This window comes from Betaproteobacteria bacterium, from assembly GCA_016720065.1.
Taxonomy (GTDB): domain Bacteria; phylum Pseudomonadota; class Gammaproteobacteria; order Burkholderiales; family Rhodocyclaceae; genus SSSZ01.
In genome coordinates this window covers 401,274-456,699 of the sequence record JADJXY010000001.1, presented here as the reverse complement: position 1 = coordinate 456,699, position 55,426 = coordinate 401,274, and the positions used below count along the sequence as shown (strand labels likewise).

General features: G+C 63.9%; 57 protein-coding genes, 2 tRNA genes, 1 rRNA gene and 2 pseudogenes (1 of these 62 running past the window's edge). 25 read left to right on the top strand and 37 right to left on the bottom strand.

Translation table 11 applies throughout. The features are described from left to right. Positions 1 to 126: 126 nt before the first annotated feature. The 3 genes from IPM73_02180 to IPM73_02170 form a co-directional block, all read right to left on the bottom strand. Positions 127 to 202: transfer RNA gene (locus tag IPM73_02180), tRNA-Ala, on the bottom strand. 173 nt (positions 203 to 375) lie between these two features. Beyond that, positions 376 to 452, bottom strand: a tRNA-Ile gene (locus tag IPM73_02175). A 62-nt stretch (positions 453 to 514) separates the two neighbouring features. After that, a 16S ribosomal RNA gene (locus tag IPM73_02170) occupies positions 515 to 2,052 on the bottom strand. A 314-nt stretch (positions 2,053 to 2,366) separates the two neighbouring features. On the opposite strand from IPM73_02170, the pseudogene IPM73_02165 reads away from it, so the two are divergent. Further along, positions 2,367 to 2,762 (top strand): annotated as a pseudogene (locus IPM73_02165) (transposase). Between the two features lie 158 nt (positions 2,763 to 2,920). Here IPM73_02165 and IPM73_02160 read toward each other — a convergent pair. The 8 genes and pseudogenes from IPM73_02160 to IPM73_02125 form a co-directional block, all read right to left on the bottom strand. Then, a complete protein-coding gene (locus IPM73_02160) occupies positions 2,921 to 4,117 on the bottom strand; it encodes a tyrosine--tRNA ligase (GenBank protein ID MBK8916895.1) in 1,197 nt (398 codons plus the stop codon). A 211-nt stretch (positions 4,118 to 4,328) separates the two neighbouring features. Further along, entirely contained in the window at positions 4,329 to 4,679 is a 351-nt protein-coding gene (gene erpA / locus IPM73_02155) for an iron-sulfur cluster insertion protein ErpA (GenBank protein MBK8916894.1), read from the bottom strand. Between the two features lie 61 nt (positions 4,680 to 4,740). Continuing rightward, a complete protein-coding gene (locus tag IPM73_02150; GenBank protein MBK8916893.1) occupies positions 4,741 to 5,142 on the bottom strand; it encodes a polymer-forming cytoskeletal protein in 402 nt (133 codons plus the stop codon). Positions 5,143 to 5,151: 9 nt separating this feature from the next. Then, entirely contained in the window at positions 5,152 to 5,889 is a 738-nt protein-coding gene (locus tag IPM73_02145) for a hypothetical protein (GenBank protein ID MBK8916892.1), read from the bottom strand. Beyond that, positions 5,865 to 6,893 carry an N-acetyl-gamma-glutamyl-phosphate reductase gene (locus tag IPM73_02140; GenBank protein ID MBK8916891.1) on the bottom strand — a complete coding sequence of 343 codons (1,029 nt, stop codon included), beginning with the start codon at positions 6,891 to 6,893 and terminating at the stop codon, positions 5,865 to 5,867. Before IPM73_02140 ends, IPM73_02145 begins: the two co-directional genes overlap by 25 nt. An 88-nt stretch (positions 6,894 to 6,981) precedes the next feature. After that, on the bottom strand, positions 6,982 to 7,374 hold the full coding sequence (rpsI, locus tag IPM73_02135; GenBank protein MBK8916890.1) for a 30S ribosomal protein S9: 393 nt from the start codon (positions 7,372 to 7,374) through the stop codon (positions 6,982 to 6,984). A 10-nt stretch (positions 7,375 to 7,384) separates the two neighbouring features. Next, positions 7,385 to 7,813 carry a 50S ribosomal protein L13 gene (rplM, locus tag IPM73_02130; GenBank protein ID MBK8916889.1) on the bottom strand — a complete coding sequence of 143 codons (429 nt, stop codon included), beginning with the start codon at positions 7,811 to 7,813 and terminating at the stop codon, positions 7,385 to 7,387. Between the two features lie 264 nt (positions 7,814 to 8,077). Next, positions 8,078 to 8,362: pseudogene (locus IPM73_02125) on the bottom strand (ATP-binding protein). A 1,019-nt stretch (positions 8,363 to 9,381) separates the two neighbouring features. Between IPM73_02125 and IPM73_02120 the strand changes: the two are divergent. After that, positions 9,382 to 9,813 (top strand): OsmC family protein, encoded by a 432-nt coding sequence (locus tag IPM73_02120; protein MBK8916888.1) that lies wholly within the window; start codon positions 9,382 to 9,384, stop codon positions 9,811 to 9,813. A 207-nt stretch (positions 9,814 to 10,020) separates the two neighbouring features. On the opposite strand, the gene coq7 is transcribed toward IPM73_02120, so the two are convergent. The 4 genes from coq7 to IPM73_02100 form a co-directional block, all read right to left on the bottom strand. Continuing rightward, on the bottom strand, positions 10,021 to 10,644 hold the full coding sequence (gene coq7, locus IPM73_02115) for a 2-polyprenyl-3-methyl-6-methoxy-1,4-benzoquinone monooxygenase (protein ID MBK8916887.1): 624 nt from the start codon (positions 10,642 to 10,644) through the stop codon (positions 10,021 to 10,023). A 150-nt stretch (positions 10,645 to 10,794) separates the two neighbouring features. Continuing rightward, entirely contained in the window at positions 10,795 to 11,256 is a 462-nt protein-coding gene (locus tag IPM73_02110) for a CNP1-like family protein (protein MBK8916886.1), read from the bottom strand. Positions 11,257 to 11,311: 55 nt separating this feature from the next. Beyond that, positions 11,312 to 11,917, bottom strand: coding sequence for a CBS domain-containing protein (locus tag IPM73_02105; protein MBK8916885.1), 606 nt, complete (start codon positions 11,915 to 11,917; stop codon positions 11,312 to 11,314). Positions 11,918 to 11,932: 15 nt separating this feature from the next. Beyond that, positions 11,933 to 12,493 (bottom strand): RNA pyrophosphohydrolase, encoded by a 561-nt coding sequence (locus IPM73_02100; protein ID MBK8916884.1) that lies wholly within the window; start codon positions 12,491 to 12,493, stop codon positions 11,933 to 11,935. 111 nt (positions 12,494 to 12,604) lie between these two features. Here IPM73_02100 and IPM73_02095 point away from each other — a divergent pair, with 111 nt between their 5' ends. Beyond that, complete coding sequence (locus IPM73_02095; protein MBK8916883.1) at positions 12,605 to 14,335, top strand: proline--tRNA ligase; 1,731 nt, start codon at positions 12,605 to 12,607, stop codon at positions 14,333 to 14,335. Then, complete coding sequence (locus IPM73_02090; GenBank protein ID MBK8916882.1) at positions 14,323 to 14,922, top strand: lytic transglycosylase domain-containing protein; 600 nt, start codon at positions 14,323 to 14,325, stop codon at positions 14,920 to 14,922. The genes IPM73_02095 and IPM73_02090 overlap by 13 nt, the downstream gene beginning before the upstream one ends. A 107-nt stretch (positions 14,923 to 15,029) precedes the next feature. On the opposite strand, the gene ffh is transcribed toward IPM73_02090, so the two are convergent. After that, complete coding sequence (gene ffh, locus IPM73_02085; GenBank protein ID MBK8916881.1) at positions 15,030 to 16,385, bottom strand: signal recognition particle protein; 1,356 nt, start codon at positions 16,383 to 16,385, stop codon at positions 15,030 to 15,032. A 29-nt stretch (positions 16,386 to 16,414) separates the two neighbouring features. Between ffh and ccsA the strand changes: the two genes are divergently transcribed. The 14 genes from ccsA to slmA all read left to right on the top strand — a co-directional run bounded on the left by ccsA (position 16,415) and on the right by slmA (position 28,741). Beyond that, positions 16,415 to 17,251, top strand: coding sequence for a cytochrome c biogenesis protein CcsA (ccsA, locus tag IPM73_02080; protein MBK8916880.1), 837 nt, complete (start codon positions 16,415 to 16,417; stop codon positions 17,249 to 17,251). A 6-nt stretch (positions 17,252 to 17,257) separates the two neighbouring features. After that, positions 17,258 to 18,526, top strand: coding sequence for an HlyC/CorC family transporter (locus IPM73_02075; GenBank protein ID MBK8916879.1), 1,269 nt, complete (start codon positions 17,258 to 17,260; stop codon positions 18,524 to 18,526). 85 nt (positions 18,527 to 18,611) lie between these two features. After that, positions 18,612 to 20,324, top strand: coding sequence for a type IV-A pilus assembly ATPase PilB (gene pilB, locus IPM73_02070; GenBank protein MBK8916878.1), 1,713 nt, complete (start codon positions 18,612 to 18,614; stop codon positions 20,322 to 20,324). Positions 20,325 to 20,342: 18 nt separating this feature from the next. Further along, positions 20,343 to 21,575: a type II secretion system F family protein gene (locus tag IPM73_02065; protein ID MBK8916877.1), complete on the top strand. Its 1,233-nt coding sequence runs from the start codon at positions 20,343 to 20,345 to the stop codon at positions 21,573 to 21,575. Further along, positions 21,575 to 22,438, top strand: a complete 864-nt coding sequence (locus IPM73_02060; GenBank protein MBK8916876.1) for a prepilin peptidase — start codon at positions 21,575 to 21,577, stop codon at positions 22,436 to 22,438. The genes IPM73_02065 and IPM73_02060 overlap by 1 nt, the downstream gene beginning before the upstream one ends. Before the next feature lie 57 nt (positions 22,439 to 22,495). Beyond that, positions 22,496 to 22,771: a zinc ribbon domain-containing protein gene (locus IPM73_02055; protein MBK8916875.1), complete on the top strand. Its 276-nt coding sequence runs from the start codon at positions 22,496 to 22,498 to the stop codon at positions 22,769 to 22,771. Continuing rightward, entirely contained in the window at positions 22,756 to 23,409 is a 654-nt protein-coding gene (locus IPM73_02050; GenBank protein ID MBK8916874.1) for a DUF502 domain-containing protein, read from the top strand. The genes IPM73_02055 and IPM73_02050 overlap by 16 nt, the downstream gene beginning before the upstream one ends. Further along, positions 23,402 to 25,204 carry an aspartate--tRNA ligase gene (gene aspS, locus IPM73_02045; GenBank protein ID MBK8916873.1) on the top strand — a complete coding sequence of 601 codons (1,803 nt, stop codon included), beginning with the start codon at positions 23,402 to 23,404 and terminating at the stop codon, positions 25,202 to 25,204. The genes IPM73_02050 and aspS overlap by 8 nt, the downstream gene beginning before the upstream one ends. Before the next feature lie 10 nt (positions 25,205 to 25,214). After that, positions 25,215 to 25,568: a ribonuclease gene (locus tag IPM73_02040; protein MBK8916872.1), complete on the top strand. Its 354-nt coding sequence runs from the start codon at positions 25,215 to 25,217 to the stop codon at positions 25,566 to 25,568. Between the two features lie 7 nt (positions 25,569 to 25,575). Then, the gene (locus IPM73_02035; GenBank protein ID MBK8916871.1) at positions 25,576 to 26,001 is read left to right on the top strand and encodes a barstar family protein; all 426 of its coding nucleotides are present in this window, start codon (positions 25,576 to 25,578) and stop codon (positions 25,999 to 26,001) included. Further along, positions 25,998 to 26,474, top strand: coding sequence for a dihydroneopterin triphosphate diphosphatase (gene nudB / locus IPM73_02030; protein ID MBK8916870.1), 477 nt, complete (start codon positions 25,998 to 26,000; stop codon positions 26,472 to 26,474). The genes IPM73_02035 and nudB overlap by 4 nt, the downstream gene beginning before the upstream one ends. A 94-nt stretch (positions 26,475 to 26,568) precedes the next feature. Continuing rightward, complete coding sequence (gene argB, locus IPM73_02025) at positions 26,569 to 27,456, top strand: acetylglutamate kinase (protein MBK8916869.1); 888 nt, start codon at positions 26,569 to 26,571, stop codon at positions 27,454 to 27,456. Beyond that, on the top strand, positions 27,456 to 28,100 hold the full coding sequence (locus IPM73_02020; GenBank protein MBK8916868.1) for a pyrimidine 5'-nucleotidase: 645 nt from the start codon (positions 27,456 to 27,458) through the stop codon (positions 28,098 to 28,100). The genes argB and IPM73_02020 overlap by 1 nt, the downstream gene beginning before the upstream one ends. 32 nt (positions 28,101 to 28,132) lie before the next feature. Beyond that, entirely contained in the window at positions 28,133 to 28,741 is a 609-nt protein-coding gene (gene slmA, locus IPM73_02015; protein MBK8916867.1) for a nucleoid occlusion factor SlmA, read from the top strand. 2 nt (positions 28,742 to 28,743) lie between these two features. Here the strand turns inward: slmA and hemB are convergent, their stop codons facing one another. Both hemB and IPM73_02005 read right to left on the bottom strand, forming a co-directional pair. Further along, a complete protein-coding gene (gene hemB, locus IPM73_02010; GenBank protein ID MBK8916866.1) occupies positions 28,744 to 29,748 on the bottom strand; it encodes a porphobilinogen synthase in 1,005 nt (334 codons plus the stop codon). A gap of 130 nt (positions 29,749 to 29,878) precedes the next feature. After that, entirely contained in the window at positions 29,879 to 30,529 is a 651-nt protein-coding gene (locus IPM73_02005; GenBank protein ID MBK8916865.1) for a YihA family ribosome biogenesis GTP-binding protein, read from the bottom strand. Positions 30,530 to 30,634: 105 nt separating this feature from the next. On the opposite strand from IPM73_02005, the gene IPM73_02000 reads away from it, so the two are divergent. The 5 genes from IPM73_02000 to IPM73_01980 all read left to right on the top strand — a co-directional run bounded on the left by IPM73_02000 (position 30,635) and on the right by IPM73_01980 (position 34,533). Further along, positions 30,635 to 31,270, top strand: coding sequence for a cytochrome c4 (locus IPM73_02000; protein ID MBK8916864.1), 636 nt, complete (start codon positions 30,635 to 30,637; stop codon positions 31,268 to 31,270). A gap of 127 nt (positions 31,271 to 31,397) precedes the next feature. After that, entirely contained in the window at positions 31,398 to 31,829 is a 432-nt protein-coding gene (locus tag IPM73_01995; GenBank protein MBK8916863.1) for a CBS domain-containing protein, read from the top strand. Positions 31,830 to 31,917: 88 nt separating this feature from the next. After that, on the top strand, positions 31,918 to 32,751 hold the full coding sequence (locus IPM73_01990) for an HDOD domain-containing protein (GenBank protein MBK8916862.1): 834 nt from the start codon (positions 31,918 to 31,920) through the stop codon (positions 32,749 to 32,751). Positions 32,752 to 32,941: 190 nt separating this feature from the next. Then, a complete protein-coding gene (gene msrP, locus IPM73_01985) occupies positions 32,942 to 33,886 on the top strand; it encodes a protein-methionine-sulfoxide reductase catalytic subunit MsrP (GenBank protein MBK8916861.1) in 945 nt (314 codons plus the stop codon). Between the two features lie 2 nt (positions 33,887 to 33,888). Continuing rightward, complete coding sequence (locus tag IPM73_01980; GenBank protein MBK8916860.1) at positions 33,889 to 34,533, top strand: sulfoxide reductase heme-binding subunit YedZ; 645 nt, start codon at positions 33,889 to 33,891, stop codon at positions 34,531 to 34,533. Here IPM73_01980 and IPM73_01975 read toward each other — a convergent pair. Both IPM73_01975 and bioB read right to left on the bottom strand, forming a co-directional pair. Further along, a complete protein-coding gene (locus tag IPM73_01975; GenBank protein ID MBK8916859.1) occupies positions 34,511 to 35,380 on the bottom strand; it encodes a methyltransferase domain-containing protein in 870 nt (289 codons plus the stop codon). The two genes, IPM73_01980 and IPM73_01975, sit on opposite strands and share 23 nt — an antisense overlap. Positions 35,381 to 35,541: 161 nt before the next feature. Further along, the gene (gene bioB / locus IPM73_01970; GenBank protein MBK8916858.1) at positions 35,542 to 36,525 is read right to left on the bottom strand and encodes a biotin synthase BioB; all 984 of its coding nucleotides are present in this window, start codon (positions 36,523 to 36,525) and stop codon (positions 35,542 to 35,544) included. Between the two features lie 119 nt (positions 36,526 to 36,644). Here bioB and IPM73_01965 point away from each other — a divergent pair, with 119 nt between their 5' ends. Together IPM73_01965 and IPM73_01960 are read left to right on the top strand one after the other, a co-directional pair. Further along, positions 36,645 to 37,334 carry a ComF family protein gene (locus IPM73_01965; protein ID MBK8916857.1) on the top strand — a complete coding sequence of 230 codons (690 nt, stop codon included), beginning with the start codon at positions 36,645 to 36,647 and terminating at the stop codon, positions 37,332 to 37,334. Then, the gene (locus tag IPM73_01960) at positions 37,331 to 39,109 is read left to right on the top strand and encodes an O-antigen ligase C-terminal domain-containing protein (GenBank protein ID MBK8916856.1); all 1,779 of its coding nucleotides are present in this window, start codon (positions 37,331 to 37,333) and stop codon (positions 39,107 to 39,109) included. The genes IPM73_01965 and IPM73_01960 overlap by 4 nt, the downstream gene beginning before the upstream one ends. Here IPM73_01960 and IPM73_01955 read toward each other — a convergent pair. The 17 genes from IPM73_01955 to tadA all read right to left on the bottom strand — a co-directional run. Continuing rightward, positions 39,066 to 40,364, bottom strand: coding sequence for a tetratricopeptide repeat protein (locus IPM73_01955; protein ID MBK8916855.1), 1,299 nt, complete (start codon positions 40,362 to 40,364; stop codon positions 39,066 to 39,068). The two genes, IPM73_01960 and IPM73_01955, sit on opposite strands and share 44 nt — an antisense overlap. 142 nt (positions 40,365 to 40,506) lie before the next feature. After that, positions 40,507 to 41,334: an AAA family ATPase gene (locus IPM73_01950; protein MBK8916854.1), complete on the bottom strand. Its 828-nt coding sequence runs from the start codon at positions 41,332 to 41,334 to the stop codon at positions 40,507 to 40,509. 16 nt (positions 41,335 to 41,350) lie between these two features. Further along, on the bottom strand, positions 41,351 to 43,126 hold the full coding sequence (gene mshL / locus IPM73_01945) for a pilus (MSHA type) biogenesis protein MshL (GenBank protein ID MBK8916853.1): 1,776 nt from the start codon (positions 43,124 to 43,126) through the stop codon (positions 41,351 to 41,353). After that, entirely contained in the window at positions 43,123 to 43,500 is a 378-nt protein-coding gene (locus tag IPM73_01940) for an MSHA biogenesis protein MshK (protein ID MBK8916852.1), read from the bottom strand. Before IPM73_01940 ends, mshL begins: the two co-directional genes overlap by 4 nt. Next, positions 43,485 to 44,165: a type II secretion system protein M gene (locus IPM73_01935; GenBank protein MBK8916851.1), complete on the bottom strand. Its 681-nt coding sequence runs from the start codon at positions 44,163 to 44,165 to the stop codon at positions 43,485 to 43,487. The genes IPM73_01940 and IPM73_01935 overlap by 16 nt, the downstream gene beginning before the upstream one ends. Further along, positions 44,162 to 44,857 (bottom strand): PilN domain-containing protein, encoded by a 696-nt coding sequence (locus IPM73_01930; GenBank protein ID MBK8916850.1) that lies wholly within the window; start codon positions 44,855 to 44,857, stop codon positions 44,162 to 44,164. The genes IPM73_01935 and IPM73_01930 overlap by 4 nt, the downstream gene beginning before the upstream one ends. Further along, positions 44,854 to 45,762 (bottom strand): agglutinin biogenesis protein MshI, encoded by a 909-nt coding sequence (locus IPM73_01925; GenBank protein ID MBK8916849.1) that lies wholly within the window; start codon positions 45,760 to 45,762, stop codon positions 44,854 to 44,856. Before IPM73_01925 ends, IPM73_01930 begins: the two co-directional genes overlap by 4 nt. An 86-nt stretch (positions 45,763 to 45,848) precedes the next feature. After that, positions 45,849 to 48,830, bottom strand: coding sequence for a hypothetical protein (locus tag IPM73_01920; protein ID MBK8916848.1), 2,982 nt, complete (start codon positions 48,828 to 48,830; stop codon positions 45,849 to 45,851). Continuing rightward, the gene (locus tag IPM73_01915) at positions 48,820 to 49,302 is read right to left on the bottom strand and encodes an agglutinin biogenesis protein MshP (GenBank protein ID MBK8916847.1); all 483 of its coding nucleotides are present in this window, start codon (positions 49,300 to 49,302) and stop codon (positions 48,820 to 48,822) included. Before IPM73_01915 ends, IPM73_01920 begins: the two co-directional genes overlap by 11 nt. Next, positions 49,299 to 50,123 carry a prepilin-type N-terminal cleavage/methylation domain-containing protein gene (locus tag IPM73_01910; GenBank protein ID MBK8916846.1) on the bottom strand — a complete coding sequence of 275 codons (825 nt, stop codon included), beginning with the start codon at positions 50,121 to 50,123 and terminating at the stop codon, positions 49,299 to 49,301. The genes IPM73_01915 and IPM73_01910 overlap by 4 nt, the downstream gene beginning before the upstream one ends. After that, entirely contained in the window at positions 50,107 to 50,703 is a 597-nt protein-coding gene (locus IPM73_01905; protein ID MBK8916845.1) for a type II secretion system protein, read from the bottom strand. The genes IPM73_01910 and IPM73_01905 overlap by 17 nt, the downstream gene beginning before the upstream one ends. Continuing rightward, positions 50,693 to 51,142, bottom strand: a complete 450-nt coding sequence (locus tag IPM73_01900; GenBank protein ID MBK8916844.1) for a type II secretion system protein — start codon at positions 51,140 to 51,142, stop codon at positions 50,693 to 50,695. Before IPM73_01900 ends, IPM73_01905 begins: the two co-directional genes overlap by 11 nt. Positions 51,143 to 51,246: 104 nt before the next feature. Beyond that, entirely contained in the window at positions 51,247 to 51,684 is a 438-nt protein-coding gene (locus tag IPM73_01895) for a type II secretion system protein (GenBank protein MBK8916843.1), read from the bottom strand. Positions 51,685 to 51,715: 31 nt separating this feature from the next. Continuing rightward, entirely contained in the window at positions 51,716 to 52,231 is a 516-nt protein-coding gene (locus IPM73_01890) for a prepilin-type N-terminal cleavage/methylation domain-containing protein (GenBank protein ID MBK8916842.1), read from the bottom strand. A gap of 99 nt (positions 52,232 to 52,330) precedes the next feature. Then, positions 52,331 to 52,843 carry a prepilin-type N-terminal cleavage/methylation domain-containing protein gene (locus IPM73_01885; protein MBK8916841.1) on the bottom strand — a complete coding sequence of 171 codons (513 nt, stop codon included), beginning with the start codon at positions 52,841 to 52,843 and terminating at the stop codon, positions 52,331 to 52,333. Between the two features lie 8 nt (positions 52,844 to 52,851). Continuing rightward, the gene (locus IPM73_01880; GenBank protein ID MBK8916840.1) at positions 52,852 to 54,066 is read right to left on the bottom strand and encodes a type II secretion system F family protein; all 1,215 of its coding nucleotides are present in this window, start codon (positions 54,064 to 54,066) and stop codon (positions 52,852 to 52,854) included. A gap of 121 nt (positions 54,067 to 54,187) precedes the next feature. Further along, on the bottom strand, positions 54,188 to 55,426 hold the 3' portion of the coding sequence (tadA, locus tag IPM73_01875; protein MBK8916839.1) for a Flp pilus assembly complex ATPase component TadA. It continues 471 nt past the right edge of the window; only the last 1,239 of its 1,710 coding nucleotides appear in the window; its start codon lies beyond the right edge, outside the window — the gene reads right to left on this strand; it ends in the stop codon at positions 54,188 to 54,190.

Sequence of the window (55,426 nt, the reverse complement as noted above, 5' to 3'; positions counted from 1 at the left end):
CCACTCGCCTTCTTGTCGGCAACGAGTGATACAACCTTCTTCCGTTTTGTTAAAGAGCAAACAGCATTTAAGCTTTTTGGCCAGAAGCCAAAGCTAAGCACAACGCCTGTGCTTAGCTTTAGGTTCTGGTGGAGGATGACGGGATCGAACCGACGACCCCCTGCTTGCAAAGCAGGTGCTCTCCCAGCTGAGCTAATCCCCCTCCCGGTGCTTTGCCTAAGCCGCGCATTACTTGCTTATTCAAAGCCCCGCAACCTTGATAGACGTTTCACTGGGTTTCGATAACCAAGCGATTCAAGCCAGAGAGCGGCGCCGCGTACTCATGTACACAAGCCTCTCGACAACGCCGAAGCGCGCAGGTTAGCGAAAGCCAGTTGGTGGGTCTGGTTGGAATCGAACCAACGACCCCCGCCTTATCAAGACGGTGCTCTAACCGACTGAGCTACAGACCCTCGTCTGTGTGCTGTTCTTCGAACAACCGATAGGTTGTGGGTGCCAGGATGCTTATCTCTAGAAAGGAGGTGATCCAGCCGCACCTTCCGATACGGCTACCTTGTTACGACTTCACCCCAGTCACGAACCCCGCCGTGGTAAGCGCCCCCCTTGCGGTTAGGCTACCTACTTCTGGCGGAACCCGCTCCCATGGTGTGACGGGCGGTGTCTACAAGACCCGGGAACGTATTCACCGCGACATGCTGATCCGCGATTACTAGCGATTCCGACTTCACGGAGGCGAGTTGCAGCCTCCGATCCGGACTACGATCGGCTTTCTGGGATTGGCTCCACCTCGCGGCTTGGCAACCCTCTGTACCGACCATTGTATGACGTGTGAAGCCCTACCCATAAGGGCCATGAGGACTTGACGTCATCCCCACCTTCCTCCGGTTTGTCACCGGCAGTCTCGTTAAAGTGCCCAACTAAATGATGGCAATTAACGACAAGGGTTGCGCTCGTTGCGGGACTTAACCCAACATCTCACGACACGAGCTGACGACAGCCATGCAGCACCTGTGTTCCAGCTCCCTTTCGGGCACACCCAAATCTCTTCAGGCTCCTGGACATGTCAAGGGTAGGTAAGGTTTTTCGCGTTGCATCGAATTAATCCACATCATCCACCGCTTGTGCGGGTCCCCGTCAATTCCTTTGAGTTTTAACCTTGCGGCCGTACTCCCCAGGCGGTCAACTTCACGCGTTAGCTCCGGTACTAAATGGTTTTACCCACCCAACACCTAGTTGACATCGTTTAGGGCGTGGACTACCAGGGTATCTAATCCTGTTTGCTCCCCACGCTTTCGTGCATGAGCGTCAGTATCGGCCCAGGGGGCTGCCTTCGCCATCGGTGTTCCTCCACATCTCTACGCATTTCACTGCTACACGTGGAATTCCACCCCCCTCTGCCGTACTCTAGTGAGACAGTCACAAGCGCAGTTCCCAGGTTAAGCCCGGGGATTTCACGCCTGTCTTATCAAACCGCCTGCGCACGCTTTACGCCCAGTAATTCCGATTAACGCTCGCACCCTACGTATTACCGCGGCTGCTGGCACGTAGTTAGCCGGTGCTTCTTATTCCGGTACCGTCATCCACACAGGGTATTAGCCCGTGCGATTTCGTCCCGGCCGAAAGAGCTTTACAACCCGAAGGCCTTCTTCACTCACGCGGCATGGCTGGATCAGGGTTGCCCCCATTGTCCAAAATTCCCCACTGCTGCCTCCCGTAGGAGTCTGGACCGTGTCTCAGTTCCAGTGTGGCGGATCATCCTCTCAGACCCGCTACAGATCGTCGCCTTGGTAGGCCTTTACCCCACCAACTAGCTAATCTGATATCGGCCGCTCAATCAGCGCAAGGTCTTGCGATCCCCTGCTTTCCTGCTCACAGAATATGCGGTATTAGCGTAACTTTCGCTACGTTATCCCCCACTGAAAGGTACGTTCCGATACTTTACTCACCCGTTCGCCACTCGCCACCAGGATTGCTCCCGTGCTGCCGTTCGACTTGCATGTGTAAGGCATGCCGCCAGCGTTCAATCTGAGCCAGGATCAAACTCTTCAGTTCAATCCAACAAACTCGCAAATTCACTGACGGTAGATTTCTCTACCTATTACTCGGTGTATTTGCCTTAATACTTTCGCGACTCGCGTCGCTTCGCATCAAGACACCCACACCTATCGGTTGTCCAAATTTTTAAAGAACATCGCCAGAAAAACCACCAACCAGCGAAGAAGCGGAATTATGAAGCACCTAAAACTACCAGTCAACTCCAACAACCAACTTCTTACTTACGAGGATCTGCGGACCCTCGCAGCAGCGCCGCTCGGAAGCGAAGAAGGTGCGCATTATACGGAGCATTGACGGCAGGTCAACACCCCCACCGCGGCGCCTTCGAGTGGCTCTTTGGCGTCCCGGCCCGGGTCATCATCGACAACGCCAAGTGCGCCATCATCAAGGCCTGCCAGAACGATCCCGAAGTGCAGCGCTCCTACGCCGACTGCGCCGAAGGCTACGGTTTCAAGATCGATCCCTGCCCGCCCCATGACCCGCAGAAGAAGGGCATCGTCGATTCCGGGGTCAAGTACGTGAAGGGCTATTTCCTGCCCTTGAAGGCATTCCGTGACCTCGCCGACCTCAACGCCCAAGTGAAGCGCTGGGTCATGGAGGAAGCCGGGCTGCGTCGCCACGGCACCACAGGCGAAGCGCCGCTCAGTCGCTTCGAAGTCGAGCGGGCGGTGCTCTCGCCTCTGCCGGGGGTCGCCCCGGATCTCGGCGTCTCCGGTCTGGTCACGGCGGAGCCACCACGAGTGGCGATCCTTGTTGGCGAAATTTGACGACAGCGGCCTGGGCGTTGCCGCCTTCTGCCGACGGGAAGCGATCAGTGCGGCGAGCCTGTACCGCTGGCGCCGCCTGCTCGGCGAAGGTGCCCTAGTTAGCTCAGAGTCACTCGCGCGAATTTCCGCTTCCCCACCTGTAATACGACAACATCGCCCCGCATGAGACTCAGAGTTTTGTCGGAAACCTTCTCGCCGTTCGCGCGCACGCCTCCCTGATCGATCATTCGCAGGGACTCAGATGTGCTCGTCGTAAGGCCAGCCAGTTTGAGAACTTGCGCGATAGGAAGCTCGTCCCCGCAGTTCAGCATAATGGCGGGCATGTCTTCTGGAAGGACCCCTCTCCGGAATCGGGCTTCGAACTCTTCCTGCGCAGAGAACGCCGCCGTAGACCCATGGAAGCGGGTAACAATCTCCTGAGCGAGCAGTATCTTAATATCCCGAGGATTTCGACCGGCAGCAACTTCTGCCCTGAGTCCCGCGATATCCGCCTCCGATCGAAACGACAGCAACTCGTAATAGCGCCACATCAATTCGTCTGAGACAGACATCAGCTTGCCAAACATCTCACGCGCCGGCTCATTTATGCCGATATAATTTCCAAGGGACTTGGACATTTTATTAACGCCGTCCAGTCCCTCAAGGAGGGGCATTGTCAGCAGGCACTGTGGCAGTTGACCGTAGTGCTTCTGCAATTCTCTACCCACCAGAAGATTGAATTTTTGATCCGTCCCGCCCAACTCGACATCAGACCGCAGCGCCACAGAGTCGTAGCCCTGACACAGGGGATAGAGGAACTCGTGGATAGCAATAGGCTGCCCGCCAACATACCGCTTGGAGAAATCATCGCGCTCAAGCATCCTTGCCACCGTATGCTGGGCAGCCAGTTTGATCAACCCACTGGCCCCAAGCGAGTCAAACCAACTGGAATTAAAGCAAACCTCAGTTGCCTCGGGATCTAGTATCCTGAATATTTGTTCTTGGTAGGTGAGCGCGTTCTGGACTACCTGATCCTTGCTAAGAGCCGGGCGCGTGGCGTTCTTTCCAGTTGGATCTCCGATCATCGCAGTGAAATCCCCAATCAGGAAAAGCACCTTGTGCCCCAGTTGCTGAAAATGCCTCAGCTTGTTGATCAGCACGGTGTGCCCAAGATGCAAATCCGGCGCAGTCGGATCGAATCCCGCCTTTACCCTCAAGGGGCGCCCGAGCTTTAGTCTTTCGATCAACTGCGCTTCTACGAGCAACTCGTCGCACCCTCTTTTGAGTACGTGCAGAGAATCTTCGACATCGCATATCATGAGCTTGCACTACCTTTCTCGCTAATTTCATCGCCTCCGGCGCACACCGGACAGTCTCGTAACCCTCTGAATATTAAATCTTGAGGCACGACAACCGCCTGCGCACCACACATTCCACACGGTCGAATCGACCTGCAACGAGGCGCGTTGCTAATGGCCAGAAACAACGAAGGGCGGCCTTGGCCGCCCTTCGTCTGAAAAACTACGATCACGCCGAAAATGAGGACCCACAACCACATGTAGAGGTAGCATTTGGATTGCGGATCACGAACTGCGACCCCTCCAAGCCCTCGGTGAAATCGATCTCCGCGCCCACAAGGTACTGATAACTCATTGGATCGATGAGCAGCGTCACACCGTTTTTCTCCATGGTCGTATCGTCTTCATTGACTTCCTCGTCAAACGTGAATCCGTACTGAAAGCCCGAACAGCCTCCACCAGTCACAAAAACGCGAAGCTTCAATCCAGGGTTGCCCTCCTCTTCGATCAGTTCCTTCACCTTGCTCGCCGCACTATCGGTGAAAACAAGCGGCACTGAAGTTTCTGCAATTGAATTCATGGGTAACTCCTTGAAAAATTGAGGCGGGATTATCAGAGTCAGCGCGTACGCCGTCAACGGGTTAGTTGGAAGCCGCCAACTTAAGTTCAACCGACTTCCCGGGCTGATGGACCAGCCTGCCCTCGATAACCGCCCCTTGATGCATCTCGATAAGCGAGTATTCCACATCGCCAACGATTCTGGCTCTAGGTTGCATTTCTAGTGACTCTGCAACGGTAACCGGGCCAACTACGGTGCCATTAATGACGAGATGCGCAACATCGACCGCGCCCTCGATTCGCGCCTGCTCGCTCAAAACCAGGGTCGACGCGCTCGCGCCCTCGCCGGCTACTACGCTACCTTTGACCTCACCGTCGATCCGGAGCCCTCCGGAAAACTTGATATCCCCCTCCACTCGCGTGCCAGCGCCGATCAAGCTATCGATCCGGTTTTGGGGTTTTGCATCAGGACGCTTACCGAACATGACAATCTCCTACAGGGTAGCGAAGCGCTTGGCTCGCAGTGTACCACCGTGAAGAATTCGCGCCTCGACGCTCTTGAGCCGCGCGGCGTTCGGCAGTCGAAAGCCCCCTTCTTTCCTAAGGAAGTGCTTTAACTCCACCAGCATCACACTGGCATTCTTTCCGTCTTCCGGCAGAGTGAGCAAAGCATCCTTCCCCTCCAGAACGTAAGTTACAGAAATTTGGAGCGTCCCCTTGAATTCTCGAACTTGCTTACTCGCCTCAAACGCCAACAGTAACCGATACCGGTACCCTCCGGCCTCAGGGTCGCGCGTGACATGGAATCGTTCGATCCGCACCGAGGCCTCTCCACCGGCAAGCGGAACGAGTCGCTCAAAATACGCTATCTCTTCTTTCAGAGCCGCATTCTCGGATTCAAGAGCCTTTACGCGCACCTGGAGCTGCTGCCGAACGGTACGCTCCAGCTGGACACCGCTGACTTCGGTACCGAGCGATCCGCGCAGTCCTGCCAACTTGGCTTCCGAACTTGCAAGGCTCTCTCTGAGATCACTTATTTCCGCGACAAGGACAGCCTTTTCCCCTCGCTGGGCGACTACCCAAACCGTAATCGCCACACCCAGAATCAGTACCAGCAGCGCGACCCCATACCATGGCCACGGAATGTGAGTACGCACAACGACCTTCGGAGCCGCAATGCCAAAGTGACGTCGGAAGCGCCGAATTTTCAGGGTAGAACCGGGGGTCGGCATAGCCCTAAGGTTTCGTCGAGTCCGAACATGAGGTTCATGTTCTGAACCGCCTGTCCCGCGGCCCCCTTCACAAGGTTGTCGATGACCGAAAGCACTACCAAGATACGCTGCCCCTGAGGTCTGTGGATGGCCAGACGACAAACATTGGCCGATCGGACCGAACGCGTCTCCGGATGCGATCCGGGGGGCATGACATCTACGAACGGCTCATCTGCATAAGCGGTGTCGAAAAGCGCTTGGAAATCCACTTCTTCTCGAATGCGGGCGTATAACGTCGCATGAATACCCCGGATCATCGGCGTGAGGTGCGGCACGAACGTTAGTCCGACTTCTCCACCCGAAAACTGCGAAAGGCCCTGGCGAATTTCCGGAAGATGCCGATGACCCGAAACACCGTAAGCCTTGAAATTGTCCGCTGCTTCGGAAAACAGGATGTGCGTTTCAGCTTTTCTGCCCGCCCCGGAAACGCCGGATTTGGCATCGGCGATTAGTGTATCCGTATCGACCAGCCCTGAACGCAGTAATGGAAGAAAGCCCAACTGAACGGCCGTTGGATAACACCCGGGGTTTGCGACAAGCCTCGCTTTCTTGATCCGGTCGCGATTCAATTCCGGCAACCCATACACTGCTTGCCCTACCCACCCAGGAGCAGCATGGGACATGCCATACCACTTCTCCCACTCGCGCACATCACGTAGCCGGAAATCGGCCGCAAGATCAATTACCTTGACTCCGGCCTCAAGCAGGACCGGGGCCTGCTGCATGGCGATGCCATTCGGGGTCGCGAAGAAAACGAGATCGCATGCGCCAAGGCGAGCCGTGGCTGGATCCTCAAAGGCAAGGTCGATGAAACCTCGTAGACTGGGGAACATTTGGGTGACCGGCGTTCCTGCATCTCCACGAGAGGTGATGGTCACCAATTCCACCTTTGGATGGGGTGTGAGCAACCTAAGCAGCTCGACCCCGGTGTACCCCGTTCCGCCAACAATACCGACTTTTATCATTACACATCTCCCTCAGCGGCTTTGATCATATCCCCAGGCCAGAAAAGGAAAAAGCCGCCATGAGGCGGCTTCTTGAAGAAACGTCAATTTAGCGCTTCGAGAATTGCTTGCGACGACGAGCTTTGTGGAAGCCGACCTTCTTACGTTCAACCTCACGCGCATCACGGGTAACAAAGCCCGCCTTGGACAAAGCGGGCTTCATCGCGGCATCGTACTCGATGAGCGCACGGGTGATCCCATGCCGAACGGCCCCCGCCTGACCAGACTCGCCCCCTCCGGTGACGTTGACCTTGATATCAAAGCCCTTGAGTTGGTCCACCAACTCCAACGGCTGCCGCACGATCATGCGCCCTGTCTCGCGGGAGAAAAACTCGTCCACCGGCTTGCCATTGACAACAATCAGCCCACCGCCTCGCTTCATGAACACGCGAGCCACCGCGCTCTTGCGGCGCCCAGTACCGTAAAAATAAGCTTCAGCCATTTCCTACCTCTTAGAGTTCCAGAGCCCGGGGTTGTTGCGCTGCATGCGGATGCCCCCCCCCGGAATAGCACTTCAGTTTCTTGAGCATCGCATAGCCTAGCGGCCCCTTGGGCAACATGCCTTTAACAGCCTTTTCCAGCGCACGGCCAGGGAAACGCTGCTGCATTTTCTTGAAGGTAGTCTCGGTCACACCGCCCGGGTACCCCGAGTGACGGTAATACTTCTTGTCTTCGGCCTTGTTACCCGTAACCGCGAGCTTTTCGACATTCGTCACGACGATAAAATCGCCGGTGTCGACATGGGGGGTGTAAATGGCCTTGTGTTTGCCTCGCAAACGGCGAGCGATTTCGGATGCGAGGCGGCCGAGCACTTTGTCCGTGGCATCCACCACAAACCACTCGTGCTTCACCTCTTGCGGCTTGGCGGAGAAAGTTTTCATCTGGCCGTCCTTGGGGTCGGGTTGATTACAGAAAGCCGCGCAGTATAAGGCACCCAATTCCTATGTGTCAAACGCACTTCCTGAGTGTGCCGTTCCACGCTTTCGGCAACGCGCAACCCGAAATGCCGACTGGCCACCCATCGATATCTTACGGCCCCCGCACATATTTCAGGGGTCACCGCATCTTGCCAGTCACAAACTGCGTCTGACACATGTCAAGCGACACCAGGAATTGACCCCCTGGCGACATTGAGAACTGACCCCCTACGCGGGTTGATGAATGGTTGATGGGGCTGCGACGGGGGGCTGCTGGAGCAGTGCCCCGGCGCGACGCTTGTCTTTGAGACGGTAGCTGTCACCGCGGATGGTGATGACGTGGCTGTGGTGCAGCATGCGGTCGAGGATGGCAGTGGCGGCGATGGCATCGCCGAAGACCACGCCCCATTCGGACACGGTGCGGTTGCTGGTGATGAGGAAGCTGCCGCGCTCGTAGCGCCTTGAGACCAGTTGGAAGAACAGGTGGGCGGCCTTGGGCTCGAACGGCAGGTACGCCCTGCAGCCGTTGCAGTTCCTGCCGCACCACGTCGCAGTTGCCCCGGTGCTGCGCAAACTGCGCCTGCAGCCACGTCCCCAGTCCCGCCAACTTCCCTTGCCGGGCCGGCGCCCGATACGGCACGTAGCGACCCGCCGCCACATACCGCTTCACCGTATTGCGCGCCACGCCCAGCTCCCGCGCAATCCGCTTCGTCCCCTACCCCAGCCGCTCCAACGCCAACATCTGCCCGACTGCTTCCGGCTTCCGGTTCCAGCATCCGTTCTCTCCTGCTTCCTCGCAGGCCCGGATGCTGCTCTCTTGCTTCCTTCATGACACCTCCTGGTTCGCGCCCAGGGGGTCAATTCTTCCTGTCGTCAGGGGGTCAATTTAACGTGTCGTCTGCACTTGCATGCAGACAGCGTACCCGTGGGGACGCGCAGCGGCGTGAGTTTCGGACCCAGGCGTGCCCCCCCCCGCACGTGCGAAAAAAAACGCGGCTCGGAGAGCCGCGTAAATCCACACCAAAGGAGGAGGGTGGAGGAGACAAGCCTGAACCAAGCGACCAAGACCTCAGATCGATCACGGTTCCAACGCTGTGCATTGTGCCTGTACTCGCCAAAGCAGACAAGCTATTGTTGTGCATTCCAGCATTGTTTTTTAGTTTGTCGATGTTGTTTTACAATTGCATTTAACCACATGGTTTATATCGGGGGTTTTTGGGGGGGGCCCGGGGGTCGGGGGGGCCGGGGGGGGCCGGGGCCCGGCGGGGGGGGGGGGGGGCGGGACGCGGGGGCCCGCCCCCGGCTGGCCCGGCCCTGCCGGCCCCGCCGGCCCCGGCCCCGGGGGGGCCGCCCCCCCCCGGCCCGGCCCTCGTTCCGGCTTATTGTATGTTTATAACAATTTATTCAATATAAAGCACCGCCACTTACGCCACGTTCGCACCATAAAACAGGCAATACTGCTGCAGTGCCGCAATGCTGATGCTCCAGTGCCCCGATCAAATGCACTACAATCCGCGCATTTGAGGTCCGCCATGGAATGCACGGTTCGTTGGCTGGGTAGCAGCTCCGGAATGTCCTTCCTCGGGGAAACTGGCAGTGGTCACGCCGTCGTAATGGACGGCGCCCCGGAAGCTGGTGGCCGTAATCTTGCACCGCGGCCAATGGAGTTGCTGCTTGCCGGAACGGGGGGCTGCACGGCCTTCGACGTTGTTATGATCCTGAAGAAGGGCCGCCACAAAGTGACTGCCTGCGACGTCCAACTCAGTGCCCAGCGCGCAGACTCGGACCCGAAAGTCTTCACGCACATCCATTTCAGTTTCAGGATCGCGGGCTCTGACCTCAAACCCGAGACCGTGAAGCGGGCCATAGAGCTGTCCAAGGCAAAGTACTGTTCAGCCTCGATCATGCTCAGCAAGACCGCCGAGATCACCTATGACTTTACCTTGACGGAAGTCACTCCCTGAGAACTAGAGGTCGGACAGGTTTGCGTCGATGCTGAAGCGCGCGTCAGCACCTCCATCGCGCGAAGCGAACCGCATCCTCGCCAAAGCTTTGGCGAGGATGCGCGAGCAGCGGAGATGCGTTGAGTGCCGAACCTATCTGACTACTAAGATGCCGCGTCAACACCCTTTGCACTTGAGCTTGCCTAGCAGGTCTGCGAGGGATTGAGACTAAACGTAATAAGCGGTGCGGGTCATGAATCGCGCGGCAAGTTTCATCGCCACGACAATCGGCACCGGCAAACGGCCCCCCCCAAGTTCCAATGCCATCTCAGCATGTCTAATTTCGTCGAGCCGCATCTGGTCCACGATCGCGCGGGATCGAAGGTCTCTAGGGGGCAATTCGCGCAAATGGCTGTCTAGATGTGCCTCCACTTGGCGCTCGGTCTCGGCAAGGAATCCCAGATTCCACCTATCGCCCGCTGTTCCAGCCAAAACCCCCAGCGCGAATGCCCCACTGTACCAAAAGAGATTCAGGCAGCTTTTTCGCCCCATCAGTTCCTGAATGCGTTGCTCGGTCCAGGCCAAGTGCTCCGTTTCCTCATTAGCTGCTTCGACCAGCGCGTCCTTGGTGACTGAATTGCCGGATGAGAGGGCCTGCCCTTGGTAGAGCGCTTGCGCACAGATTTCTCCAACATGATCCACACGCATCAGGCCAATGACGTGACACCTTTCCACCTCGGACAGGTTTGCTTCCGGGAATTCCTTCCCCGGCCGAGGACGCACGGTTATCGCTGGTGCAAAAAGTGTCCGAACGATTTTGTCCACTTCTATGATGACCCTATCGGAAACCAAGCTACTCTCCAGCAAAGTTATCTTACTGCACCAACTGGCCTACCCATTCGGACTGACTGGAGAGGCCTCTGACAAGTGGAAGAGGAATCGCCCCGGCAAGAAAGCCGGACCCAGCGCCCTTCCTTCCAAGAATTAGGCCAACCTGACCGCTTACCAAATCTGATTTCTGGACCGGCGCCCACCTCTGCGAAGGTTCGCAAGCGCCTCGTCACCCTGGGCAACAATGACCCCATCCGGGCAGAAATGCTCCAGAAAAAGGGTCGCGTGGTGGCGGTTGGCCCCAGCCTCGGAAATCCTGCGCCAACGCTCGCCTCTGGATTTTGACCAAGACCCGTCACTCTGGCCCAAAGCGTACAGGCGTACCTCACGGGTCTCACAGCGCATCCCTTCGAAGCTCACGTTCCGGACTCCGGAGGGCGCTGAAATCATCAGTGTGTATCGCACAACGCCGTCTCGGCCGACCGAAAGAGACTTCGCGTCTACACAAAAACGATTGACGGTTGCGGCACTGACATAGAACGGCAGACAGTCCACCTCACTCGGCGCCACAGGAAATCCAACGTCGGCTTCCTCCCAGCGCTGTAGACGAAAATCGTCTTCGACCTCGGCCACAGCGCTACCGGCCGCCCATACCAGCAGTGCGGCGGTAACGCCTAAAACAGAACCACTACACCGTGGCATCTTGCGAAATGGCAGCCTCAATCTCGGCGAAAGTGCGGGCAACTTCAGTGTTGTGCATAGGAATCCCAAGTTGCCTTGCAACCTGGGAAGCGGAGAATATTCCCCTCACCATCTGCCGATTGGCGACCACATCATGGTCTACCACCAAGGCATGCTGCCGCCCTGTCCGCTTTAGCGTCTCGACGATCGCACCGACCCGCGCCCGCAAGACATCTCCCATTTCGAGCACTTCGATTTCAGACCCCGGGGTCATGACATCCACCACCCGAATCTCATCATGCCGCATGCCTCGCTTGCTCACCATCTGCATGGGACGCTCGCCGAGAATGTCGCGCGCCGTGACGACTCCGATGACGTTAGCCCCCCGATCGACAACCAGCAGCGAGCGAACCCCCCGCGCGATCATGGCCTGATTCGCCACGTCGATATGGGTTTCAGGATCTATCGTCGCAGCAGGAACCAGCCTGAGATCAGTCATGACCTCTAGTGCGGGCGACTCGACGGTGACCGGCTGCGGGGAAAACGACGCCGGCTGATGATATCCGGCTCCAGATTCGAGCCGGGAAGAGGTGAGCTTTTTCTCCGTTACCATGATTCCTCCTTCTCCTTACGCGGGTTGATCGACCTTCGTCAGCTTGTGGGAGTCAGATTCATTTGCCTGCTTTCGGTTCCGGCGGCGCAATCCGTGCCTGCGATCCGCATCAAGATATCGGACCAACTCGTTGAGAGCCAACTGGTACACGTTGCGCTTGAACTCGATAACGACATCCAGAGGCACCCAATAGTCGTTCCAACGCCATGCATCGAATTCAGGTTTTTCCGTCGCCCTGAGGCTCACGTCAGTGTCACGGCCCACCAATCGCAGCAGATACCAGATTTGCTTTTGCCCACGATAAGAACCGCGCCACTCCCGCTTGATCCATTGTGTCGGCACTTCATAGCGCAACCAGCCCTTGGTCCGTCCGAGGATTTGCACATGCTCGGGCTTGAGGCCCACCTCCTCGTAGAGTTCGCGATACATGGCATCCTCGGGCGATTCACCGCGCTTGATACCACCCTGCGGGAACTGCCACGAATGCTCGCGTATGCGCTTACCCCAGAAAACCTCGTTCTTGGCGTTACATAGAATGATGCCGACGTTCGGGCGATAGCCTTCACGATCGAGCATAGATTTTCCTGCTATAACTTTGGTTGGGTTCATTCTTTCACAAAGGCGGCCCGCTTGCAAAAGATAGGCCCCGTGTAGAATTTCGGCTTTTGCCCTGTCTGAGAGCCTGCCATGCGTACCACCCAGTTCTTCTTCACGACCCTCAAGGAAGCCCCCGCCGACGCCGAGGTCGTCAGCCAGAAGTTGATGTTGCGGGCCGGTCTCATCAAGAGGGCCGCAGCGGGGATTTACACATGGATGCCGCTTGGGCTCCGCGTATTGCGTAAAGTTGAAAGTATCGTCCGCGAGGAGATGAACCGGGGAGGTGCGCAGGAATTGCTCATGCCCGCAGTTCAACCAGCCGAACTCTGGCAGGAATCCCGCCGCTGGGACCATTACGGACCCGAATTGTTGCGATTCAAGGATCGGCATCAGCGCGACTTCGTCATTGGTCCGACACACGAAGAGGTCATCACCGACGTCGTACGACGGGACGTCAAGAGCTACCGGCAGTTACCCATCCACCTTTACCAGATTCAGACCAAGTTCCGGGACGAAATCCGGCCGCGTTTCGGCGTCATGCGCGGCCGAGAGTTTCTGATGAAGGACGGCTATTCATTTCATTCCTCTTTCGCTGATCTGGAACGTGAATACCGCAACATGTACGACACATATGGCCGCATCTTCAGCAGGCTCGGTCTGCGCTTTCGGGCTGTAGCGGCTGATACGGGATCAATTGGGGGAACGGGATCCCACGAATTCCATGTCCTCGCCGACTCCGGCGAGGACGCCATCGCCTTTTGTCCGACCTCCGATTACGCCGCCAATGTCGAACTCGCGGAAGCTGTCGCCCCGTCGCAGGGCCGACCAGCCCCCCTGGAGGCCCTTCAGAAGGTCACGACTCCCGGGCAGACCGCCTGCGCGGACGTCGCGGCCTATCTGCGGACTACGCCGGACCGCATCGTCAAATCGATCGCGGTGTTCTGCGACCGAGACCAAGGCGAGAAATCGTTTGCTTTGCTGCTTCTGCGGGGTGACCACGAACTCAACGAGATCAAGGTCGGAAAACTTGCGGGCCTGTCACCATTCCGATTTGCTTCGGAAGTCGAAATTCTCGATCATCTGGGATGCAGGCCGGGCTTCATCGGGCCGGTTGGCGTGGATACGAAACGTGTAAGAGTGATCGCCGACCGCAGTGTCACCGCACTCTCGGATTTCGTGTGTGGCGCCAACGAACCCGATGTACACCTGACCGGGGTCAATTTTTCCCGAGACCTGCCCGAACCCGAAGTCGCCGATATCAGAAATGTAGTCCCCGGCGATCCATCGCCCGATGGTTACGGCCGACTGGAATTGTGCCGCGGCATTGAGGTCGGGCACATCTTCCAACTGCGCCGCAAATATTCCGAGTCGCTCCAATGCAGCTACCTGGACGAAACCGGCAAGAGCCAGTTCATGGAGATGGGTTGCTATGGCATCGGTGTGACCCGCATCGTCGGCGCAGCCATCGAACAGGGGAACGACGAAAAGGGAATTGTATTTCCGGCCGCAATCGCCCCTTGGGAAATAGCGATCATCCCAATGGGCTACAAGAAGAGCGAACCCGTGCGCGTGGCTGCGGACGCGCTGTATCGGGAGCTCGCCGATGCAGGAATGGATGTCGTTCTGGATGATCGCGACGAGCGTCCCGGTGTGATGTTCGCCGATATGGAACTGATCGGAATTCCCCACCGCCTGGTTGTGGGCGAGCGGGGTCTTAAGGAAGGGCATGTGGAATACAAGGGGCGACGCGACACAGAATCCGAGATGCTTTCCCGTGAATCCATAGTCTCGGCACTCCGGGCAAAACTGTGCTCAGGCTGATCACAGCGCTGTGCCTAGCCGCCCTTCCTGGCGCAGCCCTGGCCGGCGCCCAGAAGTACGAACCTCTATCGGCAAGCGTTCAGGCAGCTTTGCACAAGGCGGTTTCTGATGCCCGCCCGCCGGCAAGTTCGTTTCGCAATCCGATAGAAGCGGCCAACTGGCTCGCGGAGATGTCGCGACGACTCGAGAATCGCATCGCGAACCGGGATTACCGAATTGAACTGTTACGCACCGTCCATTACGAAGCAACACGGGCCGGACTCGACCCCCAACTGGTTCTAGGATTGATGCAGGTCGAATCAGGATTCCGCAAATATGCAGTCTCCTCTGCGGGAGCACGCGGTTACATGCAGGTTATGCCATTCTGGATCAAGATCATTGGCCGCCCGGACGACAACCTCTTCCACCTGCGAACAAATCTGCGCTATGGATGCACCATCCTACGGCACTACCTGGATATCGAAAGAGGTGATCTGTATCGGGCTCTGGGCCGCTACAACGGCAGTCTAGGAAAACCGGAGTACCCCAACATGGTACGGGCCTCCTGGGAACGCAACTGGGGTTGGCAACCACTCCCACGCACTTGACGCCCTGTTCTGTCCGCGACGACCCGAGCGGCAGGATGGGCAGGATTCCCCTGAGGCGCCCCGCAGACAAGGAGTCGCTCAAGGGATTCCGCGCGACTCAGCGCGACTCAGCGCATCCCTGGCAGCATCCCCCGCATTCCCCGCATGAGCTTACCGACCCCACCTTTGGTCAGTTGCTTCATCATCTTCTGTGACTGTTCGAACTGATTCAGCAGACGGTTGACCTCCTGCACCTGGACTCCCGCACCAACCGCAATTCGCCGCTTGCGGCTTGCCTTGATGATATCCGGCCTAGCCCGCTCCGCCGGCGTCATCGAATTGATGATCCCTTCGATTCGCCCCACCATTTTTGCCTCTGCACCGACCGGCATCTGACCTGCCATTTGCGCCACCTGCGCCGGCATTTTGTCGAGCAATGCGCTGAGTCCGCCCATTTTGCGCATTTGTCCCATCTGCTCTTTGAAGTCGTTGAGATCGAACCCCTTACCAGACTTGAGTTTCTTCGCAAACGCGACTGCCTGTTCCTCGTCGATGCCTTTCTTGGCCTCTTCGATCAGGGAAAGGACGTCCCCCATACCGAGGATACGGGAAGCCATCCGTTCCGGATGAAAGGCTTCGATACCTCCCAGCTTTTCGCCGACTCCAGCGAACTTGATCGGCTTGCCTGTTACGTGGCGGACCGAAAGGGCCGCGCCCCCGCGGGCGTCACCGTCGAGTTTGGTCAAGACCACACCGGTGAGCGGTAGCGCTTCATTAAATGCGCGAGCAGTATTGACCGCATCCTGACCCAGCATCGCATCGACCACGAAGAGGGTCTCGATAGGCCTCGCTACCGCGTGCAGACGCTTGATCTCGGCCATCATTTCTTCGTCGATGGTCAGACGCCCCGCCGTATCGACCAGCAGGACGTCATGGTAGTGCCGCTTTGCCCAATCGACCGCTGCCAGGGCAATCGCCTCGGGCTTTTCCCCGGTCGATGAGGGAAAGAAGTCGACGCCAGCCTGTCCGGCCACCGATTTCAACTGATCGATGGCGGCGGGGCGGTAAACGTCGCAGGACACCACGAGCACTTTTTTCTTCTGTGTTTCCCGCAAGAGTTTGGCCAACTTCCCTACGGTAGTGGTCTTGCCAGCACCTTGCAGGCCTGCCATGAGCACCACGGCGGGCGGTTGGGTTGCGAAACTGATGCCCTCATGCGCCCCCCCCATGATCCGGGAAAGCTCCCGGTGGACCACGCCAACCAAGGCCTGGCCTGGGCTCAAGGAGCCCATAACCTCCTCGCCCACTGCCTTTTCCTTCACCGCGGCGATAAATTCCTTGACCACCGGCAAGGCCACATCGGCCTCCAGCAAGGCCATGCGAACCTCACGTAGCGCATCGGCGATATTGGATTCGGTAAGGCGTGCTTCGCCCTTGAGCGTCTTCATGACGCGGGCGAGCCGCTGGGTCAGGTTGTCGAGCATGGGATTGGGGCTTCGTTTAGAATGGTCGGATGGGCGCTATTGTAATTCAGCTGATGCCGCACATTCTGGCAGCCGCACTGTACGGGGGACTCGGCTACCACTTCTGGAATTCCCGCTGGCGAGAAATCGACAGATCTGGTGTTGCCGTCCCCATGCAATCCTGGGAGCGCGCGGCGATCGGCAGCGCTTTGCTCGTCCATGGTTTCGGCATCCACAGTGCTCTGTTCAGCGAAGTCGGCATGCGCTTCTCGTTCAGCTTCGCGCTTTCTCTGATGATGGCCCTGGCCGTCCTCATCTACTGGCTGGAGAGTTTCATGGCCCGCATGGAAGGCCTGCAGCCCATGGTGCTCCCCCTGGCATCCGTCTGCGCCCTCCTTCCGGCCATCTTCCCCCACGTTCATCTGGTGGCACACGCCGAAGCAACGGGCTTCAAGCTCCACTTCCTGGCGGCAATGCTCGCCTATAGCCTGTTTACCCTGTCGGCACTCCACGCCATTTTCATGGGATTCACCGAGCGTGCCCTGCACCAGCGCACACTGACCCGCAGCCTCGCCAGCCTACCGCCGCTCCTGACCATGGAGAAACTGCTTTTTCGCATGCTCCTTATGGGCTTCGTATTGCTCAGCCTCACTCTGGGGAGTGGCGTCTTTTTTTCGGAAAAGATATTCGGCAGGGCACTGAAGCTCGACCACAAGACCCTCTTCGCCTTCGCCTCCTGGGCCATATTCGCCACCCTACTGGTCGGCCGGCACGCCTGGGGCTGGCGCGGAAAAAAAGCCTTGCACTGGACCCTGTCTGGGTTTGCAGTGCTCCTTTTGGCCTACGTGGGCAGCCGCTTCGTCGCTGAAGTCATTCTCGGGCACTGATCCGCCTTGAGCGAGATTCCTCTTTCGGCTCTGTCGCTGACGCTCGTCGCCCTGTTGGCACTGTCCGGCTTCTTTTCGCTGAGCGAGACGGCGATGATGGCGTCGAACCGCTTTCGGTTGCGCCATCTGGCTCAGAACGGGCACCGTGGCGCCCAGGTAACGCTGGCACTTCTGGATCGGACCGACAAGCTCCTGGGCGTCATCCTTCTCGGTAACAATCTCGTCAATTCAGCGGCGGCCACCCTGGTCAGCGTCATCACCATCGAGTTGTTCGGCGAAGGAAAATGGGCACTGGGGATTGCCACACTGTCCATTACCTTCGCCATTCTGGTCTTCTCCGAGATTACACCCAAAATCATCGGGGCCACCTACGCCGACAAACTGGCCTTGGGCCTGGGATTTCTGCTGACCCCACTCCTCCGGCTGTTTTACCCAGTCGTATGGTTTGTCAATCTGTTTGCCGCCGCGCTCCTACGCCTTCTCCGTCTTTCTCCGACACCTGAGCAGGAGTCGGCGCGGTTCTCGCCCGAGGAGCTGCGCTCGCTCGTCCTTGAATCGGCTCATCTGATTCCCGCCAAGCACCGAACCATTCTCTCCAATTTGTTCGATCTGAATGCCATTACCGTCGAAGATGTCATGACACCGCGGGCTCAGATCGAGATCCTAGACATCGACCGCCCCTGGGACGAGGTACTCGACCAGATGGGGACCAGCCACCACAGCCGCCTTCCGGTCTGCCGGGAATCTCTGGACCAACTGCTCGGGGTCCTCGCCCTTCGGCGAGTATTGGGGGAAGCCAATCGCGGCCCCCTGAGGGAAGAAGCCATCATGGATTTGCTTTCGGACCCGTACTACGTGCCGGCCGGTACCGCGGCTTTCACGCAACTGGCCTACTTCCAGGAAAATCGTCAGCGGATCGGCTTCGTCGTCGACGAGTATGGCGACATTTTAGGATTACTGACACTGGAGGACATCATTGAGGAAATCGTGGGGAAATTCACCACTTCGCTTCCGGGTCTGGACAATTCGCTTGCCTGGGACACTACGGGAGCTGCGCTCGTCGAAGGCAGCCGACTCCTGCGAGACATCAACCGGATGCTCGCGCTGGACCTCCCCGTAGATGGCCCCAAAACCCTCAACGGCCTTCTCTTGGAGCAACTCCAGGACATCCCGGAAGCCGGGGTAAGCGTCAAGATTGCGGGTGTCGCCATTGAGGTCGTCTATACCGAGGACCGCAGCGTCAAGACAGCACGCCTGTTCCGACCCCACACCTAGGCGATTCCCGCGCCCGAGAAGGCTTTACAAACCTTGGGCTACGTAGCATCATCGCCGGGATGTATCCGGCATTTGATCTATTCTGATGGCTTCCACACCTCAGACTGCACCTCTGGGCGGCTTGGCTCGTGCCATGGTTCAGGCCGGCCGGCTCAAGGAAGCCGACGCTGAGCAGCTCCTGTCTCAGGCCACCTCCAACAAGACAACCTTCATCGAGCAGTTGGTCGCAAGCCAGAAGGCAAGTGCCCTCGATGTCGCCCGTTTTGTCGCAGAGACCTTTGGCTATCCGCTGCTTGACTTGGCCACTTTTGATGAAGTCCACGTTCCGGCAAACGCGGTCGACCGCAAGCTGATCGCGACCCATAAGGTCGTTCCCCTCAACAAACGCGGCAACCGACTATCGGTCGCGATTTCGGATCCCACCAACCTGCGGGCGCTCGACGAGATTCGCTTTCAGACCGGCCTGGCAGTGGACCCCATCGTCGTCGAGGAGCCCAAGCTTCTTCCCCTGGTCTCCAAGTATTCGGAGTCCGCCGAAGACAGCCTCAAGAATCTCGCATCGGATGACATCAATCTCGACTTTCTTGACGAGGAAGCCACAAAACAGGACGAAGCGGCCAGCCAGGACATAGACGACGCCCCGGTCGTCAAATTCATTCAGAAAATGCTCCTGGACGCCATCAACGACGGCGCGTCCGATATCCACTTCGAACCCTACGAGAAGTTCTACCGCATCCGCTTCCGCGTCGACGGCATCCTGCGGGAGGTTGCCACCCCCCCCCTTGCGATCAAGGAAAAGATCGCTTCCCGGATCAAGGTCATTTCCAGACTCAACATTGCTGAGAAACGCGTTCCCCAGGACGGTCGCATGAGGCTGGTTCTGTCCAAGAGCCGCGCCATCGACTTTCGCGTCAGTACACTCCCGACTTTACAGGGCGAGAAAATCGTCCTGCGGATTCTAGATCCAACGTCTGCAACTCTGGGCATCGAAGCCCTAGGCTATGAGCCCGAGCAAAAGGCTGCTTTGCTCGATGCGGTGAGCCGCCCCTACGGCATGGTGCTCGTTACAGGCCCAACCGGTTCGGGCAAGACGGTCTCCCTCTATACCTGCCTGAATATCCTCAACAAGCCAGGAGTCAATATCTCCACTGCTGAGGATCCGGCCGAAATCAACCTGCCCGGCATCAATCAGGTCAACGTGGACGACAGAGCGGGCCTGACTTTCTCCGCGGCGCTCAAGTCCTTTCTGCGACAGGATCCCGATGTCATCATGGTGGGCGAAATCCGCGACATCGAGACCGCAGAGATTGCGATCAAGGCTGCTCAGACGGGTCACATGGTGCTGTCCACCCTGCACACTAACGACGCACCCCAAACCCTCACCCGGCTGATGAACATGGGCGTACCAACCTTCAACATCGCGTCCAGCATCCTGCTGATCACTGCCCAACGGCTTGCACGACGCCTGTGCAACTGCAAGAAACCGGTCGACGTCCCGAGAGAGGCGCTGCTTAACGCGGGGTACACGGAGGCCGAACTGGATGGATCCTGGGCGCTCTACGGCCCCGGTGGCTGTGATCGGTGCAAAGGCTCGGGGTATAAGGGCCGGGTTGGCATCTATCAGGTCATGCCGGTATCCGAAGCCATACAACGTATCATCCTGGCCGGCGGAACCTCGCTCGACATTGCCGCTCAGGCACAGAAGGACGGCGTCAAGGATTTGCGGACTTCCGGACTTCTCAAGGTCAAGCAGGGTGTTACCTCGCTCGATGAAGTCTTGAGCACGACCAACGCATAACAGGGAAGGGGACAGGCGATGGCCACTGCCGCACAAGCCAGGAAATCGGTCGTCAAGGAAGCGACCTTCGTCTGGGAAGGCAAGAACAAGGACGGCAAGGTCGTCCGGGGAGAGATGCGGGCTGCCAGCGAGGCCGTCGTTCAAACGACGCTTCGGAGGCAGGGTGTGCTTGTCGGTAAAGTCAGCAAGCAACGTTTCCGTGGGGGCAGCAAGGTCACTGAAAAAGACATCACGCTGTTTACGCGCCAACTGGCCACCATGATGAAATCCGGGGTACCGCTCCTGCAAGCGTTTGATATCGTCGGTCGCGGCCACTCCAATCCGTCTGTCGGCAAGCTTCTACTCGATATCAAGGCGGATGTTGAAACCGGCAGTTCCCTTTCCCAAGCCTTTCGCAAGTACCCGCTCTACTTCGACGCGCTCTACTGCAATCTCGTCGGCGCAGGCGAGCAGGCAGGCATACTGGACAGTCTTCTGGACAGGCTCGCGACCTACAAGGAGAAGATGCTGGCAATCAAGGCCAAGATCAAGTCAGCGTTGTTCTACCCGCTTACCATCATCGTCGTCGCCTTCGTTATTACGGCGATCATCATGATCTTTGTGATCCCTGCCTTCAAGGAAGTGTTCAAGAGCTTTGGAGCAGATCTGCCCGCCCCGACGCTCATCGTCATCGCGATTTCAGACTATTTCGTCGCCTATTGGTGGGCCATATTTGGGGCCATAGGCGGCGGTATCTACGGTTTCTTCGCGGCGTACAAACGATCCGAGGCCATGCAAATCGCATTCGACCGATACGCCCTGCGGACCCCTGTCTTCGGTGACATCATCCGCAAGTCTGTCATCGCCCGATGGACGCGGACTCTCTCCACCATGTTCAGCGCCGGTGTCCCGCTGGTGGAATCACTGGAGTCCGTGGGGGGCGCAGCCGGGAACTACGTGTATAAGGTTGCCACCCGCAACATTCAGGGCGAAGTCTCGACCGGAACGAATCTCACCACCGCCATGCAGAATACCAACCTCTTCCCGAATATGGTGACTCAGATGGTCGCCATCGGAGAGGAGTCCGGCGCCCTGGACTCGATGCTCTCCAAGGTTGCCGACTTCTTCGAGGCGGAAGTGGATGATGCCGTTGCCGCCCTGTCGAGCATGATGGAGCCGCTGATCATGGTCGTCCTCGGCGTCCTCATTGGTGGCATGGTCATCGCCATGTACCTGCCCATCTTCAAACTGGGTTCCGTGGTCGGCGGCTGATGCTGGAAACTCCGGGCGGCTTGGCCGCGGTAGCGGGGCTGCTCGGCCTGTGCGTGGGCAGCTTCCTCAATGTCGTCGCTCACCGCCTGCCGCGCATGCTGGAGCGGGAGTGGGCAGCGCAGTGTGCCGAATTGCAAGCCGGCTCCGACGCAATGGCTACTCGGCTCCCCGACGACGCGCCCTTCGACCTCGTTCGGCCCCGCTCCCGCTGCCCGAGCTGTGGTCATGCCATCACGGCGCTGGAGAACATTCCGGTTCTGAGCTACCTCCTCCTCGGCCGCAGGTGCTCGGCCTGCCGCAGCCCGATTTCTGTCCGCTACCCCCTGGTCGAAGCCTTCACTGCACTCGGTTCCGCCGGCCTCGCATGGCACTTCGGGGCGCCATGGCCCACCCTGGGAGCCCTGGCGCTGCTCTGGGCCCTGATTGCCTTGTCGCTCATTGATTTCGACACCCAACTTCTCCCGGACGGCATTACCCTCCCCCTCGTGTGGCTGGGCCTCGCTTTCAACCTGTTCGGTACCTTCACGGACCTTCAATCGGCAGTGATCGGTGCAATGGCAGGCTATCTCTCGCTCTGGTCGGTCTATTGGCTCTTCCGGCTGGCCACGGGCAAGGAAGGCATGGGTTTCGGGGACTTCAAGCTGCTTGCCGCGATTGGCGCATGGCTGGGTTGGCAGCTGCTGCCTGTAGTGATCCTGTTGTCGTCCCTGGTGGGTGCGCTGGTTGGACTGTCGCTCATCTTTTTTGCCCGGCACGGTCGCCAGGTCCCCATTCCTTTCGGCCCGTATCTTGCCGCCGCCGGGCTGATTGCCCTGGTGTGGGGAGCACCTCTCACCGCGTATTACCTGGACACGATTCGCTGACCGGACCGTCAGCACACGATAACGATCGGTTATAATTCAAGGTTTTGGAGGATTCCCATGCCGATCTACGAATATCGCTGCGACGCCTGTGGTTTCCAGAAGGAACACCTGCAGAAATTGAGTGACCCCGTGCTGACCGTCTGCCCTCAGTGCAACGCCAGTGCTTATCAAAAGCTGTTGTCTGCGGCCGGCTTCCAGTTGAAGGGAAGCGGATGGTACGCCACCGACTTCAAAGGCAATTCTTCGCCCCCCGCAAAACCCGCAGAAACCAAGCCTGAAAGTGCGCCCCCCTGCCAGGGCGGCACTGGAGCTTGCGCGTGCGCCGCCAATTGATCAAACGCTGGTTCATCACCGGGCTGGTGATCTGGGTTCCCCTGGTCATCACGGCCTGGGTGCTGTCGGTGATCGTCAATACGCTGGACCAATCCCTGCGTCTCTTGCCGACCGCCTTCCACCCCCAGCAGCTCGTAGGCTTCATGATCCCCGGGGCTGGCGCGCTCCTGACCCTGCTCATGATCCTCCTGACCGGGTTCTTGGCGACAAACTTCATCGGGCAAAAGCTGGTGTCCTGGTGGGAAAAGCTTTTGGCCCGCATCCCGGTGGTCAATTCGGTCTACAACAGCGTCAAGCAGGTTTCCGACACTCTTTTCGCGCCCAACGGCAATGCCTTCCGCAAGGCCCTGCTGGTTCAGTACCCGCGGGAAGGCAGCTGGACCATAGCCTTCCTTACCGGGCAGCCGGGGGGCGACGTGCGCAACCACCTGGGCGGCGATTACGTCAGCGTCTATGTGCCGACGACCCCCAACCCCACCTCCGGCTTCTTCCTCATGATGCCGGCCTCCAGCGTCGTCGAGCTCGACATGACCGTCGACGAAGCCCTCAAATACATCATTTCGATGGGCGTCGTGGCCCCTCCGCCGCCCCATCGCGCAACGAAACCCCAACTGAAAACGGAACAGCTTCATGCGTAGCCACTACTGCGGACAACTCAACGCCACCCTCGACGGCCAGATCGTCACCCTTTGCGGCTGGGCCCATCGCCGCCGCGACCACGGGGGCGTGATCTTCATCGACCTGCGGGACCGCGAGGGCCTGGCCCAGGTGGTCTGTGATCCGGACCGGGCCGACGCCTTCAAGATCGCCGAGTCCGTGCGCAACGAGTTCTGTCTCAAGATCACCGGCAAGGTGCGCCCCCGGCCGGCCGGCACCACCAATGCCAACCTCGCTTCCGGCGAAATCGAAGTGCTCTGCCACGAGATCGAGGTCCTCAACCCGTCCGTCACCCCCCCGTTCCAGTTGGATGAGGAAAATCTCTCCGAAAACGTGCGCCTGACCCACCGCGTCATCGACCTGCGCCGCCCGCAGATGCAGAACAACCTGATGCTGCGTTACAAGACGGCCCGCGCCTTTCGCCGCTTCCTCGACGACAACGGCTTCATCGACGTCGAAACGCCGATGCTCACCAAGTCCACCCCGGAAGGTGCCCGCGATTATCTGGTGCCGTCCCGCGTGCATCCCGGCCAATTCTTCGCCCTGCCGCAGTCGCCCCAGCTCTTCAAACAGCTGCTGATGGTGGCCGGCTACGACCGCTACTACCAGATCACCAAGTGCTTCCGTGACGAAGACTTGCGCGCCGACCGCCAGCCGGAATTCACCCAGGTCGATATCGAAACCTCGTTCATGGGCGAGGCCGAAATCACCGCCCTGATGGAGCAGTTGATCCGCCGTGTCTTCAAGGAAGCCATCGACGTCGATCTCCCGCAATTCCCGCGCATGACCTACGCCGAAGCCATGCACCGCTTCGGCTCGGACAAGCCGGATTTGCGCGTCACCCTGGAGCTGACCGAAGTCACCGACGCCTTCAAGGGCGTCGCCTTCAAGGTCTTCGCCGGCGTCGCCAACAGCGAAGGCGGCCGCATCGCCGCCATGCGCATCCCGGGCGGCACCGCTCTGACCCGCGGCGAAATCGACGCCTACACCCAGTTCGTCGGCATCTATGGCGCCAAGGGCCTGGCCTACATCAAGGTCAACGACGTCACCCAGATCAATGAAACCGGCCTCCAGTCGCCCATCGTCAAGAACTTGTCCGAAGCCTCGCTGCGCACGGTCATCGAGCGCACCGGCGCCCAGTCCGGCGACCTCATCTTCTTCGGCGCCGACAAGGCCAAGATCGTCAACGACGCCCTTGGGGCGCTGCGCATCAAGATCGGCCACGAAAAGGGCTTCGTCACCGGCGCCAAGTGGGCACCGCTGTGGGTCGTCGATTTCCCCATGTTCGAATACGACGACGAATCCAAGCGCTGGACCGCCTGCCACCACCCCTTCACCAGCCCCAAGGACGAGCACATGGATCTGCTGACGAGCGATCCCGGCAAGTGCCTGGCCAAGGCCTACGATCTGGCGCTGAACGGCTGGGAACTGGGCGGCGGCTCGGTGCGTATCCACCGCGCCGACGTTCAGGAAACCGTCTTCAAGGCCCTGGCCATCGGGCCCGAGGAGCAACAGGCCAAGTTCGGCTTCCTCCTCGACGCCCTGAAGTACGGCGCCCCGCCCCACGGCGGCCTGGCCTTCGGCCTCGACCGCATCGTCACCATGATGACCGGGGCCGAATCCATCCGCGACGTCATCGCCTTCCCCAAGACCCAGCGCGCCCAGTGCCTGCTCACCGACGCCCCCTCCGGCGTCGACGAGAAGCAACTGCGCGAACTGCACATCCGCCTGCGTCAGAAGCTCGAGACCCAGGTGGAAGTCACGCCCCAGGCGTAAAGCACCGCCAATGGCTGCCGGGTTGCGCCTCCTGCTCGTCCTCTGGCTGGCGATCGGGAGTGCGCTTGGTCTGGCTCGCGAGTCGGGCACGGACTGGATTGCGGCCGCCGACCTGCCCATCGAAGCCCGGCAGACCCTCGCCCTGGTCAAACAGGGCGGGCCCTACCCCTACCGCCGGGATGGTGTCGTCTTCCGCAATTTCGAACGCCTCCTCCCCCTTCGCCCGCGCGGCTACTACCGCGAATATACGGTGCAGACCCCCGGCAGCCGGACGCGCGGCGCCCGCCGCATCGTCGCCGGAAGCAGCGGCGAGTATTACTACACCGAAGACCATTACCAGAGTTTCCGCCGCATACGCGAATGAGCTCGCCATGACGCCAATCCTGCCTTCGAACCCATCGCGCAACGGCGTCTATCGCCTGCCTGCTTCAGGCGTGGATGCCCTAATCAGCCAGGCCGGCACCAGCGGATTCACGCTCCATCGTGCCGACCTGAAGGGCCTGCGCGCCAGCCGGGAATGCCTTGTCGCCCTGGGAAAGAGCCTCGATTTCCCCCCATGGTACGGCGCCAATTTTGATGCCCTGGCCGATTGCCTGGGCGATCCCGACTGGCAACCGGTCGGCGCCCAGATGCTCCTCATCACCGGAGCCGAGTCCTGGCGCCGCGCCCACCCGCACGATTTCTCGACCTTCCTGGAAGTCCTGGCCGGCGCCGCCGATGAGCGCAGGAGCGCTGGCCAGCCCTTCTGGATTCTGGTCGATGCCGACGCGGAACTACCCGACCCGCCGCGGGGATGAGCCCCTACAAGCAGCCGGTCTCGGTCCTCGTCGTCCTTCATACCGTCAAGCTCGACGTCCTCCTCCTGGAGCGCGCCGCGCACCCCGGCTACTGGCAGTCCGTGACCGGAAGCCGGGAAGGGCAGGAAGCTCTGGCCGCAACCGCCCGGCGCGAAGTCCTCGAGGAAACGGGTTTCGACACCGCCCTGTACGAACTGCGCGACTGGCAACTCAACCACCGCTACGAAATCTTTCCCCATTGGCGCCAGCGCTATGCCCCCGGAATCACCGAGAACGTCGAACACGTTTTTTCCCTCGCCCTGCCGGAACGCCTTTCTCCCAGAATTGCCGCTGCGGAGCACCGGGATTGGATCTGGATGCCCTGGCAGGCTGCAGCGGCGCGTTGCTTCTCCTGGAGCAACCGCGACGCCATCCTCGCGCTGCCGCAGCGACAGTCCGCGCAAGCACTCACCCCCAGCGGCCCCATGCCATGAGTAGTCCCCTTACTTCCCGCGCACTCCCTCAGTCCCAACCCTGCCCACCGCCTTTTCTTTGTAAAATCTGCCGCGACTTCCTCCGGAGCCTGCCATGAGTCTCGACACCCTTTCCCCCGGCACCAAGGCCGCCGTCCTGGCCGAAGCCCTGCCCTACATCAAGCGTTTCCACGGCAAGACCATCGTCGTGAAGTACGGCGGCAACGCCATGATCGACGAGCACCTCAAGAACTGCTTCGCCCGGGACGTGGTGCTGCTGGAATTGATCGGCTTCAACATCGTCGTCGTCCACGGCGGGGGCCCCCAGATCGAAAACCTCCTCGCCCGGGTCGGCAAGAAGGGTGAATTCATCCAGGGCATGCGCGTCACCGACGCCGAAACCATGGAAGTCGTCGAGATGGTTCTGGGCGGCCAGGTGAACAAGGATGTCGTCAATCTCATCAACCAGCACGGCGGCAAGGCCGTTGGCCTCACCGGCAAGGACGGCAACTGCATCCGCGCCAAGAAACTGCTGCTCGAGAACAAGGACAACCCCGGCGACCTCATCGACGTGGGACAGGTCGGCGAGATCACACAGATCGACCCTTCGCTCATCGACCACCTGGACAGGGGCGCCTTCATCCCGGTCATCGCGCCCATCGGTGTCGGCAAGGACGGCGAGACCTACAACATCAACGCCGACGTGGTGGCCGGCAAGATCGCCGAAGTGCTGAAGGCGGAAAAGCTCGTCCTGCTCACCAATACTCCGGGCGTCCTGGACAAGGCCGGCAACCTGCTCACCGGCATCACCCCCAAGGAAATCGACGACATGGTGGCCGACGGCACCCTGTCCGGTGGCATGCTGCCCAAGATCGCCTCGGCCCTCGATGCCGCCCGCAACGGCGTCAAGGGCGTGCACATCATCGACGGCCGGGTCGAACATGCCCTGCTTCTGGAAATTCTCACCGACCACGGCGTCGGCACCATGATCAAGTCGCGCTGATGGTACCGGGCGGGCCGGTCTGGCTCTTCGATCTCGACAACACCCTGCACGACGCCACGCCCCACATCTTTCCCCACATCAATCGCTCGATGCGCGAATACATCGAGCGCCACCTGGGCGTCGATAGCGACGAGGCGACCCGCATCCGGCAGGATTACTGGGTACGCTACGGCGCCACCCTTCTGGGCCTGGTCCGCCACCACGGCACCGACCCGCGCCATTTCCTGCGGGAGACCCACCGCTTTCCCGATCTGCCGGCCATGGTACGGTTCGACCCCGCCGTGCGCGCAGCCCTGAGGCGCCTGCCGGGGCGCAAGATTGTCTTTTCCAACGCACCACGCCACTACACCGAGGCGGTGCTGGCGCTGACCCGCCTGGACCGCCTGGTGGATGCCGTCTACGCGGTGGAGAACTTGCGTTTTCGGCCCAAGCCGGACCCGGCAGGCTTCCGCACCCTGCTGCGGGCCGAGGGACTTCACCCCAGCCGTTGCATCCTGGTCGAGGACACCCTGGCCAACCTGGTCACAGCCAAGCGCCTGGGCATGAAGACCGTGTGGGTAAGCGCTGACTTACGCCGGCCGCCCTTCGTGGATAGGAAAGTCCGCTCCGTGCGTGACTTGTGCCGCGGGGCGACACGACTATAATCTGCGCAAATTCCACGAGGGGAGGAGAGGCCATGGCGCATAAACCCGGCGAACGTCGTTTGCAAATCCTGCAAACCCTGGCCGAAATGCTGGAAAACCCTCGCGGTGAGAAGATCACCACCGCGGCCCTGGCCGCCCGGCTGGACTGTTCCGAAGCGGCCCTCTACCGCCACTTTGCCAGCAAAGCGCAGATGTTCGAGGGCCTGATCGAATTCATCGAACAGAGCCTGCTTGGCGTCGTCAATCAGATCACCCGCGACGAAAGCGAGGGACTCAAGCAGATCGAACAGACTCTGGCTCTCCTGCTGCGCTTTGCCCAGAAAAACCGCGGCATGACCCGGGTGCTCATCGGCGACGCCCTGGTGGGCGAGCACGAACGCCTCCAGGGTCGCATCAATGCTTTGCTGGACAAACTGGAAGCCGCCCTGAAGCAATCCCTGCGCATCGCCGCCACCCAGGAAAACCTCAAACCCGACGCCGACTTCGGCGCCCTCGCCAACCTATTGCGCTGCTACGCCGTAGGCCGCTGGGAGCAGTACGCCCGCAGCGGCTTCAACCGCGAACCTCTGGCACAATGGCCGCAGCAGTGGCCCATGCTTTACTTCGCCTGCCTTTCCCAGTCCGGCCTGCCGGGGGCATAGGCTCAACGCCCTTGCAGCGCCTGCGCGGCGTCCAGGGCAAAGTAGGTCAGGATACCGTCGGCACCGGCCCGCTTGAAGGCAAGCAGGCTTTCCAGCATGCACGCTTCTTCGTCCAGCCAGCCGTTCTGGGCGGCGGCCTTCAGCATGGCGTATTCGCCGCTCACTTGATAAGCGTAGGTCGGCACTCCGAACTGGTCCTTCACCCGGCGCACGATGTCCAGGTAGGGCATGCCGGGCTTGACCATGACCATGTCAGCGCCCTCCTGCAGATCGAGGGCCACTTCCCGCAGGGCCTCGTCGCTATTGGCCGGGTCCATCTGGTAGGTGGACTTGTTGCCTTTGCCCAGATTGGCCGCAGAGCCGACCGCATCGCGGAAGGGGCCGTAGAAGCTCGACGCGTACTTGGCGGAGTAAGCCAGGATGCGGGTATGGATCTGGCCGGCCGCGTTCAAGTCGTCGCGGATGCGGCCGATGCGGCCGTCCATCATGTCCGACGGCGCCACCACGTCGGCACCGGCTTCCGCATGGCAGAGAGCCTGCCTGGCCAGAACCTCCAGGGTTTCGTCATTGAGCACGTAGCCGCTCGCGTCGATGAGGCCATCCTGACCGTGACTGGTGTAGGGGTCGAGGGCCACGTCGGTGATGACGCCCAGATCAGGAAAGGCACGCTTGAGGGCCTTGACCACCCGGGGCACCAGGCCGGCGGGATTGTAAGCCTCCTCTGCGTCCAGGGACTTCAGGGACGGATCGATGACCGGAAAAAGAGCGATGGCCGGGATGCCCAGGGAAACCGCCCGCTCCGCGGTCCGCAGCAAGCCATCCAGGGACTGGCGCTCGACGCCGGGCATGGACGCCACTTTTTCGACGCGTCCGTCGCCCTCCAGGACGAAGACCGGATATATGAAATCGTTGGCGGTCAATACCGACTCCCGCATCAGGCGGCGGGAGAAATCATCGCGGCGCATGCGACGCATGCGGATGGCAGGAAATCGTCCGGAAAGGCTCATGGCAATCCTAAAAAAGTTGATGCGAAAAATTCTCGCCTCAGCAGGAACTTTTGCCCATGACCCGCATCATACGGGCCAGATGGCACGCGCTGTCTCCCGCTTTACCTCCCTGAGCGGGTGCCTTACTGAGTTAAGGCATTTTGGCCCCCGGACTCCCCTTTTCCGGGGGCCTTTTTATTTCCGGCGCCGGAAGTCCCAGCCAGCCGGCGAGAACCGCTTCCGCCTCCTCGATTCCGGTCTTTTTGAGACTGGAAAAGAGCTGTACCGAATAGAGCCCCACCCGGCGCGCCAATTCGGCCTGCACGGCCCTGAGGGTCTTGGTCTGCTCCTGGCGCGAGAGCTTGTCCGCCTTGGAAAGCAGGATGTGGATCGGTCTTCCGGTAGGGGCGTACCAGTCCATCAGACGCTCGTCCAGCGGCGTCAAGGGGCGGCGCACGTCCATGATGACCACCACCCCGGCCAGCACCGCCCGCCCCTGGAGATAGGGGCCGATGAGCCCTTCCCATTGCGCACGGATTTCCTCCGGCGCCTTGGCAAAACCGTAGCCGGGGAGATCGACCAGATACTTGCGTTCACCCAGAGTGAAGTAGTTGAGATGCTGGGTACGGCCCGGCGTCTTGCTGACGAACGCCAGCCGCGTACGCCCGGCGAGGGTATTGATGGCCGAGGACTTGCCGGCGTTGGATCGCCCGGCGAAAGCGACTTCGCAGAGGGAATCCGTAGGGAGGTCGCGCAATTGCGCGACGGTCGTATGAAAGACCGCTTGGCGGAAGAGAGACATAAAAAGTGTGAGAAGCCGCCAGGGGCGGGCGAGATGGTATAGAATAGCAGGTTTGTAACTTCCCATCCCGGCCCCTGGCCCAGAGACGCGCACAAGGAGCTAACAATGATTCGCAAGACGGTCCTGGCAATCCTTCTCGCCACCCCCTTCATCGCCTTCGCCAAGGAGGAAGCCAAACCCAAGGCCGACCTCGCCCGTGGCAAGGCCCTGGCCGAAACCATTTGCGTGGCCTGCCACGGCGCCGATGGCAACAGCCCCGCTTCCACCAACCCCCATCTGGCGGGCCAGGTTGAGCAGTACATCTACAAGCAGCTGAGCAATTTCAAGGCCGGGGACAACAAGCCCGCCCTGCGCAACAACGCCATCATGGGGGGCATGGCAGCACCGCTCACCGACGACGACATGCGCGCATTGGCCGCCTGGTTCTCGCAACAGAAGCTCAAACCCGCCGCCGCCAAGGATGACAAGCAGATCGCCCTCGGCCAGAAACTCTGGCGCCAGGGAGATTTCGCCAAGGGCGTTCCGGCGTGCGCAGGTTGCCACGGCCCCGCCGGTGCCGGCCTGCCGGCCCAGTACCCGCGGCTTTCCGGCCAATATGCGGATTACACGGAAGCCCAACTGAAGGCCTTCCGCCAGGGCGAGCGGGCCAACGACCCGGAAAAGATGATGCGCACGATCGCCGCCAAGCTGTCCGACGCCGAAATCAAGGCCGTTTCGGACTACGCCGCCGGCCTGCGCTGATCGGCCCTCCCCTCGATAAAAAAGGCAGCCCCGCGGCTGCCTTTTTTGTTTCCCGCGCTTCACACCGCCCGGCGGCGGGGATAGACTCCCCCGTCTACCCGGTCATACCCCCACAAGAGGCCCCGCGATGAAAACCCTCAAGCAGTTGCTCGCCGAGAAGAAGGATCACCCCCTCGTCGTCGTTTCCCCCAAGGACACCGTCTTTCACGCCCTCAACGTCATGGCCCGGCACGAAGTCGGCGCTGTGATGGTCCTGGACGGCGAACAACTGGTCGGCATCTTTTCCGAGCGGGACTATGCCCGCAAGGTCATCCTGCAGGGCAAGAGTTCCAAGGAAACCCTGGTGCAGGAGATCATGAGCGACAAGGTCGCCTACGTCACGCCCTCCCACAGCATCGACCAATGCATGGCCCTGATGACCGAGAAGCGCTTCCGCCATTTGCCCGTTCTCGATGGTGAAACCGTGGTGGGCATCGTGTCCATCGGCGATCTGGTCAAGGAAACCATCAGTGCCCAGCGCTTCATCATCCAGGAACTGGAGCGCTACATCGCGGGCTGACGGGGATGGTCGTGCGCCTGCGCTCGCCTGAAGAGGCCCTTCGCCGGGCAGTCACGCGCTTCCCCCTGGCATGGGGCCAAGGCAACTGATGGACGAACAGGGCAATCCCCATTTCCGCCTGCTCGAGAGCATCGCCGGCGACCTCTCGGGCGAAGTCAATTTCCCCACCTGTCTGGACGCGGCGGTCCTCGTCCGCAATACCCTGCGGGATCCGGAGGTCAGCCTGGATCGCGTCGCCACCGTCATCGGCAGCGAAGCGCTCATCGCCAGCAAACTCCTGCGTCTGGCCAATTCCGTCCACTACAACCCGGGCGGGCGGGCCATCACCGATCTGCGCAATGCCGTCAGCCGCCTGGGATTCGAGACCGTGCGCACGGTCTCCCTCGCCGTCGCCATGGACCAGATGGTCAAGGCGCGGCACCTCGGCGCCTTCACCTCCATCGCCCGGGAAACCTGGGACCATTCCCTGCGCGTCGCCGCCATCGCCCGCGTTCTGGCACGCCGCATCGGCCGCATCAACCAGGACGAGGCCATGGTGGCCGGAATGGTCCGCGCCATCGGCGTCTTCTACCTCCTCTTCCGCGCCGCCGAGCGGGCGGAATACCGCGAAGACCGTGCCCTCACGCTCGAACTGCTGCGCGGCTGGCAGGGCAGCATAGGCGAAGGGCTGCTGCAGGTGCTCGGCTTGCCGGAGCGAATCGTGGGCGCCTTGCAGCAACGGGAACCCAATCTCGTCAATCCCTGCAGCCTGGGTGACGTCATTTTCTTCGCCTCCCTCCTGGCCACCCCCGCGCCGGAGTGGCTCGCCACCCCCCAGCCCCCGGGGGCCGAGGACAGTTCTGCCGCCGCACAGCGCTACGCCGACCTCCTGGCCGAGGCCGAGGAAGACATGGCGGAGTTGCGCGCAGCCCTGGCCGCCTGACGCGCCGGGATCGCGGCCCCGGGTGACCGGGAGGCCCGGCAACGCCTTGCCCTTCCCCCTCCCCCGTCTTGCCGGTGCGGAAGGCGGCGGCATTTTTCCGGCGCTTCGCGGTCCAAGCGGGGGATCGCCGCGCTGTAAGGAAACCCCTGCCCCAAGCGACCAATGTGCAAGATCGTCATCCAGGACTGCCATGCTCATCCGCCGCCCCCCCGAACTGCCTGCCTCCCACATCACCGACCCCGCGGTCTATTCCCGCCGGCGGGAGTTTCTCGCCACACTGGGCGCCGCTGCCCTGGCCCTCGCGACACCCCCAACCGCCCGCGCGGCAACGGCACGGGGGCCGCGCCTGGAGGGCGTCAGGCCGGGGGTCGTGACCCTGGACGAGAAACTCACCTCCTACGAAACCCTCACCACCTACGGCAATTTCTACGAGTTCGGCCCCGACAAGGAGAGCCCCGGCCTCAATGCCCATCGCCTGCGCACCCGACCCTGGACGGTGACCGTGGACGGAGCGGTCAAGGCGCCCCGGACCTTCGGCATCGATGATCTGCTCAAGTGGGCGCCTCTGGAGGAACGGGTCTATCGCCTGCGCTGCGTCGAAGGCTGGAGCGCCGTCGTTCCCTGGGTGGGCTTCCCCCTGGCCGAAATCGCCAAGCGAGTGGAACTCACCGGCAATGCCAAGTTCGTCGAATTCTGGAGCCTCGCTGACGCCGAGCAGATGCCCTACGTGCGCGTGCCCCTCCTGGACTGGCCCTACCTCGAAGCCCTGCGCATCGACGAGGCCCTGCACCCACTGACCCTGCTCGCCTTCGGGCTTTACGGCGAAGTGATGCCCAAGCCCAACGGCGCGCCGGTGCGCCTGGTCGTCCCCTGGAAATACGGCTTCAAGAGCGCAAAGTCCATCGTCCGCATCCGCTTCGTCGAAAAGCAGCCGGACACCTCCTGGATGAAGGCCGGCCCCAGCGAGTACGGCTTCTACTCCAACGTCAATCCGGACGTACCGCACCGGCGCTGGAGCCAGGGCCACGAACGCCGCCTGGGCGAATTCCTGCGCCGCAAGACCCTGCCCTTCAACGGCTACGGCGACCAGGTGGCCCGTCTCTATAGCGGCATGGACCTCAGCCGGTACTTCTGACCATGAACCCCGCTTCCGTGCCCATCGGCAAACTCAAAGCCCTGCTCTTCATAGCCTCTCTCGGCCCTCTGGGGCGCCTGGCCTACGCGGCCGTTACCGGCGATTTCGGCCCCAACCCGGTGGAGTTCCTGCAGCGCTACACCGGCACCTGGACCTTCAATTTCCTCCTGCTCACCCTCTGCATCAGCCCCCTGCGCGCCCTCACCGGGCTGCACTGGCTTCTGCGTCTGCGGCGCATGCTGGGGCTGTTCAGCTTCTTCTACGCCAGCCTGCACTTCCTCTCCTTCATCGGATTCGACCACGCCTTCGACCCGGGCGAGATCGCCCGCGACGTCATCAAGCGCCCCTTCGTCACGGTGGGTTTTGCCGCTTTCGTCCTGCTCATCCCCCTGGCGGCGACTTCCAACGCCCTGGCCATCCGCCGCCTGGGCGGTCGACGCTGGCAGGATCTGCATCGTGCGGTCTATCTCATCGCCCTGCTGGCCGTCGTGCATTACTTCTGGCTGGTCAAGGCCACGGCCCTCATCTACCCGATTGTGTACGGCCTGCTGGTCGTCCTGCTGCTGGGCTGGCGCATCCTTGACCGCCTGCGGCGCAATGGCCCCTACCCTGCCACGGCGGGGATCAGCGTGCGGCGAAGCGGATGATCGATCGCCCGTCGGCGGTCTTCTTGGGGGCGGCTTTCCAGGCGTGGCCGTACACCACCTCGAAAGTGGCGGGCAGCTTGCCCTCGCGGCGCCGGGTTTCGTAGGCGGCGTTCAGCGCCGCCCAGCTTGCGCGTCCCATGAGGCCGCGGCGACGGTCGCCCATGGCGCAGGTGGAACCGGCCGCCCGCAAATCCCTGCCCAGGGCGGCCAGGGAATCGTAGGTCAGGGTGATGACTTCCATATCCATCACCGGGTCGGCGAAGCCACAGGAAACCAGCATATCCCCCAGGTCGTGCATATCGATGGTGCGCTGGACATGGCCATGGCCGTCGGCGAAGCACTCACGCAATTCGCGCAGGGTGTCCGGCCCCAGGGTGGAAAACATCAGCAGCCCCCCCGTCTCCAGCACGCGATGGCCCTCGGCCAGGGCGGGCAGCGGATCGTCCAGCCAGTGCAGGAGCAGGTTCGACCACACGAGGCCGAAGCGATCCGCGGCGAAGGGCAGGCGGGCGGCGTCCGCCGCCACGAAGGTCGGGGACGCCGCCCCGGCGGCCGGCCACCAGCGCCGCCACAGTGGGCTTGCGGCCTGCCGCGGCAACATGGCCTCGACCCCGTCCACCCCCACCCCGCGCGCCTCCGGGTAGCGCCCCCTCAGGGCCGCCAGGCTGGCACCGCGGCTGCAGCCCAGATCCAGGATGCGTTGCGGCGCGAGGCGCACGTAATCGAGGCGCTCCAGCATGCGGCGGTCGATTTCCCGGGCGAAGAAATCCCCCTCGCCGTAACGGTCGGCGACCTGGGCAAAGGAACGCCGCACCCGGGCGGTGTCGACGAAACCGGCCCCGGACATCAGCGCCTGTGGATTTCTTGGGGGAACCCGAGCGGGATACTCGGGGGCCCCCGATCAGGGCGACCCGCACGGCCACAGCTGGGGCCAAGGCAAGCATGGGCCATGCCGGGCGGGCGCCGATGGGCCTGAGGTGCGGTGAGGCAGGGCACGATCACTGCCCTTCACACCGGCGTCAGACCCAGGCGCTCGAACAGGGCCTCGTCCCGCGCCACGTCCGGATTGCCGGTGGTGAGCAGACGATCGCCGTAGAACATCGAGTTGGCTCCCGCCAGGAAGCACAGGGCCTGCAATTCGTCGCTCATCTCCTGACGGCCGGCGGACAGACGTACCCAGGAGGTCGGCATGAGGATGCGCGCCGCGGCGATGGTGCGCACGAACTCGAAGGGATCGAGGCGCGGCTGCTCGGCCATGGGGGTTCCGGCGATGGGCACCAGATTGTTGATGGGCACCGACTCCGGCGGACGGGGCAGGTTGGCGAGCTGCACCAGCATGGCGGCGCGATTGCGCCGCGATTCCCCCATGCCGACGATGCCGCCGGAGCACACCTTGAGCCCCGCGTCGCGCACCTGCTCCAGGGTGTCGAGACGGTCGCCATGACCGTGGGTGGTGATGACCTGGCCGTAAAAATCGGCGTCGGTATCGACGTTGTGGTTGTAGTAGTCGAGGCCCGCATCGCGCAGGCGTTCGGCCTGACCGGGCCTGAGCATGCCCAGGGTGACGCAGGTTTGCAGGCCCAGGGCTTTCACTTCGCGCACCATGTCCAGCACCCGCTCGAGATCGCCGTCCTTGGGTCCGCGCCAGGCCGCCCCCATGCAGAAGCGCGAGGCTCCCTTGTCCTTGGCCGCCTGGGCGGCGGCCACCACTTCCTCCACCGGCAGCAGGCGCTCGCGCTCGGTGCCCGTGGCGTAGCGGGCCGATTGGGAGCAATAGCCGCAATCCTCGGAACAGCCGCCGGTCTTGACCGAAAGCAGGGTGGAACGCTGGACGGCGTTAGGGTCGAAATGGCGGCGATGAACCTCCTGGGCGCGCCACAGGATATCCATGAGCGGCAGGGCGTAGAGCGCGAGGACGGCATCCACGGTCCACAGGACGCGATCCTGTCCGGAGGCGGCTTGTTCGGCGGACGGGGAAGCGATTGCATGCATAATTGATAGCCTGATAGAGAGTCGCAAAGCGCCCGGCGGACTCGCCGGCCAATGCTGTAATTTTGAATTAAGTCCAGGTACGACCGGTGCCCATTCTACCCCATGCCCTGTCCACCCCCGTGGCCCGCGCGCTCGCCGCGACGCGGGAGGCGCTCCTGCCCGCTTCCTGTCTCCTGTGCGGCGGCGACGGCGCCCGGCCGGTGCTCTGCCCGGGCTGCCAGGGCGATCTGCCCCTGCTTCCCTCCGCCCACTGCCCGCGCTGCGCCGAACCCACCCCCTACGGCGAGCACTGCGGCCGCTGCCTCCACGCGCCCCTCCACTTCGACCGCGCCTTCGCCCTCTTCCTCTATGATTTTCCCCTCGACCGCCTCATCCACGCCCTCAAATACGGCCACCGCCTGGGCGTCGCCGCCTGGTTCGGCGCCGGGCTGGCGGAGGCCATTGCCCCCGCCGCCGGCTTCCTGGTCGTTCCCATGCCCCTGCATCCCCAGCGCCTCAAGGAGCGCGGCTTCAACCAGGCCGGCGAGATCGCCCGTCCCCTGGCGCGCCGCCTGGGGCTGAGCTGCGCGAGCGAAGCGCTCCTGCGCACCCGCGACACGGCAGCCCAGGCCAGCCTGCCCCTGGCCAAGCGCACCGGCAATGTGCGGGGGGCCTTCGAGTGCCGGCAGGACTTTTCCGGCCGCTCGATCCTGCTGGTGGACGACGTCATGACCACCGGCGCCACCCTGGACGAAGCCGCCCGCAGCCTCAAACTGCACGGCGCCACGACCGTATGGGCCGCCGTCGTCGCCCGGGCAGCCAAGCCGTGACGGCCACGCCCACCCTGCGCCTGCACCGCGGCCTCTGCCTCGGCGCCCTGGCCCTGCTGCCGGCCCTGCCCGCCCTCCTGCCGCACCACTACCAGCCCATCCCGACCTTCCATCAGGAGTGGAGCGCCGCGGCCCTCAGCCTGGTAGCCCTCACCTGGCTGCTGCGACCGGGCCCCGACGGGCGGGTCGATTTTCCCGAAATTGCCTGGCTTCCCCTCGGCCTTCTGGGCATCGCCATCGCCCAGGGGCTGCTCCCCGGCGCCGCCCTGCCGGAGCGGCTGCTCATGTTCGCCCTCTACCTGGTCTGGGCGGGCTTGATGATGCTCCTGGGCCGGCGTCTGACAGCCGACCTGGGTCTGGAGCGCCTCGCCGACCTGCTCGCCGCCGCGCTGCTGGCCGGCGCCCTCTTCCAGGCCCTGTGCGGTTTTGCCCAGGCCACCGGCGTCGCCCGTCTGCCCTGGGTTTTCGTCGGCCCCGCCGGCGGCCTGCGGGGCAACGTCGGACAGCCCAACAATCTGGCCGACCTCCTCTGGCTGGGCGTCGCCTCCGGCCTCTATCTGCGCAGCCGGGGCCTCCTCGGCTGGCCCGTCGCCAGCGCCGCCCTGCTCTGCCTGATCCCCATCGCCCTGCTCTCCGGCTCCCGGGCCATCTGGCTCTACGCCACCGCACTGCTCGTCCTGTCCGCGGTCTGGGGCGGGCCGGCGCGGCGTTCCCTGCTGGTGGGCAGCGCCCTGGCCCTGGCCCTGACCGTGGCGGGTGAAGCCCTGCTGGTCACGGGCCTCCTCGCCCCGCCCAACCCCGCCTCCAGTGCCGGTGCCCGCCTGGCCGCCAGCGGCGGCGGCGACCCCGTGCGCGGGGTGCTGTGGTCCACGGCCTGGCGCATCTTCCTGGAAAACCCCCTCCTGGGCGCAGGGTTCGGCCAGACGACGCGGCAGTTCCTCGACCACGTCCTCCAGCTTCCGCCCCGCAGCCTGCCCGGCCTGCCGGAGCACGTCCACAACCTGCCCCTCCAGGTGCTGACCGAACTCGGCATCGTCGCCGGCGCCCTGCTCGTCGTCCTCGGCCTGCGCTGGGCGCGGGACCGCTGGCGGCAGGAGCGGGATTGCGCAGGGTGGTGGATCGCTGCCACGGCCACCATCGTCGCCCTCCACTCCCTGCTCGAATACCCCCTCTGGTACGGATTCTTCCTCGCCCCGGCGGCCCTGGTGGCGGGGGCCGCCTCGGGTCGCGCACAGCCCCTGCAACTCGGGCCGCGCATCCCTCTGTTGATCGGCGCCGTCGTCGTTCTGGGCAGCATGCTGCTGGCCGTGCTGAGGAGCGACTACGCCCTGCTGGAAGATACGGTCAATGGCCGCCTGCCGGGGAATGGACCCCAGGCCCGACAGGAAGCCGCAGCGGCCGCCCTCAGCCGCCTGGCGGGTCAGGCCCTGCTGCGCCCCTACGTCGACCTGACCACCGCCAGTTTGATGGACGACAGCGCCGCAGCCCTGGAGATCAAGCGGGCGACCTGTAGCCGTGCCCTGGCTTTTTCCGCCAGCCGCGAGATCGTGTTCAAGTGCGCCTATCTGGAGGCTTTGGGGGGCGACCTGGAAGGAGCGACCCTCGCCCTGCGCCGCGCGGCCGCGGCCTACCCGGACCAGGCCAAACGCGTGCAGGCGGACTGGGCCTTCCGGGCCGGGGACGACCCGCTACGGGCCATGCTCCTGGCTCGTCTGGCGCCGGGGCAGCCTGCTACTTCAGACGGGACTCGGCCAGGGCCATCAGATCGGCGTTGAGGCTGCCGCTGGCCAGGGCACGGCGGTAGGCGTCCCGCGCCTCGGCGCCTCGGCCCGTGGCTTCCAGGGCCTGCCCCAGGCCGAACCACCAGCGGCCCTCGGCCGCCGCCAGGCGGGTGGCAGTGTCGTAGCGCTCGACGGCCGCCCCTGCCTGGCCCAGACGCAGCAAGAGATGGCCATGGAACCCAGCGTAATCGGCCTGGGCCCGGGCGTGGGCGGCGGAACGGGCCAGGGTTTTCTCTGCTGCCGCCAGATCGCCACGCTCCACCTGGAGGCGCGCCAGGGACATGGCCCAGCCGGTCTGGGCCGGGGTGATGTCCAGCCCCTGCTGCAAGAGCGCGGCCGCCTCGTCGAAGCGCTGCGCCTCAAGAAAGAGACGCAGCAGGGCCTGACGCGAAGGCCCGTGGGCGGGATCGTGATGCAGCGCGGCGACCAGGCTGTCCGCCGCCGCGGGAGTCTGGCCGGCGGACAGGAGCGCCTGGGCACGGCGGTACTCGGCCTCGGCCCTCTCCCGGGGGCTGGCGAGGACGGCGGTCTTTTCGATATGCACGGCGCCCGAAGACGGCGCGGCGGCGGCCTTGGGCGGGACCGGCGCGACGGGGGCGGTCCCCGCTCCTGGAGCGGGGCCGTCAGTCTGTACGGCGGCCGCAGGCAGGACAGGCGCCTTGGCCTGGACCGGAGCCTGGGCCTGAACGGGGGGCTGAACGGAGGTCGGACCCACAGCCGGTGACGGCACCGGAGTCGCGGCCGCTACCGCCCCTGGCGCCGCGCCCGCGGCTGGGGCTGGGGCAGGGGGGACCGGCGCCTGCGGGCTGCCCTGAGTCCCGGGAGTTGCCCCTTGCGGTGCAGCAACGGGGGGATTGGTCAGAGCGGGTGCCAGGCGCAGGCCGTCATCGGCGGGCGGCGGCGCCGCGGCAAGCACGGGGACGGAGTCCGCCTCGGCCACCGGGGGGGTGGCGCGCAAGTCCGGCAGACCCGGCGGGGTCGTGGCCAGAGGGGTAGGGGCGGCAGGCGCCACGGAGGGGGTGACGGCGGGGGCCACAGAGTCGGAAAGGGCTGCGAGGGGCGCGATCCGCTCCCGGGTGCTCCAGCCCAGGCCCGCGAGGACGAGGAGCAAGACTGCCAGCAGGGCCCAGGGCCTGCGGGAAGGGCTTTGCGTCGGCAGCGCCCGCACTTCCCTTTGCAGGGAGACGGCACCGATTTCGGCGGCGCGGCGCGCCTCCAGGTCGCGCAGCATGTCGTTTACCAGGCTCATGTCAGGTCAGACCGTAGGCGTTGGAGGGTGGGCGCTGCGGGGGGCGCAGGGTGCGACGGGCATGGGTCCACGCCCTTGCGGCAGGCAGGGGCACATGCCTCCGCAGGGATTCGGCATCGACCTGGGCTTCAGGCACGGGGACTCACCACCAGCCCGGATCCCGGGCCCCTTCCGTATCGCGGGCGGCGTGACGGACATGGCGGGTGCGCACCGTCTGGCGCCCTTCTCCGAAGACCGCCAGCAGGGCCTTGTTGGCCAGTATGTTGACCAGCCGCGGCGTGCCCTGGCTGGCCCGGTACAGCGCCCGGCTGGCGCCCTGGGCAAAGAGGCCTTCGCCCCGGTAGCCGGCCACGCGCAAACGGTGGGCGAGGTAGTTGCCCACCTCTTCGCGGGCCAGTCCCTTGAGGCGGTAGTGAAAGGCGATGCGCTGGCGCAACTGGCGCACGGCGGGTTGCGCCAGGCGCTCGTCCAGTTCCGGCTGCCCGAAGAGGACGATCTGCACCAGCTTCCTCTTTTCCGTTTCCAGATTGGAAATCAGGCGCAGGGCTTCCAGGCTTTCCAGGGGCATGGCCTGGGCCTCGTCGATGCATACCACCACCCGGCGCTCTGCGGCGGCGTGCTCCAGCAGGCGACGGTTGAGGCCTTGCAGCAGGTGGTAGTCGTCGGCGGCGGGATCGAGGCCGAGGCCGAGTTCTTCTCCCAGGGCCAGCATGAGGGTGCGGGGCGCCACATAGGGGTTGGGCAGGTAGGCCGAGACGCTGCCCTGCGGCAGGCTCTTGAGCAGCCGGCGACAGAGATGGGACTTGCCGGTGCCGACCTCGCCAGTGATCTTGATGAAGCCCTCCCCGCCGGCCAGCGCGACCAACAGGGTATTGAGCGCTTCCTGGTGGCTGGTGTTGAGGAAGGTGTAGGCGGTATCCGGCGTGATGCCGAAGGGCAGCTCGCTCAGGCCGAAGTGGTCCAGATACACGCCGCGCCCCGGCCCCTTACTTGACCGCCCACTCCGCCTTGCGCGGATCGAGGCCCTGCATGCGTTCCTGGGTATCGACCAGATCCTGGCGCCAGGAACTCTCGTTCTGGATCACGGTGGACTTGATCAGGATGACCAGTTCCCGCTTGCGGTTCGACGCGCCCTTCTGGCCGAAGAGCAGGCCCAGGCCGGGCACCCGGCTCACCCCCGGCAGGCCGTCGCGGCTATTGCTCTGTTCCTGGCTCATGAGGCCGCCGATGGCCACGATGTGGCCGTCCTGCACGCGCACGATGGAGTCGGTCTCGTTGATGGTGCTGGAGGCGAGTGGCAGGGTGAAGGACCCCAGGGTGCCGAGATTGACCTGCTTGGAGCGCTCCTCGACCACGGTCACCGCGGGGTGGATGTGCAGGATGATGTTGCCCTCGTCGTCGATCTGGGGCGTCACATCCAGCGCGATGCCGGAGAAGAAGGGTTGCAGGGTGATGGTCGGCGTGGTCACGGTACCCGTGCCGCTGGTGGTGGTCGAGGTGGAGATGTTGGTGACGAAATAGTCGTCCGAACCCACCTTGAGGACCGCCTTCTGATTGTTGAGGGTGGCGATGCGGGGGTTGGACAGCACCTGAAGGTCACCCTGGGTTTCCAGGAAGGAGACCAGGGCGGCGAAGTCCCTGGACTGGAAGGCCAGGCCGAAGAAGCCCTGTCCCAGGGCCGTGGCGGCGATGGCCCCGGCGGTCCCCGGGGTGATGGTGAGGCCGGTCCCCGCCGTGCCGGAAGTCGCCGCGGTGCCGGCCAGGGCCGCACTGTTGCCGCTCAGGGTCGTTCCAGGGGCGAGGACGCCGGCGGAGAAGCGCCGGTCATTGCCGCCGAACTTGGCCCAATTGACGCCGGTCTGGAAGGAGTCGTTGAGGGCAACCTCGATGATCTTGGCTTCCAGCATCACCTGGCGTTCGACCATCAACTGGGTGGCCTTGAGGTAGCTTTCCACCGCCCGCAATTCCTGGGGCAGGGCCTTCACCAGCACGACGCCGGACATGGGGCTGACGATGACGTTGCGCCCCTCGCCGCCGCCCACGATGGTGGTCAGGGCGGTGCGCAGGTCGTGCCAGAAGTCGTTGTCGGAGGAGGTGCGCACCCGGCTGGCATCGGTGTTGGAGACCGCGAGGCCACCGGCCGTGGGCGTGCCCCCCGCCGCCGTGGCAGCCGCCGCGGCCTGGGGGGTGGTGTTCGAGGTGTTGCTGCCGGAACTGCCCCCGCTGGAGCCGCTGGGATTGACCACGCTGGGCGAACTGGAGGTCACCCGCATGTCGGTCATGCCCTGACGGCGGCTGGCCAGGTAATTGAGCTGGTAGATGCGCGACTGGAGGGAATTGGTCTGGATGGTGATGCGATTGCCGGCGATCTTGTACTCGTAACCGTACAGTTCCCGGATGGCGTCCAGGGCCTCGCGCACCGTGACGTCCTTGAGGTTGAGCGTGAGCGCGCCGGACAACTCGGGCGGGAAGAGCATGCTGTAGCGCGTTCCCGCCACCAGGGCCATGAAGACCTGCCCGGCGGGGGCGTTGTTCACGGCCAGGTTGAAGCGGGGTTCGGGCTTGGCCGGGATCACCTCGGCCACCTGTACCGGCGGCATCATGGCGCGGCCCACCGCGTCGTCGGCGGGGGAGCGGCGCTTGCTTTCGGCCGCTTCCTTCATTTCGTTGCCGATGCGGTCAAAGGCTTCGCCGGGGCGGGACTGCAACAGATTGCAGGCCGACAGCATCGCTCCCAGGAGCAGAACGAGCACAATCCTCATGGCTTTTCCTTCTTGGCTCCGGCCTTGCGGGAGGCCGGGGGGTTCGTTTTGATCACATCGGGCGTCAGCGCCAGGCGCTCCACCCCCAGGGGGCCCTGGAGCACGGCTTCACCCTCGCTCACGCGGACCAGGGTGGCGTCGCCAAGCTTGCCGCCCAGGAGCACCACCTGACCACTGATGACCGCCCGGGGCTTGCCTCCCCGCGGCAGGATCACCGACTGGAGGCGCAGGCCCGGGTCTTCCACGCCGACGGGCGGCGGCCCGGCAAACTCCGGCGGCGGCCGGGTGGGGTCGGCCAGTTCCGCCCCCCAGGCAGCACCGCTGCCCGCCAGGACGGCGAATCCCAGAACTGCGGCACTCAGATGGCGAGCCATGTCTTGTCCGCTCCCAGGGTGTAGACGGTCACGGTGAGCCGCGCACGGGGATAGGCGACGACCGTCAGGGTCAGCGGCCCCCAGAGGAGTTTCTTCTCCGCCTTTTCCAGTTGTTCCAGATAGGCCAGCAGTTCCAGGTAGCTGCCTTCCAGGCGCAGTTCCACACCATGGCGGTAGATGTCGAACTGCCGCTCGGCGGCGGGCTTGCCCTCCTCCCTTGGCACGGCGCCCAGGATGCTTTGGGGCGGCAGGGTCTTGAGGGCCACCAGACGCAGGCCGCCATGGCGGGCCAGCAGATGCTCCAGCAGGCCGTTCATCTCCTCGGGCCGCACCAGGGTGTCCTGCAGGGCTCGCAGGCGCGCGTCGGATTCCGCCAACTGGCGTTGCAGTCCGGCCAGCTCCGCCTTGGTGGGCGCGTCGGGATCGGCCTGGGCCTGGGCTTCCAGGGCGGCCACCTGGCTGCGGGTGTCGTTCAGGGTCGCCTGCTGGCCTTGCAGGGTGTTGCGCAGGGTGCGCGCCCGGTTGAGGGCCGGGTCCGCGAAGAGCGTATAGCCCAGGAAGACGGGCCCCAGGACCGCCAGGGCCGCCACCAGCACCCGCTCGCGAGGCTTGAGCGCGGCGTAGCGCTTTGCCGCGCCCTGGAGAAAGGCAAAGCCGGGTTTCATCGCTCCCCTCCCGGCGGCGGCAATTTGCCGTGCAGGACGAATTCGGTAAAGCGCCGCCCGCCGGGTGCACCCTGCGGCACGGCGCTGGCGCTGGGCGCCGGGGCGGGCGTGGCGGCAGGCGCGACGGGGGCCGGTGTGGCGGGCTGGAGGCTGCCCTCGCTCATGTCCAGGGCGGCGAAACGGCGGCCCTTGAAGATGGGCTCGCCGTTGAGGCGCTGGATGTAATGGGGCAGGAGAGCGGCGTCGCTCAGGCGGCCGCGGATTTCGACCTCGCTTCCGGCCAGGACGAAGCCGGTGAGCCAGACGCCTTCCGCCGTCTGGCGGGCGAAGCCCCGCAGCACGCCGGAACTGCCCTCGCGGGAACCGGAACGGCCCGACTCGACCGCATCCAGAGCCGTATTGCGCTGGCGCAGGCCCTCGGCCAGACGCGCCACTTCCTCCTTGAGGGCCGGATTGGGCCGGCGGGCGGCCAGGGCCTGGCCCAGGGCCTGCACCCGCTGGCGCAAGGTGGCGAGTTCCGCTTCACCCTGGCGATGGCGGGCGTTGAGGGAATCGACTTCCCGCTGGCTCCAGACGGCGAGCCCGACGATCAACAGGAGCCCCGCAAGGCTCGCCCCGGCGACGATGGGGAAGGACAGCCAGTCCCGCCGCCGCCGCAGCTCGGGCAGGATGAGGTTGATCTGCTGACTCAAGCCTCCCCCTCCCGCAGGGCGGCGCCCAGGGCGAGCAGGCACTGGGCCTGGCGTTCCTTCTGGCGCAATTCGGGCACGGCGGGAAAATCGGCCACCGCGGCCAGGTCCATTTCCTGCACCGGGATGTAGAGGTTGTGGCCCAGGGCATCGGTGAGCCCGGAGCAGGCACCTTCGCAGGCGACCAGCATGCGCACCACGGAAATGAAGTTGTACTGACGGTCGAAATTGTCCAGGGTGCGTTGCAGTTCGAGCACCAGGCGTTCGAGCAGTGCCTGGCGGCGGTCCACATCGGCGTCCGCCAGGGCGGCGGCGGAAACCTCCATGTGGCGGGCGAGATAGAGTTCTCCGCGGTAGGTGATGGTGAGCAGGCCACGCTCGGCGCCCAGGTGAAGGAAGGCCAGACCGCGGTTGGCTTCCTCGAACAGGGCGGCGACGTTACGCTGGGCCAGCTCGGGAATGTCGATGGCGGCAAGGGCGAGACCGGCGGCGTCGAAGTCGCCCATGCACCGGCCCACGGCCGGCGCGCCGGCGGCGACGGCAAAGAGGTTCGGCGTACGATGCCCCCCCTCGCCGGCGGGGATGTCGAGGGCCGCCACCGCAGCCCCCTCGACCGGAAAATCCACCATGTCCTTCAAGCGCCAGCGCAGGGCCTGGATGCGCTCCTCGGGCTCCACCGCCGGAGCCTCCACCTGGAGCAGGCGGTAGTCGGCTTCGTCGAGCAGGGTGGTGCAGGCGAACTGGCCCAGCTTGCGCGGCCCCTTGAGCCGCCGCAGGGCCTCGCTGAAGCCGCCTTCGACGCGGAAGGTGTCGAGGGCTTCGATACGGGGCCGGGCGTCCCGCTGGCGGACGACATGGGCCAGGTCGATGCAGCCCTTGCGCCGCACCACCCCCAGCCAACCTTCCACCCGTTTTCCCCGAAAGACGTTCACCCCGCCACCAACTAAAGTATTTTGGAAAGGATAGCTTGCAACATATTATATTTCAACGATTTTTAGTATTTCTCGCGCGAATAGATGAGGGCAGCGCGAGGACCGCACCTGCCAAAGCAGACCCGGGACGTGGGCGCCGCGAGCAGAAGCCAGGTATTGGCCCCGCGCAAAACCGAGCCGGCGATGTCCACATAGCCGAAATTGCCGGCCCCCGGGGCGCTCAGGCGCAGTCCCAGGTTGCCGGATACGGCCGGAGAAGCCAGGGTGGCCGTCGTCTCCCCCGCCGCCAGTTGATTGAGGGGCGTCTGGGTGGCGAAGAGCAGGCCCCCATTGGCCGCCGTGGGCGTCACCACGGTGGTGCAGGTGTCCGCGCCGTGGCGCTGCCAGCCGGCGGCGGTCCACACCTGAAGTTCGGAGCGCACCGGCAGGGGCAGGAATTCGTTGCCGTAGGCGTTGCCGATGACCAGCCGACCGGAGTTCACCTGGGCGGCGCCCTCCACGGTCACCGCGGGAAGGCTGCGCAGGGAGGTGACGCCATCGCCATCCACGGCCCTGACCCGCACCGCGGTGGCAACCGTGGCGGAATTGGAGAAGCCGTAGGCCGGGGTTGCCACGCTTGCCACCCCGTTGGTGAAGGCGCCGGCCGCCACGGCGCTGCCGATGAGCGCACCGGGACCGGGATTGGCGGCGCTGCCGGCCGCGTCCCAGGCCGACAGGGTGGTGGCCTTGGCGAAGGCTGCGGCCCCGTGGTAGTTCAAGGTCGTGGCGCCGGCGGCGTTGCGGGCGGTGATCCCCACGGTGAAGGGCTGGCTGGCGTAGGTGAAGCCGCCGGCAGCGCAGGCCTGGGTGACGACGGTATCGAAGTGATCCGGGACGAAGCGGCCGAAGTGGCCGGTGGCGGCGGTATTGCCGAACTTGCAGCCGACCTTGCCGCTGCTGTCGGCCGTATTCAGGAAGTCATTGGGCGCCGTATTGATGCAGACCGTATCGGAACCGTCCTGATAGGCGGCGGTGAAGCCACTGTCGACCACGCCCTTGGCCTTGATGCGGAAGTACCCCACTTCGTCGTAGAGGAAGGCGGAACCGCTGGCACCGTTGCCGCTGGCCGCCGAGGCGGCGGTGATGAAGCTGCCGCTCAGACTGCCCGTGGCGCTGGGGGCCGAGAGCCATTCGAGCAGGGAGGAATCGATGCCGGGCGTTCCGTCGTAACCCGGCGTGGCACTGTCCGCGGTCAGGGTGAAGGGGGTGCTGCCAGCGCGCAGGATCGGCGTGGCAGCGGCATTCGTTCCGCCGCTGTCGGCGTTGGCGTCCGAGGAACTCACACTGGTGAAGGCGGCCGGCCGGATGGCGAAGCGATCGCTGGAGCACAGGATGCCCCCGGCCCCCTGGTTGAAGCGCACCCAGACGTTGCGCCTGGCCAGGACATTTTCGCCGGCCGGGACCGTATAGGTGGTGGCAGAGGCGGGGCGTCCGGCGGTGAAGAAGACCTTCTGGGGCATCACTGCGGGCAGGGCGGTCCCTCCCGTGGGACAGCGGGTGGTGCCATCGACGGCGGTGCCGGCGCTGCTGACCAGATCCACGTCCACCGGAGTGGTCGCGCCACTGTTGAACGCCGTATCGACCACCCTGGGCGTGTCCTTCAGGGCGACGAGATCGAAGCTCAGAGCCTGGCCGACGACCTTGGTATACAGGCGATTGCCCGAGGTGCCGCAGCGGGCCGGGCTGCCCACCAGATTGCTGCAGGCTTCGAGATCGGAGGCGAAGCAGGACAGCGACGGGGCAGTGAAGCTGCAGGTTTCGCTGCTGCCGTTCCAGCAGCGCACGCCGTTCAGGGGGGCGGTGCTCAGGCCGCTGGCGCCCAGGGTGACCGTTGCGCCGGCCGTGGATTCCTGGGCAGTCAGCGTGGCGGTGGGCGTACCCGCCGCGATGGAAAAGGCGCCGGAAGACGGCGTCAGGGTGACGCTGCCGCTGCTGCTCGCGGTGAGGGTGCCGCTCAGGTTGGCGTTGAGTTCGCTTCCCGCCGGGCAGGGAACGGTGGCGGAGGTGCAGCCCAGCACGGTCACGGTGAAGGGGCACAGGGCGCTGCCCGGGTCGTAGCGCAGTTCCAGGTGATCGTAGGGCGGCACCGCCGGCGAGCCGATGACGAAATCGTAGGAAAAGACGTAGGTGCCGGTGGCGGTGAAGTCGTATTCGGTGCCCACCCCGGTGTCCTGGTAGGTGGAGGTGACCGAACTGGTCCATTGACTGGGGTTGTAGACGGCGCAGTTGGCGTAGGGACTGGTGATGTCCCAGAAGTCGCTCCAGCGCGCCGTGCAGTAGCGGGTGAAATTCTGCCCGCTGCGCTCCCGGAAGGATTCGATGATGCTCACCCCGGACGGGATGCTGCTGCTCGACGGGCACGAGCTGCCCGAGGAAGGAGGATAGGTGCCCACCACGCGGCGGCCGTTGCTATCCACGAAGGTCACGCCGCAGCCGTTGTCGCTGCCCCCCAGATAGGTGTCGATGGCGTGGTAGTAGCGCACCGGGTTGGCGGCGCTCACCGGGTAGCCGGCCGGAATGTCGAGGGTGACCGTCAGGGTGACGAAATCGTAGGGGCGCAGGTACTTGTACTCTACGGTCAGCAAGGGGCCACTGGTCACCCCATAGACGCCCACGGCGGTCTGGGTGGTGCCGTTGGCGATGGGGTTGGCCGGGGAAGCCGCCGAGATGGAGCTGATCGGATAGGCCGTCGCCGTGTTGAAGGTGGACACCGTGTGGCGGGGACCGTAGATGGTCCCGTTGGCGCGCAGGAAGATGCCGTTGTCGAGGCTGTTGCTGGGGGGCACCGCCGAGGGCAGATAGACCTGACCCGTGTTGTTGAGCCGGCGCACCTGCATCTTGGTCGTATCCTCGATGTAGATGTGCAGGCCGTTGGTGGCCGACGTGCCACCGGAGGAATTGAGTTCCGTCACCGCGGCCCGGGCCGGCGGCGCCGCCCAGGCCAGCACGGTGAACGTCAGGGCGACGGCACGCGCGGTCCTGCGACGGCAGATTTCAACACGCATAGGGTGCCGTGCTGCTCGCCCCATCGCGGCACTTCTCGGTAGTGACCTCGACCCGGCGCTCGACGCTGATCCCACCGGGGCCGGGGCTGGTGGCCGTGGCGGTGATGCGGTAGATGCGGATGGCCTTGCTGCCTTCCGTAAAGGGGCCGTAGGCGGTGCAATCGACCGTCACGCTCGCGCCGAGGCCGCTGAGCACGGTGCCGTTGGCGAAGCACGCGGGCAGCGCGGCGCTAGGCGCCGTTGCCGTCGCGTTGCTGGGGTCGAGCACCTGGTAGAGCCCCCATTCGACGCCGCCGCGCGCCGCCTGATAGCTGCGGGCGCCGATCAGATCCTCCGCCGCGGTGGCGTGGCTGGCCGAAATGACCCTGGCCATGAGGGCGGCGAGGAGCCCGAAGAGCAGGAGCAGAAAGATGGCGGTCAGGATGGACACGCCGCGCTGGGCCCGCGGGGGGGAGGAAGGGCCGTGGATCATGGCGTGTTGAGGATTTCCACCTGGTTGAGCACCTGCACCGTCTCGTCGTTGGCCGAAAGCGTGAGGCGCACGGTGACGATACCGTTGCGCTGGCTGGCGCCGGGTTCGTAGGCGAAGGAGCAGGCCGCCACCTGGGCCACCAGAAGCGTGCTGGAGCCGGCGGCCATGGTGGCGGCGGCCACCGGCTGGCTGGGCAGGAAGCCGTAGCCGCCGTAGCGGCGGATGACGCCGGCGCCGGGGTCGCATTCGAAACTCACCGGATTGCCCACCACCTGAAAGCGGTTGGCCGGCGAAGCGTAGGGGAAGGCGAAGGCGGTGGCGGACTCCACCTGGCTCAGGGCGCCACCCGTGGTGCTCGGCGTGCGGCGGTTGTTGGGGGCGCCGGCGTAGGCGTCGGAACCGGGCAGGCCCAGGTTGTAGACGACCACCTGGTCGCCGCTGGCGATGGCCACCGTCGGTCCCAGGACGTCGAACTTGCTGGCGCTGGCGGTGCTGCCGAAATCGAGGGGGAAGACGCTGCCGCTCCCGTCACTCTCGGCGCGGTAGCGGCCGGCGTCCCTGATGGGAATGTATTCGAGATAGTTGCCGCTGGCCCGCACGCTGTTGGGCAGGGCCGTCTGGAGTTCCCGGCTGATGCGGCGCACGGCGGTGTCGGCCGCGTCGGTGAGGGCGGCACGGCTGGCAAGGTCGAAATAGGACTGGATCTGCCAGCGCCCGAACATGCCCACCAGGGCGAGCAGCACCCCGGCCACCACGATGGAGACGATCATCTCCACCAGGGTGAAGCCGCCGGCAGCGCGGGAATCAGTACAGGGGCGCATAGCGGAAGCGGTAGCCGCTCAGGGTCAGGGCTTCGGCACCGCCGCCGCTGACCGTCACGTCGATCTTCAAGGCCGCCCCCGCCGGCAGGGGACTGCCCCCGGCGCTGTAGGCGGCGCCGATGCGGCTGACCGCGACGCTCACGTCCAGGCCGCTCACGGCATTGCCGCCGTTGAGGTCGGTGACGTTGCTCTGGGTGTAACCGGCGTAGTCGGCCACGTTGTCGAACATGGCGCCGGGAGCGGTGGCGCTGCGCGTCTCGCCGGAGGGAATGGGGACCAGGACACCGCCGCCGTTGTCCTGGTCGGTGCTGGCGCAGGTGGGCGAGGTGCCGGACAGGGTCGCGGTGGAGGCGTTGGCGTCGTCCGGATCGCAGTAGGTGAAGGGCTGGTGCAGGATTTCGGCCAGCACCGCTTCGGCCACTGCCAGTTGCTGCTTCCTGACCTGGGGGTCGGCGGAAAAGCGCAGCGCCGGCCCCAGGGTGGACAGCACGCCGATCACCCCCACGCTGACGATGACGATGAACACGATCTGCTCGATGAGGGTGACGCCGGCCATGGGCCGGCGGGGCTCAATGCACATAGCCCGTTTCCGCCTCCACGGCGACCGGCAGGCTTTCCAGGCCGGCCACGGTGAGGCTCGCCGCCGCCCCCGGCCGCCCGGCGGAATCGAAGACCAGGGCCGCCGGAACGGGGGAAAAGCTCACCCCGGAAGGCGCGCTGACGGAAAGATCGCCCCCCCCGGCCGGATCCCCCAGGGCGGTGCCGGTGGAGCAATCCGCGGCCCCCTGGGCGCTGGAAATGCGGAAATCCACCTGGGAAGCGGAAAAGCTGGCGCACACCGTGCGCCGGGCGGCGATGGCGGACTTCTGCGCCAGGCGCAGGGCGGCGACGGTCTCGTCACGGAACTGGCGCGCTTCGAAGCCGGTATCGCCAAAGAAGCGCGGCAGGGCCACCGCCGCCAGGATGCCGGCGATGACGATTGTCACCACCAGTTCAGTCAGGGTGAAACCGCGCTGCATGGCCAGGGCAGACGGGGCTGCGACGATTCCAAAGGGCCTGTGGGCGCTAGCGGGGGCACAGGCCGACCGGGCGGCACCCCCGCTCAGGCGCACGAAACCCCGGATCAGCAACCGCTTGTCGTGGTCGTATAGCCCGGCGTACCTCCCGCACCGGCAGCCGTATAGGCCACTTGGCAACTGGCGATGGTGGTCGCGCCGTTGTGCTGGATCGCCGATCCGGTATTGTTGAAATCGCCCGAGGGGGACAGGTCCATGACCCTGGCCAGTTCGGTGGTGTCGGTGGCGTAGCCGTTGGTGATGCCCACGCTGATCGTGCTGGTGGCGGAAATGGTCTGGGTTCCGGAGAGCTTGTTCTGGGAGGCCGCCTTGCCGTACAGCATGGTATTGGCGCCACGCATGGACGCTTCGACGCCCTTCATGACGCCGGTGCGGGCATCGGAACTCAGGTCGACGAACTTGGGCAGGGCCGTCGCCGCCAGGATGCCGAGGATGACGATGACGACGATGAGTTCGATGAGGGTGAAACCGCGTGCTTTGTTCATGGTGTGGTCCTTTCCGAAAAAACGCTGAAGATCAGTTGCAATTGGTCGAAGTGCCGGTGCCCGAGAGGGTCACCACGGGGGCGACCACCTGGGTTCCCGAAAGGGTGGCGGCGGTGTAGGTGAATTGGCAGGAGCCGCTGGTGGGGGTGGGCACGGCGATGGTGAGCACGGAACCCGAGCCGCCGCCCCCGCCGGTGGTCTCGTAATCGACCCCGCTGCCCGCGGCGCCCGCGTTGAGCCCCGCCGCGCGCACGATGCCCGAAGCATCTGCGCTGGGGTATTGATTCACGCCGGTGACCGTGGCCCCTTCCATGGTGAGCGAATTGCAGTTGGGGGGCGGTGTGGGCCCCCCCAGGGTGGCGAGGCATTGGGCGTGGAAGAGTACCGACCCGGAGCGCACCGCACCCACGGCGCCCTGCAGCTTGGCCTGGCGGGCCTGGACCTGGAGATCGACGAAGCGCGGCAGGGCCACGGCGGCGAGGATGCCGAGGATGATGATGACGACGATCAGTTCGATGAGGGTGAAGCCACGGGAGCGCAAGGGCATCGGATTTCCTCCGGGGGATGACGAGGGTTTACGGCCGCCTCGGGCAAAACCTGAGGCACTATAACAAAGGTAAGGGTTTGGGCAAGGCATGGGGGACTCCTAACGGATGACACGGTCGTACCAGCGGTATTCGCCGCGGGCCTGGAGGGTGACGTAGGCGACGCCTTCGCCGCTGACCGCCTGCCCGGCGGTGTTGCGGCCCACGACGGCGAAGCGCATTTCTCCGCCCGCCGCCGGGGGGCCGAAGTGTTCGTCCCGCTGCACTTTGTACACCACGGCGCCTTCCCGGCCGTCGTAGTACCAGCGCCCGGGGGCCGCCGCGCCGTCGAGGAGGCCGGCGTAGCTGGCGGGCTTTTGCTCCAGGATGTCGAAGGGGTTGCGGGCGGCGAGGCGGCGCAGTTCGTCCCAGCGGTTGGCGGCGATGAGTTCGGCCGAACGGATATGCAGGGCGCCGCGCAGGGTGATGAAGCTGCTTTCCGCCGCCGCGGCTTCCGCCGCCTCCTGGTAGCCCGCCAGACGGTTGGCCCCGACCCCCACCAGGACCGCCACCACAGCGACGACGACGATGAGTTCGATGAGGGTGAAGCCGGGCGCGGGGGGCTTGCGGGGCATGGCCGGGCCTACTTCTTGAAGGCGGCCTTGCCCAGATCCCACATGGGCAGGAAGACGCCCAGGGCGAGGATGAGGACGAGGATGCCCAGGCTGACGATGAGGATGGGCTCGATCTGCTGACCGAGGGTCTTCAGTTCGTATTCGACTTCGGCCTGATACATCTGGCCGATTTCTTCCATCATGTCGTCGAGGGCGCCGGATTCCTCGCCCACGGCGATCATCTGCAGCACGACGGGCGTGAAGATGCCGGTGGCGATGCCGGCCCTGAGCACGCTTTCGCCCCGCTCGACGCTGTCGCGCATGCCGTCGATGCGCTGGGCGATGTAGCTGTTGTCGACGGTCTGGGCGGAATTGGCCAGGGCCTGCATGACCGGCACGCCGCTGCGGGTGCCCAGGGCGAAGCTGCGCGCGAAGCGGGCCAGGGCGGCCTTGCGCAGAATCTTGCCGGCGATGGGAAAGCGCAGGGTCATGGCTTCCCAGCGGTAACGGCCGGCGTCGGTGCGTACCCAGGTACGGAAGGCGAAGGCCCCCGCCACCAGCCCCAACAGCAGGGCCGGCCACCAGGCGACCATGAAGTCGGAAAAGCCGATGAGCATGCGGGTCATGAGGGGCAGTTCGGCCCCGAAGCCCTTGAACACCTTGGCGAAGGCCGGGATGACGAAGAGGTTGATGATGACGATGGCCGCCGCCATGGCGATGACGACGAACATGGGGTAGCGCAGGGCGGACTTGACCTGCTCCCGCATGAAGCGCTCGAACTCCAGGTGCTCGAAGAGCCGGAAGAAGACCTCCTCCAAGAGCCCGGTGGATTCGCCCACCCGCACCATGGAAAGGTAGAAGGGGGAAAAGACCTTGGGGTGGCGGCCGAGGGACAGCGACAGCTCGCGGCCCGCTTCCAGGCTTTCGCGCACGTCCTTGATGACGTCCTTCATGGCCGGGTTGATGGCCGATTCCTGCAAGCCGTTGAGGGCCCGCATGATGGGCACGCCGGCCTTGAGCAGGGTGTGGATCTGGCGCGAGAAGAGCAGCAGGTCCAGGTGTCCGACCTGGGGCTTGAAGAGGTTGATCTCGAACCCGGCGCCCACGTCGGCGCTCTCGGATATGTCGAGGGGAACGACCCCCTGGCCCTGGAGCAATTCGGCGACCGCCGCGGCGCTTGCACCTTCCAGCACGCCCTGCACGGCGTCGCCGCCCCGGCGGCCGCGGTAGGCGTAGCGGGGCATGTCAGGCCTCCTGCCGGCGGGGACGGCCGGCGGCGGCCAGGGAGGCGCGGGGGGCGGGCGTCAGCGCCTGCCCTTTTCCGGGGCGCGCGTGAACGGGGGCGAAGGGAATTTTCACAGCCTCTCAGTCCTCGAACTGGTTGCTGATACGCATGGCTTCGGCCACCGTGGTGCGGCCTTCGACCACCAGGCGCACCGCGTCGCGCCGCAGGGTTTCGCCGGCCATCTGGCGGCGGGCGGCCTGCATGAAGACGCCGGGGTCTTCGTGATTGAGGGCCTCGACCAGTTCGCTGCTCATTTCCAGGAACTCATACACGCCGATGCGCCCCTGGTAGCCGGTGCCGCTGCAATGGCTACAGCCGCGGCCGTGGACGTAGGAGCGGGCATCGACGCCATCGCCCAGTTCGTAGCGCAGCCATTCGTGCTCGCCCGGGGTCGGCGTGTAGGCCTCCTTGCAATTGCCGCAAATGAGCCGCACCAGCCGCTGCGCCAGGACCATATGCACCGAGAGGGCGACCATGTAGCGCGGCACGCCCATGTCCAGGAGGCGGATGGGCGTGGTGATGGCGTCGTTGGTGTGCAGGGTGGACAGCACCAGGTGGCCGGTCATGGCGGCCCGCATGCCGATTTCCGCCGTCTCCTGGTCGCGCATTTCGCCGATGAGGACGATGTCCGGATCCTGGCGCAGCACGGTGCGCAGGACGCGGGAAAAGGTGAGGTCGATCTTTTCGTGTACCTGCACCTGGTTGAGGCCGGGAAGACGGTACTCCACCGGGTCTTCCACGGTGATGACCTTCTTTTCCGTGCTGTTCAACTCGTTCAGGGCGGCGTAGAGGGTGGTGGTCTTGCCGGAACCCGTGGGGCCGGTGACCAGGACCATGCCGCTGGGCCGGGTGAGGGCATGACGGAAGCGCTCCAGCACCCGCGGCGCCATGCCGATGCGGTCCAGGGACAAGAGGCCGGTGTTCTGGTTGAGCAGCCGCATGACCACCGACTCGCCGTACTGGCCGGGCAGGGTCGATATGCGCACATCCACCGGGGTGCCACGCACCTTGATATTGAAGCGGCCGTCCTGGGGCAGGCGTTTTTCCGAAATGTCGAGGCCCGACATGAGCTTGAGGCGCAGGGTGACGGCGCTGGCGATCTTGGCGTCCGCCTCGGTCTGCACGTGCAGCACGCCGTCGATGCGGAAGCGGATGCGCAGCCCCTTTTCCTGGGGTTCGACGTGGATGTCCGAGGCCCGCAGGCGCATGGCTTCCTCGAACACGGTCTGCAACAGCTTGACCACCGGGGCGTCCTCGGCCCCCTGGGTGAGGCCCAGGAGGTCGCCGAACTCCACCGGCACGTCGCCCAGTTCCGCGGT

What these genes read in the sequence shown, in the direction of transcription:
- erpA (MBK8916894.1), bottom strand. Translation starts at nt 4,679, where the DNA reads ATGAATTCAATTGCAGAAACTTCAGTGCCGCTTGTTTTCACCGATAGT.
- IPM73_02150 (MBK8916893.1), bottom strand. Translation starts at nt 5,142, where the DNA reads ATGTTCGGTAAGCGTCCTGATGCAAAACCCCAAAACCGGATCGATAGC.
- IPM73_02145 (MBK8916892.1), bottom strand. Translation starts at nt 5,889, where the DNA reads ATGCCGACCCCCGGTTCTACCCTGAAAATTCGGCGCTTCCGACGTCAC.
- IPM73_02140 (MBK8916891.1), bottom strand. Translation starts at nt 6,893, where the DNA reads ATGATAAAAGTCGGTATTGTTGGCGGAACGGGGTACACCGGGGTCGAG.
- rpsI (MBK8916890.1), bottom strand. Translation starts at nt 7,374, where the DNA reads ATGGCTGAAGCTTATTTTTACGGTACTGGGCGCCGCAAGAGCGCGGTG.
- rplM (MBK8916889.1), bottom strand. Translation starts at nt 7,813, where the DNA reads ATGAAAACTTTCTCCGCCAAGCCGCAAGAGGTGAAGCACGAGTGGTTT.
- IPM73_02120 (MBK8916888.1), top strand. Translation starts at nt 9,382, where the DNA reads ATGGAATGCACGGTTCGTTGGCTGGGTAGCAGCTCCGGAATGTCCTTC.
- IPM73_02105 (MBK8916885.1), bottom strand. Translation starts at nt 11,917, where the DNA reads ATGGTAACGGAGAAAAAGCTCACCTCTTCCCGGCTCGAATCTGGAGCC.
- IPM73_02100 (MBK8916884.1), bottom strand. Translation starts at nt 12,493, where the DNA reads ATGCTCGATCGTGAAGGCTATCGCCCGAACGTCGGCATCATTCTATGT.
- IPM73_02095 (MBK8916883.1), top strand. Translation starts at nt 12,605, where the DNA reads ATGCGTACCACCCAGTTCTTCTTCACGACCCTCAAGGAAGCCCCCGCC.
- ffh (MBK8916881.1), bottom strand. Translation starts at nt 16,385, where the DNA reads ATGCTCGACAACCTGACCCAGCGGCTCGCCCGCGTCATGAAGACGCTC.
- ccsA (MBK8916880.1), top strand. Translation starts at nt 16,415, where the DNA reads ATGGGCGCTATTGTAATTCAGCTGATGCCGCACATTCTGGCAGCCGCA.
- pilB (MBK8916878.1), top strand. Translation starts at nt 18,612, where the DNA reads ATGGCTTCCACACCTCAGACTGCACCTCTGGGCGGCTTGGCTCGTGCC.
- IPM73_02065 (MBK8916877.1), top strand. Translation starts at nt 20,343, where the DNA reads ATGGCCACTGCCGCACAAGCCAGGAAATCGGTCGTCAAGGAAGCGACC.
- IPM73_02060 (MBK8916876.1), top strand. Translation starts at nt 21,575, where the DNA reads ATGCTGGAAACTCCGGGCGGCTTGGCCGCGGTAGCGGGGCTGCTCGGC.
- IPM73_02055 (MBK8916875.1), top strand. Translation starts at nt 22,496, where the DNA reads ATGCCGATCTACGAATATCGCTGCGACGCCTGTGGTTTCCAGAAGGAA.
- aspS (MBK8916873.1), top strand. Translation starts at nt 23,402, where the DNA reads ATGCGTAGCCACTACTGCGGACAACTCAACGCCACCCTCGACGGCCAG.
- IPM73_02040 (MBK8916872.1), top strand. Translation starts at nt 25,215, where the DNA reads ATGGCTGCCGGGTTGCGCCTCCTGCTCGTCCTCTGGCTGGCGATCGGG.
- IPM73_02035 (MBK8916871.1), top strand. Translation starts at nt 25,576, where the DNA reads ATGACGCCAATCCTGCCTTCGAACCCATCGCGCAACGGCGTCTATCGC.
- nudB (MBK8916870.1), top strand. Translation starts at nt 25,998, where the DNA reads ATGAGCCCCTACAAGCAGCCGGTCTCGGTCCTCGTCGTCCTTCATACC.
- argB (MBK8916869.1), top strand. Translation starts at nt 26,569, where the DNA reads ATGAGTCTCGACACCCTTTCCCCCGGCACCAAGGCCGCCGTCCTGGCC.
- IPM73_02020 (MBK8916868.1), top strand. Translation starts at nt 27,456, where the DNA reads ATGGTACCGGGCGGGCCGGTCTGGCTCTTCGATCTCGACAACACCCTG.
- slmA (MBK8916867.1), top strand. Translation starts at nt 28,133, where the DNA reads ATGGCGCATAAACCCGGCGAACGTCGTTTGCAAATCCTGCAAACCCTG.
- hemB (MBK8916866.1), bottom strand. Translation starts at nt 29,748, where the DNA reads ATGAGCCTTTCCGGACGATTTCCTGCCATCCGCATGCGTCGCATGCGC.
- IPM73_02005 (MBK8916865.1), bottom strand. Translation starts at nt 30,529, where the DNA reads ATGTCTCTCTTCCGCCAAGCGGTCTTTCATACGACCGTCGCGCAATTG.
- IPM73_02000 (MBK8916864.1), top strand. Translation starts at nt 30,635, where the DNA reads ATGATTCGCAAGACGGTCCTGGCAATCCTTCTCGCCACCCCCTTCATC.
- IPM73_01995 (MBK8916863.1), top strand. Translation starts at nt 31,398, where the DNA reads ATGAAAACCCTCAAGCAGTTGCTCGCCGAGAAGAAGGATCACCCCCTC.
- IPM73_01990 (MBK8916862.1), top strand. Translation starts at nt 31,918, where the DNA reads ATGGACGAACAGGGCAATCCCCATTTCCGCCTGCTCGAGAGCATCGCC.
- msrP (MBK8916861.1), top strand. Translation starts at nt 32,942, where the DNA reads ATGCTCATCCGCCGCCCCCCCGAACTGCCTGCCTCCCACATCACCGAC.
- IPM73_01980 (MBK8916860.1), top strand. Translation starts at nt 33,889, where the DNA reads ATGAACCCCGCTTCCGTGCCCATCGGCAAACTCAAAGCCCTGCTCTTC.
- IPM73_01975 (MBK8916859.1), bottom strand. Translation starts at nt 35,380, where the DNA reads ATGTCCGGGGCCGGTTTCGTCGACACCGCCCGGGTGCGGCGTTCCTTT.
- bioB (MBK8916858.1), bottom strand. Translation starts at nt 36,525, where the DNA reads ATGCATGCAATCGCTTCCCCGTCCGCCGAACAAGCCGCCTCCGGACAG.
- IPM73_01955 (MBK8916855.1), bottom strand. Translation starts at nt 40,364, where the DNA reads ATGAGCCTGGTAAACGACATGCTGCGCGACCTGGAGGCGCGCCGCGCC.
- mshL (MBK8916853.1), bottom strand. Translation starts at nt 43,126, where the DNA reads ATGAGGATTGTGCTCGTTCTGCTCCTGGGAGCGATGCTGTCGGCCTGC.
- IPM73_01940 (MBK8916852.1), bottom strand. Translation starts at nt 43,500, where the DNA reads ATGGCTCGCCATCTGAGTGCCGCAGTTCTGGGATTCGCCGTCCTGGCG.
- IPM73_01935 (MBK8916851.1), bottom strand. Translation starts at nt 44,165, where the DNA reads ATGAAACCCGGCTTTGCCTTTCTCCAGGGCGCGGCAAAGCGCTACGCC.
- IPM73_01920 (MBK8916848.1), bottom strand. Translation starts at nt 48,830, where the DNA reads ATGCGTGTTGAAATCTGCCGTCGCAGGACCGCGCGTGCCGTCGCCCTG.
- IPM73_01915 (MBK8916847.1), bottom strand. Translation starts at nt 49,302, where the DNA reads ATGATCCACGGCCCTTCCTCCCCCCCGCGGGCCCAGCGCGGCGTGTCC.
- IPM73_01910 (MBK8916846.1), bottom strand. Translation starts at nt 50,123, where the DNA reads ATGCGCCCCTGTACTGATTCCCGCGCTGCCGGCGGCTTCACCCTGGTG.
- IPM73_01905 (MBK8916845.1), bottom strand. Translation starts at nt 50,703, where the DNA reads ATGTGCATTGAGCCCCGCCGGCCCATGGCCGGCGTCACCCTCATCGAG.
- IPM73_01900 (MBK8916844.1), bottom strand. Translation starts at nt 51,142, where the DNA reads ATGCAGCGCGGTTTCACCCTGACTGAACTGGTGGTGACAATCGTCATC.
- IPM73_01895 (MBK8916843.1), bottom strand. Translation starts at nt 51,684, where the DNA reads ATGAACAAAGCACGCGGTTTCACCCTCATCGAACTCATCGTCGTCATC.
- IPM73_01890 (MBK8916842.1), bottom strand. Translation starts at nt 52,231, where the DNA reads ATGCCCTTGCGCTCCCGTGGCTTCACCCTCATCGAACTGATCGTCGTC.
- IPM73_01885 (MBK8916841.1), bottom strand. Translation starts at nt 52,843, where the DNA reads ATGCCCCGCAAGCCCCCCGCGCCCGGCTTCACCCTCATCGAACTCATC.
- IPM73_01880 (MBK8916840.1), bottom strand. Translation starts at nt 54,066, where the DNA reads ATGCCCCGCTACGCCTACCGCGGCCGCCGGGGCGGCGACGCCGTGCAG.